General features: G+C 64.7%; 57 protein-coding genes, 6 tRNA genes and 1 pseudogene (2 of these 64 cut by a window edge). 42 read left to right on the top strand and 22 right to left on the bottom strand.

The features are described 5' to 3' along the window. The 8 genes from cheA to AC1D02_RS05190 form a co-directional block, all read left to right on the top strand. A protein-coding gene (gene cheA, locus AC1D02_RS05225) for a chemotaxis protein CheA (protein WP_477314417.1) crosses the window boundary here: on the top strand, positions 1-609 show its final stretch. 1566 nt of this gene lie to the left of the window's left edge; only the last 609 of its 2175 coding nucleotides appear in the window; its start codon lies beyond the left edge, outside the window; it ends in the stop codon at positions 607-609. Between the two features lie 53 nt (positions 610-662). Beyond that, complete coding sequence (locus AC1D02_RS05220; protein WP_477314415.1) at positions 663-1160, top strand: chemotaxis protein CheW; 498 nt, start codon at positions 663-665, stop codon at positions 1158-1160. Between the two features lie 102 nt (positions 1161-1262). Continuing rightward, a complete protein-coding gene (locus tag AC1D02_RS05215) occupies positions 1263-2117 on the top strand; it encodes a CheR family methyltransferase (protein ID WP_477314413.1) in 855 nt (284 codons plus the stop codon). Between the two features lie 20 nt (positions 2118-2137). Then, a complete protein-coding gene (gene cheD / locus AC1D02_RS05210) occupies positions 2138-2743 on the top strand; it encodes a chemoreceptor glutamine deamidase CheD (RefSeq protein ID WP_477314411.1) in 606 nt (201 codons plus the stop codon). Between the two features lie 17 nt (positions 2744-2760). After that, complete coding sequence (locus tag AC1D02_RS05205) at positions 2761-3825, top strand: protein-glutamate methylesterase/protein-glutamine glutaminase (RefSeq protein ID WP_477314409.1); 1065 nt, start codon at positions 2761-2763, stop codon at positions 3823-3825. Positions 3826-3950: 125 nt separating this feature from the next. Further along, positions 3951-4349, top strand: coding sequence for a chemotaxis response regulator CheY (gene cheY, locus AC1D02_RS05200; RefSeq protein ID WP_477314407.1), 399 nt, complete (start codon positions 3951-3953; stop codon positions 4347-4349). Position 4350: 1 nt separating this feature from the next. Beyond that, positions 4351-5016 (top strand): protein phosphatase CheZ, encoded by a 666-nt coding sequence (gene cheZ, locus AC1D02_RS05195; protein WP_477314405.1) that lies wholly within the window; start codon positions 4351-4353, stop codon positions 5014-5016. A 39-nt stretch (positions 5017-5055) separates the two neighbouring features. Continuing rightward, the gene (locus AC1D02_RS05190; RefSeq protein ID WP_477314403.1) at positions 5056-6261 is read left to right on the top strand and encodes an EAL and HDOD domain-containing protein; all 1206 of its coding nucleotides are present in this window, start codon (positions 5056-5058) and stop codon (positions 6259-6261) included. A 121-nt stretch (positions 6262-6382) separates the two neighbouring features. Here AC1D02_RS05190 and AC1D02_RS05185 read toward each other — a convergent pair whose 3' ends face one another. After that, positions 6383-6796, bottom strand: a complete 414-nt coding sequence (locus AC1D02_RS05185) for a BLUF domain-containing protein (protein ID WP_477314401.1) — start codon at positions 6794-6796, stop codon at positions 6383-6385. A gap of 614 nt (positions 6797-7410) precedes the next feature. Here AC1D02_RS05185 and AC1D02_RS05180 point away from each other — a divergent pair. Further along, complete coding sequence (locus AC1D02_RS05180; protein ID WP_477314399.1) at positions 7411-7674, top strand: hypothetical protein; 264 nt, start codon at positions 7411-7413, stop codon at positions 7672-7674. A 92-nt stretch (positions 7675-7766) separates the two neighbouring features. Here the strand turns inward: AC1D02_RS05180 and panC are convergent, their stop codons facing one another. The 4 genes from panC to AC1D02_RS05160 form a co-directional block, all read right to left on the bottom strand. Then, positions 7767-8606, bottom strand: coding sequence for a pantoate--beta-alanine ligase (gene panC / locus AC1D02_RS05175; RefSeq protein ID WP_477314397.1), 840 nt, complete (start codon positions 8604-8606; stop codon positions 7767-7769). A gap of 30 nt (positions 8607-8636) precedes the next feature. Beyond that, the gene (locus tag AC1D02_RS05170; RefSeq protein WP_477314395.1) at positions 8637-9476 is read right to left on the bottom strand and encodes a segregation and condensation protein A; all 840 of its coding nucleotides are present in this window, start codon (positions 9474-9476) and stop codon (positions 8637-8639) included. Between the two features lie 8 nt (positions 9477-9484). Then, positions 9485-9694 carry a DUF3460 family protein gene (locus AC1D02_RS05165; RefSeq protein WP_477314393.1) on the bottom strand — a complete coding sequence of 70 codons (210 nt, stop codon included), beginning with the start codon at positions 9692-9694 and terminating at the stop codon, positions 9485-9487. Positions 9695-9769: 75 nt separating this feature from the next. After that, positions 9770-11086: an enoyl ACP reductase FabMG family protein gene (locus AC1D02_RS05160; protein WP_477314391.1), complete on the bottom strand. Its 1317-nt coding sequence runs from the start codon at positions 11084-11086 to the stop codon at positions 9770-9772. Positions 11087-11264: 178 nt separating this feature from the next. On the opposite strand from AC1D02_RS05160, the gene AC1D02_RS05155 reads away from it, so the two are divergent. Both AC1D02_RS05155 and AC1D02_RS05150 read left to right on the top strand, forming a co-directional pair. Continuing rightward, on the top strand, positions 11265-12833 hold the full coding sequence (locus AC1D02_RS05155) for a spermidine synthase family protein (protein WP_477314389.1): 1569 nt from the start codon (positions 11265-11267) through the stop codon (positions 12831-12833). 6 nt (positions 12834-12839) lie between these two features. Next, a complete protein-coding gene (locus AC1D02_RS05150; RefSeq protein WP_477314387.1) occupies positions 12840-13403 on the top strand; it encodes a spermidine synthase in 564 nt (187 codons plus the stop codon). Positions 13404-13454: 51 nt separating this feature from the next. Here the strand turns inward: AC1D02_RS05150 and metG are convergent, their stop codons facing one another. Further along, entirely contained in the window at positions 13455-15587 is a 2133-nt protein-coding gene (gene metG / locus AC1D02_RS05145) for a methionine--tRNA ligase (protein ID WP_477314385.1), read from the bottom strand. A 147-nt stretch (positions 15588-15734) separates the two neighbouring features. Between metG and apbC the strand changes: the two genes are divergently transcribed. From apbC to AC1D02_RS05115, 6 genes are all read left to right on the top strand, one after another. Further along, positions 15735-16823: an iron-sulfur cluster carrier protein ApbC gene (apbC, locus tag AC1D02_RS05140; protein WP_477314383.1), complete on the top strand. Its 1089-nt coding sequence runs from the start codon at positions 15735-15737 to the stop codon at positions 16821-16823. Between the two features lie 34 nt (positions 16824-16857). Continuing rightward, positions 16858-17262, top strand: a complete 405-nt coding sequence (locus tag AC1D02_RS05135; RefSeq protein ID WP_477314381.1) for a DUF4399 domain-containing protein — start codon at positions 16858-16860, stop codon at positions 17260-17262. 50 nt (positions 17263-17312) lie between these two features. After that, entirely contained in the window at positions 17313-17981 is a 669-nt protein-coding gene (locus tag AC1D02_RS05130) for a phytanoyl-CoA dioxygenase family protein (protein WP_477314379.1), read from the top strand. Between the two features lie 7 nt (positions 17982-17988). After that, entirely contained in the window at positions 17989-19008 is a 1020-nt protein-coding gene (locus tag AC1D02_RS05125; protein ID WP_477314377.1) for an RNA methyltransferase, read from the top strand. Between the two features lie 151 nt (positions 19009-19159). Further along, a complete protein-coding gene (locus tag AC1D02_RS05120; protein ID WP_477314375.1) occupies positions 19160-19876 on the top strand; it encodes a hypothetical protein in 717 nt (238 codons plus the stop codon). A 55-nt stretch (positions 19877-19931) separates the two neighbouring features. Further along, on the top strand, positions 19932-20411 hold the full coding sequence (locus AC1D02_RS05115; protein ID WP_477314373.1) for a VOC family protein: 480 nt from the start codon (positions 19932-19934) through the stop codon (positions 20409-20411). Between the two features lie 16 nt (positions 20412-20427). Here the strand turns inward: AC1D02_RS05115 and AC1D02_RS05110 are convergent, their stop codons facing one another. Continuing rightward, positions 20428-21642 carry an MFS transporter gene (locus AC1D02_RS05110; RefSeq protein ID WP_477314371.1) on the bottom strand — a complete coding sequence of 405 codons (1215 nt, stop codon included), beginning with the start codon at positions 21640-21642 and terminating at the stop codon, positions 20428-20430. Between the two features lie 47 nt (positions 21643-21689). Continuing rightward, positions 21690-22738, bottom strand: a pseudogene (locus AC1D02_RS05105) (NAD(P)-dependent alcohol dehydrogenase). A 210-nt stretch (positions 22739-22948) separates the two neighbouring features. Between AC1D02_RS05105 and AC1D02_RS05100 the strand changes: the two are divergent. Beyond that, entirely contained in the window at positions 22949-23842 is an 894-nt protein-coding gene (locus AC1D02_RS05100) for a LysR family transcriptional regulator (protein WP_477314369.1), read from the top strand. 41 nt (positions 23843-23883) lie between these two features. On the opposite strand, the gene AC1D02_RS05095 is transcribed toward AC1D02_RS05100, so the two are convergent. Next, positions 23884-24294 (bottom strand): VOC family protein, encoded by a 411-nt coding sequence (locus AC1D02_RS05095; RefSeq protein WP_477314367.1) that lies wholly within the window; start codon positions 24292-24294, stop codon positions 23884-23886. Between the two features lie 97 nt (positions 24295-24391). Continuing rightward, positions 24392-25210: a class I SAM-dependent methyltransferase gene (locus tag AC1D02_RS05090; protein WP_477314365.1), complete on the bottom strand. Its 819-nt coding sequence runs from the start codon at positions 25208-25210 to the stop codon at positions 24392-24394. Between the two features lie 152 nt (positions 25211-25362). On the opposite strand from AC1D02_RS05090, the gene AC1D02_RS05085 reads away from it, so the two are divergent. The 18 genes from AC1D02_RS05085 (at position 25363) to AC1D02_RS05000 (ending at position 37027) form a co-directional block, all read left to right on the top strand. After that, positions 25363-25815, top strand: coding sequence for a hypothetical protein (locus tag AC1D02_RS05085; RefSeq protein WP_477314363.1), 453 nt, complete (start codon positions 25363-25365; stop codon positions 25813-25815). Between the two features lie 168 nt (positions 25816-25983). Beyond that, positions 25984-26643 (top strand): TorD/DmsD family molecular chaperone, encoded by a 660-nt coding sequence (locus AC1D02_RS05080; RefSeq protein ID WP_477314361.1) that lies wholly within the window; start codon positions 25984-25986, stop codon positions 26641-26643. A 24-nt stretch (positions 26644-26667) separates the two neighbouring features. After that, positions 26668-26877 (top strand): formate dehydrogenase, encoded by a 210-nt coding sequence (locus AC1D02_RS05075; RefSeq protein ID WP_477314359.1) that lies wholly within the window; start codon positions 26668-26670, stop codon positions 26875-26877. Positions 26878-26892: 15 nt separating this feature from the next. Continuing rightward, on the top strand, positions 26893-29772 hold the full coding sequence (locus AC1D02_RS05070) for a formate dehydrogenase subunit alpha (protein ID WP_477314357.1): 2880 nt from the start codon (positions 26893-26895) through the stop codon (positions 29770-29772). Positions 29773-29803: 31 nt separating this feature from the next. Beyond that, the gene (fdh3B, locus tag AC1D02_RS05065) at positions 29804-30475 is read left to right on the top strand and encodes a formate dehydrogenase FDH3 subunit beta (RefSeq protein ID WP_477314355.1); all 672 of its coding nucleotides are present in this window, start codon (positions 29804-29806) and stop codon (positions 30473-30475) included. Then, the gene (locus AC1D02_RS05060; protein ID WP_477314353.1) at positions 30472-30651 is read left to right on the top strand and encodes a hypothetical protein; all 180 of its coding nucleotides are present in this window, start codon (positions 30472-30474) and stop codon (positions 30649-30651) included. Before fdh3B ends, AC1D02_RS05060 begins: the two co-directional genes overlap by 4 nt. Before the next feature lie 11 nt (positions 30652-30662). Further along, complete coding sequence (locus AC1D02_RS05055) at positions 30663-31712, top strand: formate dehydrogenase subunit gamma (protein ID WP_477314351.1); 1050 nt, start codon at positions 30663-30665, stop codon at positions 31710-31712. Then, positions 31709-32029: a hypothetical protein gene (locus AC1D02_RS05050; protein WP_477314349.1), complete on the top strand. Its 321-nt coding sequence runs from the start codon at positions 31709-31711 to the stop codon at positions 32027-32029. Before AC1D02_RS05055 ends, AC1D02_RS05050 begins: the two co-directional genes overlap by 4 nt. Positions 32030-32037: 8 nt before the next feature. Then, positions 32038-32457: a hypothetical protein gene (locus tag AC1D02_RS05045; RefSeq protein ID WP_477314347.1), complete on the top strand. Its 420-nt coding sequence runs from the start codon at positions 32038-32040 to the stop codon at positions 32455-32457. Positions 32458-32471: 14 nt separating this feature from the next. Beyond that, positions 32472-32915: a DUF3305 domain-containing protein gene (locus AC1D02_RS05040; protein WP_477314345.1), complete on the top strand. Its 444-nt coding sequence runs from the start codon at positions 32472-32474 to the stop codon at positions 32913-32915. Positions 32916-32924: 9 nt separating this feature from the next. Beyond that, positions 32925-33359 (top strand): DUF3306 domain-containing protein, encoded by a 435-nt coding sequence (locus AC1D02_RS05035; RefSeq protein WP_477314343.1) that lies wholly within the window; start codon positions 32925-32927, stop codon positions 33357-33359. Then, on the top strand, positions 33356-34942 hold the full coding sequence (locus AC1D02_RS05030; protein WP_477314341.1) for a 4Fe-4S binding protein: 1587 nt from the start codon (positions 33356-33358) through the stop codon (positions 34940-34942). Before AC1D02_RS05035 ends, AC1D02_RS05030 begins: the two co-directional genes overlap by 4 nt. A 33-nt stretch (positions 34943-34975) precedes the next feature. After that, positions 34976-36370 carry a glutamate--tRNA ligase gene (gene gltX / locus AC1D02_RS05025; protein WP_477314339.1) on the top strand — a complete coding sequence of 465 codons (1395 nt, stop codon included), beginning with the start codon at positions 34976-34978 and terminating at the stop codon, positions 36368-36370. A gap of 74 nt (positions 36371-36444) precedes the next feature. Beyond that, a tRNA-Ala gene (locus AC1D02_RS05020) sits at positions 36445-36520 on the top strand. Between the two features lie 36 nt (positions 36521-36556). Next, a tRNA-Glu gene (locus AC1D02_RS05015) sits at positions 36557-36632 on the top strand. A 79-nt stretch (positions 36633-36711) separates the two neighbouring features. Continuing rightward, a tRNA-Ala gene (locus AC1D02_RS05010) sits at positions 36712-36787 on the top strand. A gap of 25 nt (positions 36788-36812) precedes the next feature. Further along, positions 36813-36888: transfer RNA gene (locus tag AC1D02_RS05005), tRNA-Glu, on the top strand. A 63-nt stretch (positions 36889-36951) separates the two neighbouring features. Continuing rightward, positions 36952-37027: transfer RNA gene (locus AC1D02_RS05000), tRNA-Glu, on the top strand. A 96-nt stretch (positions 37028-37123) separates the two neighbouring features. Here the strand turns inward: AC1D02_RS05000 and AC1D02_RS04995 are convergent. Beyond that, on the bottom strand, positions 37124-37510 hold the full coding sequence (locus AC1D02_RS04995; RefSeq protein WP_477314337.1) for a group III truncated hemoglobin: 387 nt from the start codon (positions 37508-37510) through the stop codon (positions 37124-37126). A gap of 119 nt (positions 37511-37629) precedes the next feature. Between AC1D02_RS04995 and earP the strand changes: the two genes are divergently transcribed. The 6 genes from earP to AC1D02_RS04965 all read left to right on the top strand — a co-directional run bounded on the left by earP (position 37630) and on the right by AC1D02_RS04965 (position 45257). After that, entirely contained in the window at positions 37630-38790 is a 1161-nt protein-coding gene (earP, locus tag AC1D02_RS04990; RefSeq protein ID WP_477314335.1) for an elongation factor P maturation arginine rhamnosyltransferase EarP, read from the top strand. A 138-nt stretch (positions 38791-38928) separates the two neighbouring features. Beyond that, positions 38929-39504 carry an elongation factor P gene (locus tag AC1D02_RS04985; RefSeq protein WP_477314333.1) on the top strand — a complete coding sequence of 192 codons (576 nt, stop codon included), beginning with the start codon at positions 38929-38931 and terminating at the stop codon, positions 39502-39504. Between the two features lie 109 nt (positions 39505-39613). Continuing rightward, entirely contained in the window at positions 39614-41194 is a 1581-nt protein-coding gene (locus AC1D02_RS04980; protein WP_477314331.1) for an amidase, read from the top strand. A 137-nt stretch (positions 41195-41331) separates the two neighbouring features. Next, complete coding sequence (locus AC1D02_RS04975; RefSeq protein WP_477314329.1) at positions 41332-41715, top strand: BlaI/MecI/CopY family transcriptional regulator; 384 nt, start codon at positions 41332-41334, stop codon at positions 41713-41715. Further along, positions 41712-43139: a peptidoglycan DD-metalloendopeptidase family protein gene (locus AC1D02_RS04970; protein ID WP_477314327.1), complete on the top strand. Its 1428-nt coding sequence runs from the start codon at positions 41712-41714 to the stop codon at positions 43137-43139. The genes AC1D02_RS04975 and AC1D02_RS04970 overlap by 4 nt, the downstream gene beginning before the upstream one ends. 69 nt (positions 43140-43208) lie before the next feature. After that, positions 43209-45257 (top strand): TonB-dependent receptor plug domain-containing protein, encoded by a 2049-nt coding sequence (locus AC1D02_RS04965; RefSeq protein WP_477314325.1) that lies wholly within the window; start codon positions 43209-43211, stop codon positions 45255-45257. A gap of 1 nt (position 45258) precedes the next feature. On the opposite strand, the gene AC1D02_RS04960 is transcribed toward AC1D02_RS04965, so the two are convergent. From AC1D02_RS04960 to AC1D02_RS04910, 11 genes are all read right to left on the bottom strand, one after another. Continuing rightward, complete coding sequence (locus AC1D02_RS04960; RefSeq protein ID WP_477314323.1) at positions 45259-45666, bottom strand: TssQ family T6SS-associated lipoprotein; 408 nt, start codon at positions 45664-45666, stop codon at positions 45259-45261. Between the two features lie 17 nt (positions 45667-45683). Beyond that, entirely contained in the window at positions 45684-47255 is a 1572-nt protein-coding gene (locus tag AC1D02_RS04955; RefSeq protein ID WP_477314321.1) for a protein kinase domain-containing protein, read from the bottom strand. Continuing rightward, complete coding sequence (locus AC1D02_RS04950; RefSeq protein ID WP_477314319.1) at positions 47252-48028, bottom strand: PP2C family protein-serine/threonine phosphatase; 777 nt, start codon at positions 48026-48028, stop codon at positions 47252-47254. The genes AC1D02_RS04955 and AC1D02_RS04950 overlap by 4 nt, the downstream gene beginning before the upstream one ends. Beyond that, the gene (tagH, locus tag AC1D02_RS04945) at positions 48021-48674 is read right to left on the bottom strand and encodes a type VI secretion system-associated FHA domain protein TagH (RefSeq protein WP_477314317.1); all 654 of its coding nucleotides are present in this window, start codon (positions 48672-48674) and stop codon (positions 48021-48023) included. The genes AC1D02_RS04950 and tagH overlap by 8 nt, the downstream gene beginning before the upstream one ends. A gap of 100 nt (positions 48675-48774) precedes the next feature. After that, entirely contained in the window at positions 48775-50187 is a 1413-nt protein-coding gene (gene dbpA / locus AC1D02_RS04940; protein WP_477314315.1) for an ATP-dependent RNA helicase DbpA, read from the bottom strand. A 55-nt stretch (positions 50188-50242) separates the two neighbouring features. After that, positions 50243-50479, bottom strand: a complete 237-nt coding sequence (locus tag AC1D02_RS04935) for a hypothetical protein (protein ID WP_477314313.1) — start codon at positions 50477-50479, stop codon at positions 50243-50245. Between the two features lie 96 nt (positions 50480-50575). After that, positions 50576-50652, bottom strand: a tRNA-Met gene (locus tag AC1D02_RS04930). Positions 50653-50699: 47 nt separating this feature from the next. Then, on the bottom strand, positions 50700-51860 hold the full coding sequence (locus tag AC1D02_RS04925) for a methyltransferase (protein ID WP_477314311.1): 1161 nt from the start codon (positions 51858-51860) through the stop codon (positions 50700-50702). A 60-nt stretch (positions 51861-51920) separates the two neighbouring features. Continuing rightward, positions 51921-52718: a hypothetical protein gene (locus AC1D02_RS04920; RefSeq protein ID WP_477314309.1), complete on the bottom strand. Its 798-nt coding sequence runs from the start codon at positions 52716-52718 to the stop codon at positions 51921-51923. 85 nt (positions 52719-52803) lie between these two features. Then, positions 52804-53016, bottom strand: coding sequence for a hypothetical protein (locus AC1D02_RS04915; RefSeq protein ID WP_305511994.1), 213 nt, complete (start codon positions 53014-53016; stop codon positions 52804-52806). A gap of 79 nt (positions 53017-53095) precedes the next feature. Continuing rightward, positions 53096-55610, bottom strand: partial view of an AAA family ATPase gene (locus AC1D02_RS04910; protein WP_477314307.1) — the 3' portion only. The gene runs 1229 nt beyond the window's last position; 2515 of the gene's 3744 nt are visible here — the last part of the coding sequence; the start codon falls outside the window, past its right edge; its stop codon occupies positions 53096-53098.

Here is a 55610-nt window from a genome sequence, read left to right as displayed (position 1 = left end):
CTGATTTTCGCGCCGGGCTTCTCGACCGCCGAAACGGTGACCGACGTGTCGGGCCGCGGCGTCGGCATGGATGTCGTCAAGCGCAACATCGCCGCGATGGGCGGCACGGTCGACATCCGCTCGGCGCGCGGCTTCGGCACCACGATGTCGATCTCGCTGCCGCTGACGCTGGCCATTTTGGACGGCATGTCGATCCGCTGCGGCGAGGAAGTGTACATCCTGCCGCTCGGCTTCGTGGTCGAGTCGCTGCAGCCGGCGCCGGAAGACATCAAGGAAATCGCCAACCGCGGCCGGGTGCTGAAGGTGCGCGGCGAGTACCTGCCGCTGGTGCCGCTGCACCAGATGTTCGAGATCACGCCGCGCTTCACCAACCCGAGCGAAGGGATCGTCGTGATCCTGGAGTCGGACGGGCGCAAGGCCGCGCTGTTCGTCGACGAACTGGTCGGGCAGCAGCAGGTCGTGGTCAAGAACCTCGAATCGAATTACCGCAAGGTGACCGGGATTTCCGGCGCCACCATCCTCGGCGACGGCGGCGTGTCGCTGATCCTGGATGTCGCGGCGCTGATGCGGTCGTCGCGCCAGCTGGCCGACGACGCCGTGTTTTCATAATTAGTCTCATTTCATTCACGTTTTTTTCGCTCTACACCAGATAGGAAACCACCATGTCGATGACATCCATCACCAACAAGGCCGACGCACATGACGGCGCAGGCAGCGAGTTCCTCGCCTTCACCCTCGGTTCCGAGGAATACGGCATCGATATCCTGAAGGTGCAGGAGATCCGCGGTTACGAAGCGGTCACCCGCATCGCCAACGCGCCCGAGTTCATCAAGGGCGTGATCAACCTGCGCGGCATCATCATCCCGGTCGTCGACATGCGCATCAAGTTCAACCTGGGCACCCCGGTGTACGACCAGTTCACGGTCGTCATCATCCTCAACATCGGCGGCCGCATCATGGGCATGGTGGTCGATTCGGTCTCCGACGTGACGACCCTGTCGCCGGACCAGGTCAAGCCGGCGCCGGAAATGGGCACCGCGTTCAACTCGGACTACCTGATCGGCCTGGGCACCGTCGACGAGCGCATGCTGATCCTGGTCGACATCGACAAGCTGATGTCGTCGGGCGAGATGGGCCTGATCGAAAAGATCGCCGCGTAATAAAACCGCTTGTCGTTCCTGCGGCCAGGCGCCCCCCCTACGCAGGAACGACGGGCTGGAAGTCAGCGGCTCGACTGGCATGACCCTGGAAGGTGAAGCACCGTGTTGCAAAATAAAGTAGAGTCCGCCAAGGAATTCGATTTCACCCGCAGTGATTTCGAAAGAGTCCGCGCGCTGATCTACAAGCGTGCCGGCATCTCGCTGGCCGACAGCAAGCAGGAAATGGTCTACAGCCGCATCGCGCGGCGCCTTCGGGCGACCGGCCTGGTCTCGTTCGCGACCTACCTCGACGAACTGGAGGCCGGCCGGCTGGGCGAGGAATGGGAGTCGTTCACCAACGCGCTGACCACCAACCTGACCTCGTTTTTCCGCGAAGCCCACCATTTCCCGCTGCTGGCCGAGCACCTGAAACGGCTGCCGCCGGGCCCGATCACCATCTGGTGTTCTGCCAGCTCGACGGGCGAGGAACCGTATTCGATCGCGATGACCGCCTGCGAGGCGTTCAACAGCCTGAGCCCGCCGGTGCAGATCATCGCCACCGACATCGACACCAACGTGCTGGCGGTCGCCGCCAAGGGCGTCTACGGCATCGAGCGGCTCGACAAGATGCCGGCCGAGCGCGCCAAGCGCTTTTTCCTGCGCGGAAAAGGCGAGCAGGAAGGCCTGGTGCGCGTGCGCCCGGAGCTGCGCCAGCTGGTCACGTTCAAGCCGCTCAACCTGCTGGCCGACGGCTGGCCGCTGACCGGGCAGTTCGACGTGATTTTCTGCCGCAACGTGATGATCTATTTCGACAAGGCGACCCAGCGCAAGATCCTGGCGCGTTTTGTACCGCTGATGAAGCCGCACGCATTGCTGTTTGCGGGCCACTCGGAAAACTTTCTGTACGTCTCGGAAGCGCTCAAGTTGCGCGGCAAGACGGTGTATGAACTCGAAGAAGGCCGTGCCGGCGCCAGCTAGCCCGCACGAAAGAAGCGATCATGGATTCAAAAGAACAATTTGCCACCAACGTCTATTACGACCGGACGTTCGATTGCGACGCGGCCAAGATTTTGCCTGGCGAGTACTACCACACCGGCAAGGACATGCTGATCGTGACGGTGCTCGGTTCGTGCGTGTCGGCCTGCATCCGCGACCGCGTCACCGGCCTGGGCGGCATGAACCACTTCATGCTGCCGGACGGCGGCGGCAGCGACGCCAACAGCCCGGTGTCGGCCTCGATGCGCTATGGGACCTACGCGATGGAGGTGCTGATCAACGAACTGCTCAAGTCCGGCGCGCGGCGCGAGAACCTCGAAGCGAAAGTGTTCGGCGGCGGCGCCGTGCTCAAGGGCTTCACGGCGATCAACGTCGGCGAGCGCAACGCCTCGTTCGTGATCAACTACCTGAAAATGGAGAAGATCCGGGTGCTGGCCGAGGATCTGAACGATATTTACCCGCGCAAGGTGTATTTCTTCCCGCGCACGGGCAAGGTGCTGGTCAAGAAACTGATGCAGACTCATAACGATACGCTGGCGCGGCGCGAGCAGGAATACGCCGGCCGCCTCAAGGTCGCGCCCGTCGGTGGCGAGATCGACCTGTTTTGAACGTGAAGGCAATGCCCATGAAGATCAAAGTACTGATCGTGGACGACTCGGCGCTGATTCGCAGCGTCATGAGCGAGATCATTTCCAGCCAGCCGGACATGGAAGTGGTCGGCGTCGCCCCCGATCCGCTGGTCGCGCGCGAGCTGATCAAGCAGACCAACCCGGACGTGCTCACGCTCGACGTCGAGATGCCCAAGATGGACGGCCTCGATTTTCTCGAAAAGCTGATGCGCCTGCGCCCGATGCCGGTGCTGATGGTGTCCTCGCTGACCGAGCGCGGCTCCGAAATCACCATGCGCGCGCTGGAACTGGGCGCGGTGGACTTCGTCACCAAGCCGAAAATCTCGATCCAGAGCGGCATGCGCGAATACACCGAACTGATCTCCGACAAGATCCGCGCCGCCGCGCGCGCCCGCGTCAAGGCGCGCACGCTGGCCCAGGCCAAGCCGGGCGAGGCGCTGCAGCAGCTGCGCAATCCGCTCATTTCGTCGGAAAAGCTGATCATCATCGGCGCGTCGACCGGCGGCACCGAGGCGATCCGCGAGTTCCTCACGCAGATGCCGTCGGACTGCCCGGGCATCCTGATCGCCCAGCACATGCCGGAAGGTTTTACCACCTCGTTCGCGCGCCGCCTCGACGCCTTGTGCAAGATCAGCGTGCGCGAAGCGCAAGGCGACGAGCGGGTGCTGCCCGGCCACGCCTACATCGCGCCGGGCCACTCGCACCTGACCCTGGTGCGTTCGGGCGCCAACTACATGACGCGGATCGACCAGAACGACCCGGTCAACCGGCACCGGCCGTCGGTGGACGTGCTGTTTCGCTCCGCGGCGACGGCGGCCGGCAAGAACGCGGTCGGCGTGATCCTGACCGGCATGGGCAAAGACGGCGCGCTCGGGATGCTCGAGATGAAAAATGCGGGCGCGTATAATTTCGCGCAGGATGAAGCTTCTTGTGTCGTGTTCGGCATGCCGCGCGAAGCGATCGCGGTGGGCGCCACCCACGAAGTGGCGGCGCTGACCGAGCTTCCAGGTAAAGTCCTGAATCATTTAGCAACGCAAGGCGGACGCTCGTTGCGCGTCTGACCGGATATATCCGCTTTCCTTGTGAGTTTTATCGCCGTACGGCAACAAAAATGCTATCCTTTAGGCTGCTTCTCCGTGTGAAGAAGTGTGCTGATAACCAGATTAAAGAATCAACGGAGTAATTCATGGCTGACCCAAAAATGCGTTTTTTAGTTGTTGACGATTTCTCGACGATGCGTCGCATTGTCCGGAATCTGTTGAAGGAACTGGGTTACGCAAACGTCGACGAAGCCGAAGACGGCGTGATGGCCCTGGCCAAGCTGCGCAGCGAGCCCTTCGATTTCGTCGTGTCCGACTGGAACATGCCGAACATGGACGGCCTGACGATGCTGCAGAACATCCGCGCCGACCCGAGCCTGGCCAAGCTGCCGGTGCTGATGGTGACGGCCGAAGCGAAGAAGGAAAACATCATCGCGGCGGCCCAGGCCGGCGCCAACGGCTACGTGGTCAAGCCGTTCACGGCCGCCACGCTGGATGAAAAGCTGAACAAAATTTTCGAGAAACTCGAAAAAGCCGGAGCCTGAAATGGGTGAGCACAACGCCGCCGGCATGGCCGACACGGCCGCGCCGGCGGGGAGCGATTCGCACGAAGAAGTGTTGAGCCGCATCGGCCACATGACGCGCACGCTGCACGACAGCCTGCGCGGGCTGGGGCTCGACAAGCTGATCGAAAAAGCCGCCAGCGACATCCCGGATGCGCGCGACCGCCTCGACTACGTGGCGCGCATGTCCGAGCAGGCGGCGCAGAAGGTGCTCAATGCAACCGACGCGGCCAGTCCGCTGCAGGACCGCATCGACACCGACGCGCAGCAGCTGTCGGCGGCGTGGGACAAGCTGCTCGACGCGCCGGAGACGTCCGACGCCGACTGGCGCGCGCTGGCCGAGCGCACCATCATGACGCTCGACGCCACCCGCGGCGCCACGGTCGACACCAAGGCCTACCTGATGGACATCATGATGGCCCAGGACTTCCAGGACTTGACGGGCCAGGTGATCGGCAAGGTCACGACGATCGCGCAGAACCTCGAACAGCAGCTGGTGCAGATGCTGGTCGATTTCGCGCCGGCCGAGGTCAAGCGCGAGTTCGACAACAGCCTGCTGAACGGGCCGCAGATCAACCCGGCCGGCAACAGCGAAGTGGTAGCCAACCAGGGCCAGGTCGACGACCTGCTCGACAGCCTGGGCTTCTGAATTTTCTCCCCGCAGTAGCAACACCGAAGCGATCTCTCCATGCATCAGACTAATTTCATTGTGCGCGAACCGCTGCTCGATCCGAAGCAGCGGGTGATCGGATACGAGCTGTCGTGGCGGCAGGACGACAGCCAGCCGGTGACGGACGAGGCGCTCGAAGCGCTGATCGGCTTCGTGGCGGAGAACGTCAACGACGAAGAAACCGGCTGGCTGCTGCGCGACAAGGTGCTGTTCCTCGACGCGGTGCCGCCGATGCTGTCGACCGACGCGCTGCACGCGATGCCGCCGGAGCGCACGGTGCTGACGATGAAGGCGGCCGACATGGCCGACGCCGACGTGCTGGCGGCGGTGCAGGGCTTGCGCGCGGGCGGGGTCGGCATCTCGCTGCGCGGCGACCTGGGACACCTGGGCAAGAACCTCGGGCAGAGCGCCTCTTATATCGAAGTGAAATTTTCCGGCGGCGACGTCGCCAGCCAGGCGCGCGCTTACGCCGCGGTCAAGCAGTCGACCGTGCGCATGGTGGGGCGGCCGGTGTCGACCTGGACCGACTTCGACGCCTGCGCCGCGCTTGGGCTCGACGCCTTCGTCGGCAAGCTTCACCTGACGCCGCGGCCGGGCAATCCGGTCAAGGGCATGAACCCGGCGCAGCAGATCATCCTGCAGCTGATGCAGATGGTCACGGCCAACGAAGACATCCCGAAGATCGAAAGCGTGCTCAAGCGCGATCCGGCGCTGTCGTACAAGCTGCTGCGCTTCATCAACTCGGCCGGCTTCGGCAGCGGGCGCGAGATCCAGTCGCTGCGCCAAGCCATCACCTTGCTCGGCTATGCGCCGCTGTATCGCTGGCTGACCTTGCTGCTGGCCACCGCCAGCACCAGCGGCTATTCGCCGGTGCTGATGGAAACGGCGGTGGTGCGCGGCCGCCTGGCCGAACTGCTGGGCGCGCGTTTCCTGCCGCGCGGCGAAGGCGAGAACCTCTTTGTGGCGGGCATGTTCTCGCTGCTCGATCGCCTGTTGGGCCTGCCGATGAAGGAAGTGCTCGACACCATCCAGCTGCCGGACGAAGTGGTGCGCGCGCTGCTGACGCGCGGCGGCATGTACGGGCCGTACCTGGCGCTGGCCGAGGCGTGCGAGCTCAATTCGCACCTGGTGGCGTCGCTGGCCCAGTCGCTGGGGATCAGCCCGCTGGAAGTGAACAAGGCGCACCTGTCGGCGCTGGCGTGGGCGCAGAACGTCACGACCTGAGATCGCACATGGCAGGCTGACCGGCGGGACGCGGCAGTCGCACGAGGCTCCAGGCGGCAAACAAAAAAACCGGGTAATTTCCCGGTTTTTTTACGCGTCTGACGATCGATAGCCTGTCGGATCAGCCATTGAAAATTTTAAGCAAGGTCACTGCAGGGGAGGCCGCTCCAATTTTGCGGTCATTCTTCGCAGCGTCAATCACCTCGATCAAGTCCTCGTATTTGTCCGCCTGCCGATCGTCCAGGTTGGTCATGTTCATGCTCCAACGCGTGAAAGTACGGAACTTGGCCGGTTCATTGTAGAGGAGGCGGGAGTGCTTGTGACGTGGATCTCCTTCGATCTTGTGATAGAGATCTGTAATGGTTTGGATCGGCCCTTCGAGCACCTGTAAAAACCATCCGCCGTTGTAGAACAGGCTTCCGGTTACATCGATTTTCTGGTTATTTTCCTTCGAGGTGCGCTGGATGGCGTTAAGCTCCTCACCGGACATTTTACGCACGGACTGACTAATATAAACGAGCTGGTTGATCGTCATTACTGCCCCTCTCAATGAGTTAATACTGCACGCGGGAATCGAAGAAGCATGTGGGATGATAACAGGCAACATATGTCAACGCTAGGATTGTCCTGGACAATTGGAAGCAATCCGCACATTTGTTGCTTTTTGGAACGTACCCTTCAGCGGTGCTGAGATCGTCTCGAATTCGTTTGATTGGGCGGTACCGCCAACACCGAGTGCGTCGCGAAAATTTCACATCAGCCAAATTATGTTGATTGGGTATGCGCCTTGGGTAGCGATCCGATCTATACTAACTATCAAATTTCGTTGTCATTTTTTCCTTTTTTGGGAGGTGCGCGAATGGCCCCGCACGAACAGCCTGAACGGCGCGACGCCCGCAATCGGCCCTTGGCTTTGCTTGTGGATACTGGCGTGGTTTGCAGATTTTCCCTTGGCGACAGCGCCGCAAGACTTCTTTACCTGACACACAAAGTGCCATCCACGGTCGCCGCGCGCGTCTTGTACCATGACGCGCAACGAAGGCGGACCGATTTCGAATTGGCGATGGCGGAGCGCGGACACGTCGTCAAGCTGGCTCCGCTCGCGGATTGGGACATCGACCCCTAGGTTCGGAGGCAACGGGAGATCATATGGAGATAAAGGACTATCTTGCAGGTGCGGTGCGGGACGCGGTCTTGATCGACTCGTTGCATCGTGCGCTGTTTGCGATGCGGTTGACAAATGGCAGCACCATCATCATGAATGGTGTTCCCGGTACGCTCCATTTTGAAAATGAAATGGACCGACTGGAGCGCTCGCTGTATTTGCTGGGAATCGATGCTGGCGAGCCCTTGCCGACGCCTTCTGGCGGTCGGGACAGCCATAAATCCGGTCGATCCGGAAAAACCGGCTGACGAAGTATCAGCCGGTTGGTACGTCAGCCAGCAGGATACTTGGGTCTGACCCACAGGACCAGGCGTCCCCGTCAGACCCTAAGCGCAGAAGCCTAGATCTCGAGGTTGTCGATCAGGCGCGTCGTGCCCAGCTTGGCCGCGGCCAGCACCACCAGCGGCGCACCCTGCGCCAGGTCGCCGGCCGACGGCACCTGCAAGTCCGAACGCTTGCGCACCGAGATGTAATCCGGCGCCCAGCCGCGCTGCGCCAGCGAGTCCATCGCGTGGCGCTCGAGCGAGAAGATGTCGAGGTGGCCGGCACGCACTTCGCCCGCCACCATATTCAGCGCCTGGTACAGCGACGGCGCCTCGGCCCGCTCCAGTTCCGACAGGTACATATTGCGCGACGACAGCGCCAGCCCGTCCTCGGCGCGATAGGTTTCGGCCGCGATGATCTCGGTCGGCAGCGCGAACTGGCGGCTCATGTTCCGCACGATCATCAGCTGCTGGTAGTCCTTCTTGCCGAACACCGCCACGCGCGGGCGCACGCACGAGAACAGCTTCAGCACCACGGTGGTCACGCCGCTGAAAAAGCCCGGCCGGAACTCGCCTTCGAGCGTGTTGCCCAGGTCGTCCGGCGGACGCACGCGAAACTCCTGGGGCTCCGGGTACAGGTCCTTCTCGGTCGGCGCGAACAGCACGTAGACGCCTTCCTTTTCCAGCTTCTCGACATCGCTCTGGAACGTGCGCGGATATTTTTCGAAGTCCTCGTTCGGCCCGAACTGCAGGCGGTTGACGAAGATCGACGCGACCACCGGGTCGCCGTGCTTGCGCGCCAGGCGCATCAGCGACAGGTGCCCTTCATGCAGGTTGCCCATGGTTGGCACGAACGCGGTGCGCAATTGCCCGCTCAGCTGGTCGCGCAATTCTTCGATGGACGAGATAATTTTCATGGTGATTCAATGATAGTGGTAATGCCGGCGTCACGCCGGCGAATAGGCCAGCCGTACGTAGATCGGCGCGAACGGCTCGGCCTGGGTGATTTCGATCAGCGTTTCCTTGGCCAGTTCGAGCATGGCGACGAAATGCACGACGACGATCGGCACGCCGGCCTGGCCGGAAAACAGGTCGGCGAATTCGACGAAGCGCGATGCCTGCAGCTGGCGCAAAATCGCCGACATGTGCTCGCGTACCGACAGCTCCTGGCGGCTGATCTTGTGATGCTGGGTGAGCTTGGCGCGGCGCAGCACGTCGAGCCAGGCGCGCTGCAAATCGCTCGCCTCGACCTGCGGGAACACCGGCACGTTGCTCTGCTCGATGAACAGCTCGGGACGCGCAAAGTCCCGGTCGAGCTGGGGCAGGGCGTTGATGTCGTAGGCGGCCAGCTTGATCTGCTCGTACTCGAGCAGGCGCCGCACCAGTTCGGCGCGCGGGTCGTCGTGCTCGGCCTCGAGGTCGTGATGGCGCTGCGGCAGCAGCATGCGCGATTTGATCTCGATGAGCATCGCCGCCATCAACAGGTACTCGGCCGCCAGCTCGAGGTTGTGCAGGCGGATCTGGTCGACATACTTCAGGTACTGCAGGGTGACCTGCGCCATCGGGATGTCGAGGATGTTGAAGTTCTGCTTGCGGATCAGGTACAGCAGCAGGTCGAGCGGACCTTCGAAGGCGTCGAGGAAGATTTCCAGCGCGTCGGGCGGGATGTACAGGTCCGTCGGCATGCGCAGCAGCGGCTCGCCGTACAGGCGCGCCGTGGCGGCAACGTCGGGCACTGCATCGGCGCCGGGTTCGGCCAACAGCGCCGTCCCCTCGTCTGGCAACATGGCTTCGCTTACAGCTTGTTCTGGTACACGTAGGCTTGCTGCTTGACGCGCGAGTCGGCATTGCGCTGCTGCTCGGACAGCGCGGTCGGCGCCTTTTCCCACAGCAGGGCGCGGCCTTCGCGCTGGCCCACTTCGATTTCCGGGTTGGCTTCCTTCAGCTTCTTGATGAACAGGGTGTGCTCGGATTCGTAGCGGTCGTGTTGTTTGGAGAGTTTCATATTAGGCAAGTGTGTTGCGGACACGGTATTCTACCGCGAGCAGGACCCCGGCGCGCGGCGCCGGGGAAAACGGGATTACTTGTGCAGCGCGTTCAGCTCGCGCGCGATGATGTCGTGGTTGAGCCACAGCACCGGCGCGATCTTTTCGGCGGCCGCATGGAACATCAGCGGGCCGGTGCCTTCGAGCACCAGGCTCGACAGGTGATCGGTGATCAGTTCCTTGCGGTCCTTGTGCAGCTTGGTGATGTCTTCCGAGGTGCCGATCATCACGTCGGCCAGCGCCGGCGTGTTGTCCATCGGCCAGGCTTCGAAGTTGCGGAAGGTGGCGCTGGTGGCGTCCTGGTTGTAGGCCTCGATGGTGTCGAGGATCGACTGCAGCGACACGCCGTCTTCCAGCAGCGCCTGGCAAATCGCCCACTGCTCGTCGACCCAGGCGCCGCCGCCTTCCTTCTTCAGCGCGTTCAGCAGCGGGAACAGCGACAGCTCGACGCCGACGAAGATGTCGGACGAGTTGGTGCGGATTTCCGGGCAGTTGAACACGGTCGCGGCGATGCCCTGTTTCCAGGCCGCCTCGGCCACGCTTTCCAGGCGCATCTTGGCGTAGCCCTGGGTGTAGTTGGTGTAGGTCTGCCACTGGTACTCGCCGCCGATCAGGATCTCGGTGCCGTGGTAGCCGTAGGCGCTGTAGCGCACTTCGCCGCCGGCCTTCGTCACGCGCTCGCGGATCGCCGCGCTGGCGGTGATCAGGTGCTGCAGCGTGTTGGCGGTGACTTCGTCGAAGTTCATCAGGATCAGCTTGCCCAGGTCGCTGTCGAGCAGGGCGCGCGAGGACATGAAGCGCTCGCCGCGGCCCTTGTAGATGCGGTTGGCGATGGCCAGGAAAGCCTTGATCTTCGGGATGCCGCCGGCCATGGTGTGGGCGAAGAACACATTGGCGCCGTCCGGCACCAGCTTGTCGATCTCGGCCATGACGATTGCCGCCGAGGCCGAGAAGCGCTGCACGCCGGCCTGGCGGCATGCCTCGATCTTGTCCCAGTCCAGCTTGTCTTCCTGCCAGCTCTTCAGCGTGATCCCGGACAGCATCTCGGTCGGGTTCTGCTCGCCTTCGGGGGCGTCCAGGTCGAAGCCGGCCATCATCGGCTCGTTGATGATGCGCCCGCCCAGCTTGGCTTCGGCTTCGGCCAGCTCTTCCGCGTTGAGCGCGCGCAGCGCGTTGTTCTCGTCGCGGCGGCCGACGGTGATGCCGACGATGGTCATGCCCGCCTTGCGCGCTTCATCGATCAGGCCATTGGCGTAGCCGCGGCCGAACAGTTCGCCGAACAGGACGAACACGTCGCCTTTGCGAAACAGGTTGGCTTGCGGGATATGCCGTAAAGAGGTCAGTTCAGTCATGTCGGGTGTCGCTTTTCAAATGTGGGCGCGTCATGGCGCGGATTTCTCATCAACTGCACATTATAAACCCCGTCGCCGCTGTCAAACCAGTTCCCGGGGCTGAGTCGGGGGTTCGGTCAGGGACGTGACCCCGATGCTGCGTTATCATCGAATGAGAAAACTTGATCGAAAGGCAAGAATGCGCGCGCCGCCGACTTCCCGCTACATCGCATTGCTGTTCCTGGTGTCCGGATTCTCGGCGCTGATCTACCAGGTGGTCTGGCAGCGCACGCTGTTCGCCACCTTCGGCATCAACAGCGAATCGGTGACGGTGATCGTCTCGGTCTTCATGTTCGGCCTGGGCGTGGGCGCGCTGGCCGGCGGCTGGCTGCAGCGGCACTTCCCGCGCCACCTGCTGCGCCTGTTCCTCGCGCTGGAAGTGGTGATCGGCCTGTACGGCTTGGCCAGCCTGGCGCTGATCCGCCTGGTCAGCGAGGCCGCCGGCGACACCTCGACCGGCGCGCTGGTGCTGTGGGTTTACCTGATCCTCGCGCTGCCGACGCTGATGATGGGCGCGACCCTGCCGGTGCTGGTGGCCTGGCTGCAGGGCTACCTGCGCAACGTCGGCCAGTCGGTCGGCCTGCTGTACGCGTTCAACACCTTCGGCTCGGCGCTGGCGGCGTGGTTCACGGTGCAGGTGCTGTTTCGCTTCACTGGCCAGCACGGCGCGGTGCTGGTCGCCGCATGTTGCAATTTCGCCACTGCGGCGCTGATCTACGAGGCCAGCCGCCGCATCGCGCGCGCCGGCGTCATCGGCGACGATCTGCCGGAGCCCGAGCCGGCGCGCCCGGCGCTGCTGCCATACCCGCTGGTGTGCGCGATCCTGCTGGCGATCGGCTTCATCTCCCTCAGCCAGGAAATCCTGTGGTTCCGCATGCTCGGCTTCATGACGGCGAACCGGCCGCAGGTGTTCGGGCTGATGCTGGCCGCGTTCCTGGCCGGGATCGGCGCCGGCTCCCTGCATTCGCGCCGCGCGTGCCTGCCCGATGGCCGGCCGGTGTCCTACCTGGTGCGCGCGCTGTTTTGCGCGATCGTCGTGTTCTACCTCGCGCTGCCGGGGGTTGCGGCGACGTCGGCGTGGGTGGCCAAGGACGCCGGCGCCATGGTCGCCTACCTTGCCATCGCCGCGGTCGCGTTCTTCACCGGCGGCATCCTGCCGATGCTGATGCACCTGGGCGTGCCGGGCGAGCCGGACGACGCGGCGCGCTCGGTGTCGTGGCTGTACTTCGCCAACATCGTCGGCGCCACGTTCGGCCCGCTGGCGACCGGCTTCATCCTGCTCGACCTGTTCACGCTGGAAGCGAACATCGCGATCCTGAGCGCGCTGACCATGGCGCTGCTGCTGGCCTTGCTGGCTGCGCTGCCGATCGAGCGCGAATCGAAGCTGCGCGCCGCGGCGCTGGCGGCGGCGATGGTCGTCGTCGCGGGCGGACTGCATGGATGGCTGTACCAGGGCCATCTCGAGCGGCTGCAGTTCGGCAAGCCGCGCCATCCGGCGTTCGTGCACCGGCTTGAGAATCGCAGCGGCATCATCACCGTCGACCATCATCAGGACGCCGACATCATGTACGGGCACGGCATCTACGATGGACGCTACAACCTCGATCCCCTGTTAAACGTCAATCTGATCGACCGCGCCTACCTGATCGCCAGCCTGCATCGCAAGCCGGAGCGCGTGCTGGAGATCGGCCTGAGCACCGGCTCTTAGGCCAAGGTGATCTCCACGTACGAGCCGGTGAAGTCGCTGACGATCGTCGAGATCAACAAGGGCTACACCTCGGTGATGGAAAATTATCCGCAGATCGCGAGCGTGCTGGCCGATCCCAAAGTGCGCGTGCATATCGACGACGGCCGGCGCTGGCTGCGCAACCATCCGGACGAGCGCTTCGACGTCATCGTCATGAACACCACGTATTACTGGCGCAGCAATGCGACCAATCTGCTGTCGGCGGAATTCCTGGAGATGGCGAAGCGGCACTTGAGGCCGGGCGGGGTGGTGTACTACAACGCGACCGGATCGCTGGACGTGGTCTACACGGCGGCCACGGTGTTCAATCACGTGACGACGTACCTGACTTTCGTGGCGGCAAGCGATGCGCCTTTCGACATGAGCGTGGAGGAGAGAAGGGCGAACCTGCGTCTGTTCAGCGGATATCGCGCGGAACTGGACCGGCTGGCGACGATGCCGCTGCAGCCGCGCCGCGACGAGTATCTGGCGAAACAGGGGCTGTGGCGGATCACCGACGACAACATGGCGGTGGAATACAAGACGCGGTAGGCGAAGAACCGAAAAAATGGGGTCAGGTCCGGCGGACCTGACCCCATCGGATCAGCGGATGCGCATGCCCGGCCTGGCGCCCGGCCACGGTTCCAGCACGTACAGGCCCGGATCGGCTTTCTCGTCCGCGGCCGACGCGCACAGCACCATGCCTTCGGAGACGCCGAACTTCATCTTGCGCGGCGCCAGGTTCGCCACCAGCACCGTCAGCTTGCCGATCAGCTGTTCCGGCTGATACGCCGACTTGATGCCCGAGAAAACATTGCGCATGCGGCCTTCGCCCACGTCCAGCGTCAGTCGCAGCAGCTTGTCGGAACCGTCGACCTGCTCGCAGTTGACGATCTTCGCGATGCGCAGGTCGATCCTGGTGAAGTCGTCGATCTTGATTTCGGGGGCCAGTTCTTCGATGCCTGGGGTCAGGTCCGTCGGACCTGACCCCGCCTCTGCCGGCGCCGCGACCGCAGCCGCGGCAGCGACTGGCGGACGGTCGAACAGATCCTCGACCATCTTCGCATCGACGCGCTGCATCAAGTGGCTGTAAGCGCCAATCGTGCGGCCCAGCATCGGCTGGTACACCGCCGCGCCCTGAGTATCTTGCCACGACAGCTGCGCATCGCCCAGCATCTCGGCCACGCGCGCCGCGATCTGCGGCAGCACCGGCGACAGCAGAATCGTCAACTGGCGGAACAGGATCAGCGCGGTGGTGCAGACGTCATGCAGCTCCGCGGCTTTGTCCGCGTCTTTGGCCAGGATCCACGGCTTGTTTTCGTCGACGTACTGGTTGGTGATGTCGGCGATCTCCATGATCTCGCGCAGCGCCTTGCCGAACTCGCGGTTCTCGAAATTGGCGGCGATGTTCGCCTGGCGCTCGACGCCGTCCACGCTCAGGGCCTTCGAAATCCAGCCCATTGCCGTCGGTGACAGTTCGGCCGCCAGCTTGCCGTCGAACTTCTTGGCGATGAAGCCGGCGCAGCGGCTGGCGATGTTGATGTACTTGCCGATCAAGTCGCTGTTCACGCGCGCCACGAAGTCGTCGCCGTTGAAGTCGAGGTCTTCCACTTTCGCGTTGAGCTTGAACGCGATGTAGTAGCGCAGCCACTCCGGGTTCATCTTCAGGTCCAGGTAGCGCAGCGGCGAGATGCCGGTGCCGCGCGACTTCGACATCTTCTCGTTGTTCACGGTCAGGTGGCCGTGCACGTTGACCTTCAGCTTGTCGATGATCGGGTGCTGCGCGAAGTTCAGCATCGCCGGCCAGAACAGCAGGTGGAACGAGACGATGTCCTTGCCGATGAAGTGCACCTGCTCGGTGCCCGGATCGTTCAGCAGCGCGTCGAAGTCGATGCCTTTTTTTGCGCAGTAGTTCTTCAGGCTGGCCAGGTAGCCGACCGGCGCATCCAGCCACACGTAGAAGAATTTGCCCGGCGCGTCAGGGATCGGAATGCCGAAGTAGGGCGCGTCGCGCGAGATGTCCCAGTCGGCCAGCTTCTCGCCGGCTTCGCCGAGCCACTCGGAGACCTTGTTGACCATCTCCGGCTGCAGGCGGCCAGGCGTGTTCAGCCACTCCTTGAGGAAGGTGTAGCAGCGCGGGTCGGACAGCGCGAAGAAGTACTGCTCCGACGGTTTCAGGATCGGCGTCGCGTTGGTAAACACGGAGAACGGATTCACCAGTTCGGTCGGCTGGTAGGCCGCGCCGCACACTTCGCAGTTGTCGCCGTATTGGTCCTTGGCGCCGCACTTCGGGCACTCGCCCTTGATGTTGCGGTCGGCCAGGAACATGCCCTTGACCGGGTCGAAGAAGCGGTCGACGGTCTTGGTGACGATCAGGCCGGCGTCGCGCAGCTTGCGGTAGATGCCCTGCGACAGTTCGACGTTTTCCGGCGAATCCGTCGAGTACCAGTTGTCGAAGCCGATGTGGAAGCCGTCCAGGTACTGCTGGCGGCCGGCGGCGATCTTGGCGACGAACTCCTGCGGCGTGATGCCTTCCTTTTCGGCCGCGATCATGATCGGCGTGCCGTGGGTGTCGTCGGCGCAGACGAAATGGACCTCGCGCGCGGCGCCGCCATCGCGTTGCATTCGCTGGAAGCGCACCCAGATATCGGCCTGGATGTACTCCATCATGTGGCCGATGTGGAAGGCTGCGTTGGCGTAAGGCAGGGCGGTGGTGACGAACAGCTTGCGGGTCATGGTCGAAATACGCTTATCGATAGATGAAAATAAGCATTTTACCAGCGCCGGGGGCCGGTGCGCACGGCGGGGCAGTCAGGTTTGCCATTCCTGCAAGTCGGGCCACCCGTTTTGCGCTAAACTTCGGCATCACATCTGGAGACATTCATGAGCATCACAGCAGAAGACGTCAAGGCGGCACTGGCAGCGGTCATCGACCCGAACACGCAAAAAGACTTCGTTTCGTCGAAATCGGTCAAGAACATCAAGGTCGAAGGCGGCGACATCAGCCTCGACATCGAACTCGGCTACCCGGCCAAGAGTCAAATAGCAGCCATCAGCGCCGACGTGACGCGCGCGCTGCAGGCAATTCCCGGCGCCGGCAAGGTCAGCGCCAGCGTCTATTCGAAAATCATCTCGCACACGGTGCAGCGCGGCCTGAAGATCATGCCGAACGTGAAGAACATCATCGCCGTCGCCTCGGGCAAGGGCGGCGTGGGCAAGTCGACCACCGCGGTCAACCTGGCGCTGGCGCTGGCCGCCGAAGGCGCATCGGTCGGCATCCTGGACGCCGACATCTACGGCCCGTCGCAGCCGATGATGCTGGGGATCTCGGGCCGCCCCGAGACCACCGACGGCAAGACCATGGAGCCGCTGGAGAACCACGGCCTGCAGGTGTCGTCGATCGGCTTCATGATCGACCCGGACGAGCCGATGGTGTGGCGCGGCCCGATGGTCACGCAGGCGCTGCAGCAGCTGCTCGAGCAGACCAACTGGCGCGACCTCGATTACCTGGTGGTCGATATGCCCCCGGGCACCGGCGACATCCAATTGACGCTGTCGCAGAAGGTGCCGGTCACCGGCGCGGTGATTGTCACCACGCCGCAGGACATCGCGCTGCTTGACGCGCGCAAGGGCCTGAAGATGTTCGAGAAAGTCGGCATCCCGATCCTCGGCGTGGTGGAAAACATGAGCACCCACATCTGCTCGAACTGCGGCCACACCGAAGCGATCTTCGGCCACGGCGGCGGCGAGAAGATGTGCCGTGACTTCGGCGTCGAATTCCTCGGCGCCTTGCCGCTGACGATGGCGATCCGCGAGCAGACCGATTCCGGGCGCCCGACCGTGGTCGCCGAGCCGGATGGCCCGATCGCGCAGGTCTACAAGGACATCGCGCGCAAGGTCGCCATCAAGATCGCCGAGAAGGCCAAGGACATGACCAGCAAGTTCCCTAGCATCGTCATCAAGAACGACTGACGATTTCGTCCACTTCAAGAACAAGGAGATCGGTATGCGTATTCCGTACAAGCAGTTGGCGGTAGCCGTTGCAATGAGTGGAATCGCCGGCCTGGCGCCGGCGCAGACGCCATCGGTTTCCTTCCTCGAGCCGGCCGACGGCGCCACCGTCACCAGCCCGTTCAAGGTGAAGTTCGCGGTGAAGGGCATGGAAGTGCGGCCGGCGGGCGACATGGCGTCGAACACCGGTCACCACCACCTGCTGATCAACGCCGACAACGTCAAGGCGGGCGATGTGGTGCCGACCGACGAGCATCACCTCCATTTCGGCAAAGGCCAGACCGAGGCTGAAGTGAAGCTCCCGCCGGGGAACTACGTGCTGACCATGCAGTTTGCCAACGGCGCGCACCAGTCGTACGGCGCGCCGCTGGCCAAGTCGATCAAAGTCACCGTCAAATAGAGCCGCCAACGGCCGGGGTCTGGTCCTGCGGACCTGACCCCATCTTCAGCATGCCTACAGAAATCACCCGCCTTAACGATTTTGGATTCGCGATTATCGAGCCTTTGTTTGAAGATCTCGATTCGTCGCTTCAGCTGAGGGCGATCGACAGCGTCGGCGCCCGCGATCTGTTGGACCAGCCCTGGTGCATGGAGCTCGCCCGCCGAATCCGGACCCATTCGCTGATCGCGCCGCTGTTGCCGCCCGACCCGGTCGCGGTGCAATGCACATTTTTTCAGAAATCGACTGGACAGAACTGGCTCGTGCCAATGCACCAGGACTTGAGCATCCCGGTTCGCGAGCGGGTAGATGACGCAAATTTGAGCGGATGGTCGGAAAAGGACGGAACCCTGTTCGTCCAGCCGCCGGACGAGGTGTTGAATCAATTGGTGGCGGTACGGCTGCACATCGATGCCTGCGGAACGGACGACGGGCCGCTGCGGGTCGTGCCGGGTTCGCAGGCGTCGGGACGGCTCTCGGCCGCGCAAGCGCAGATCGCGCGCGAGCGATCCGGTGAAACGTCGTGCGAAGTCCCGCAGGGCGGCGCACTCGTGCTCAAGCCACTGCTGCTGCATGCGTCGTCGAAGGCGTCCGGCCAAAGCCTGCGCCGCGTGCTGCATTTTGTATTCGGACCGCGGTCCTTGCCGTATGGCCTCGAGTGGCACACTGCCGTGGAATAAGAAACCAATGAACCTCGAACAAATCCGCGCCCGCCTGCGCGCCCTCGGCGCCCAACCCCTGCACGAACAGCGCATCCTGCGCGACTGGGTGCGCGCCCAACCCTACGACCAGGGCCGGCGTCGCCCGCAGGACTTCCTGCCCAAGCCGGTACGCGAGGCGCTGCCCGCGCTCGACGCCGAACTGCACGGCATGGCGCGCCTGATCAGCACCCACCCCGGCGAGGACGGATCCGCGCGCCTGCTGGTCGGCCTCGCCGACGGCCAGGCGGTCGAAACAGTGCTGCTGCCGCGCGACGGCGTATGCGTATCGAGCCAGGTGGGCTGCGCGGTCGGCTGCCAGTTCTGCATGACGGGGCGCGACGGCCTGATCCGCCAGGTGACCAGCGGCGAGATCGTCGCCCAGGTGGTGCTGGCGCGGCGCCAGCGGCCGGTGAAGAAGGTCGTTTTCATGGGCATGGGCGAGCCGGCCCACAACCTCGACAACGTGATGGCGGCGATCGAACTGCTTGGCACCTCGGCCAACATCGGCCACAAAAACCTGGTGTTCTCGACGGTCGGCGACCTGCGCGCCTTCGAGCGGCTGGCGGCATCGGCGGTGAAGCCTGCGCTGGCGCTGTCGCTTCACACCACCAAGCCGGCGCTGCGCGAACAGCTGCTGCCGCGTGCGCCGAAGCTGACGCCGCGCGAACTGGTCGAACATGGCGAGCACTATGCGCGCCAGACCGGCTATCCGGTGCAGTTTCAGTGGACTCTGTTAGAGGGCGTCAATGACGGCGACGACGAGATGGACGGCATCGTCGAACTGCTGAAAGGCAAACACGCGGTGCTCAACATGATCCCCTACAACACCATCCGCGATCTTGCCTTCAAGCGGCCCAGCTGGGAGAAGGCGAGAGCGATCGCCGCGGCGCTGCACCAGCGCGGCGTGCTGACCAAGCTGCGCGACTCGGCGGGGCAGGACGTCGATGGCGGCTGTGGCCAGTTGCGCGCCCGCGTGGCGCGCAGCATCTCCATCCGCCCGATCTGACCCGGTCGACAGCCCTCCCTTCGCGCGAACGACAGCGTCCAATTGCGTTGACTGTTGCTTTTCTTCGTCAAGGTAAAATCAATTGGACTTGCGGTTTTGTTAAGAATAATCTTGACCTTCGGCTCGAATCAGAATCCCGAAAGGAAAGATCATGTCGCCTCCCTATCGCGCTGTAAGTCGTGGCGGATTAAATTATCACAAGGAGAGGTACGACAGCCTGATCGAGGACCGCGACCTGGCCAAAGCGGACCGGGTGGCGTGCTACATGCTCGCTGTCGTGTGGAGCTGCGGCGTTGCTGGCGTGGAGGGCGCGCCGCATTCGGCCAGCTACATTGCCCATGACATCACCAAGCCGGCGCAACGGACCGTACCGTTTACCGTCGTCGTCAACAAAGACGATCCGAAACCGAAGCGCAGGGCCGATACGCTGTTAAAAGACACCGAAAAGACCGTTACGGTTTCCAACACGGAAGCCGAAGGCTCGGCGGCCCATTGGCTGAAAGAGCGCAGCATGCGCCAGCTCGACATCCAGCTCGATTGCGTTGCCGCCGCCTATGTCGGAGACCGCTGGTACCTCGCCGCCAACAACCTGGTGATTATCGATTCCGATGCAATGGAAATGCTTCGGGAGCTCGGCACGCCGAACGCCCTCTACAAAATCGTATGGGATCCGACGCCCAACCTGCACGCGGAGATGAAGATCCTGAAGCACTTGCGGACTGCGGGCGTGGCGCTTGCCGGCATCGACATGGGCGTGTCCAAGCCGTGCTGCAACCTGTGCAAACGGGTGCTGGACCAACAAGGCGTGGCGTACACGTCGTATCACGGCGACGCCGTGGACCCGAGTCGATGGGCTGCGCCGTTCTAGGCCTGGAGGCAAAATGGTCTAAGCTATCGACTCGTCCACCCATCGGAGAATAAGAATGATCAGCAAGAACACGATTTGCCTTTGGTTCAATGGTAATGCAGAAGAAGCCGCCCAGTTCTACGCCAGGACTTTCCCCGATAGCTCGGTCGGAGCCATCCATCGCGCGCCGGCCGACTTCCCGTCAGGTAAGGAGGGCGATGTCCTGGTGGTGGATTTCACCGTGGCGGGCATCCCGTGCATCGGCCTGAACGGCGGTCCGGGGATCCAGCACAGCCAGGCATTCTCGTTCCAGATCGCGACCGACGACCAGGCCGAAACGGACCGATTGTGGGATGCGATCATCGGCAACGGCGGCCAGGAAAACGCCTGTGGCTGGTGCCAGGACAAGTGGGGAATCTCGTGGCAGATCACGCCGCGCGTTCTGACGGACGGGTTCAACAATCCCGATCGTACGGTGGCCAAACGCGTGTTCGAGGCGATGATGGAGATGCGCAAAATCGACGTCGCCAGGATCGAAGCGGCGAGCCGCGGCTGACTCTCCTGCGGCCCGACTAGTCCCCGCCGCAATTCAAGTGCCGCGGGCGAGCGGCGCGTGCGGCCAACACCGCAAGAACAGCAGATACAATCAGTAAGGCTGCACTGGCGCCAAAGGTTACCTGGTAACCGTTGGCGTCGAACAGCATGCCTCCCACTGTCGCGCCGAGCATAATCGCGAGCTGGACCACGGCTACCATCAGACCGCCCCCGGCTTCCGCATCCTTTGGCAGGATTCTCGATAGCCATGTCCACCAGGCCGTTGGCGCCGCCGTTCCCACCAGCCCCCAAAGCCCGAGCAGGATCGCGGTCGCGACAACCGAGTTGCCAACCCAGATGAGCGCCATCGCGATCGCTGCCATGATCACGGGAATCATAATCAAGGTCGGGTACAGCCGTTGCTTGAGGAACGTCCCGATCAGGGTGGTGCCGACGAAGCCGGACAGGCCGATGATCAACAGCATGAACGACAGCGTCGAGATGCTGACGTGGGTCTCGCGTTCGAGGAAAGGCCGCAGGTACGTGAACAGCGCGAACTGCCCCATGAAGAGCAGGCTGACCGCCGCCATGCCGAACGCTACCGCGGGCTGCTTTAACAGCTTCAATACATTTCCCGAAGAGTGGCCGGCGTGGACCGTCATCGAAGGCAGGCTGATAAATTTCCATGCGAACGCGATTGCCGCAACGGGAACGACGAACAAGAACGCGCCGCGCCAGCCGATGATGGCGCCGAGGAAGCTGCCGAGGGGCGCCGCAATCACCGTGGCCAACGCATTGCCGCCGTTGAGGATGGCGAGCGCGCGCGGGACCTGGTCGCTCGGGACCAAACGCATCACCGTCGCCGCCGACATCGACCAGAAACCGCCGATCGCAATACCGATTAGTGCGCGGCCGGCCATGAACAAGCCGTAGCTCGGCGCGAATGCCACCAGCGTTCCCGACGCAATCATCAGCAGTGTCATCGATAGCAGAAGCACTTTGCGATCGAGTCGGCCGGCCAGCGCCGGGATACACAGGCTCGTGATCAAGGCGAACGCGCCGGAGATGGCAATTGCCTGGCCGGCCTGTCCCTCGGAAACGGCGAGGTCCCGGGCGATTGGCGTCAGCAGACTGACCGGAAGAAATTCCGATGCCACGAGGGTGAACGCCCCCAGCGCCAGCGCGAACACGGCGCTCCATGCCGCCGGGCTGTGCACCGCGGCACGTTGATTTGCAGAGATTTCCAGATTCATTGTTTCCTGACTATTGTTGGTGGAAGCGCCGGCGGCGGGGCACATCCTCACGCCGCGAGGGTGGTGTTGTCGATCACGAAGCGGTACTTCACATCGCCCTTGAGCATGCGCTCATAGGCGTGATTGATTTCGTCGGCGCGGATTATCTCGGTGTCGGCAATGATGCCGTGCGCGGCACAGAAGTCGAGCATCTCCTGGGTTTCCGGAATGCCGCCGATCATCGAGCCTGCGATCGCGCGGCGCTGGCCGACCAGGTTGAACACCGCGGGCGATGGGTGCGGCGAGGCGGGCACGCCTACCAGGACAATAGTGCCATCGCGCTTCAGCAGCGCCATGAACGGGTCCAGGTCGTGCGGCGCCGCCACCGTATTGATGATCAGGTCGAGGCTCATTGCATGCGCTGCCATTGCCCCGGTATCGCGCGATACTACAACCTGGTGCGCGCCCAGCGCCTGCGCATCTGCGCGCTTCGATTCGGAGGTGGTGAACGCGACAACCTGCGCGCCCATCGCATTGGCCAGCTTGATGCCCATATGACCAAGGCCGCCGATGCCGACGATCCCGATCTTCTTGCCCGGCCCCGCGTGCCAGTGGCGCAGCGGCGAGTAAGTGGTGATGCCTGCGCAAAGCAGCGGGGCCACGGCCGCGAGTTGCGCTTCCGGATGCCGCACCCGAAGCACATAGCGCTCGTGCACCACGATCTGCTCCGAGTAGCCGCCCAGGGTGTGGCCCGGGGCGTCCGCGGTCGGGAAGTTATAAGTGCCGGTCATGCCGTTGCAGTAGTTTTCGAGCCCGCTCTCGCAGTCTGCGCAGTGCCTGCAGCTGTCGACGATGCAGCCGACTCCGACCAGGTCGCCGGCCTGGAAGGCGGAAACATGCGCACCGACGGCAGCTACGCGGCCACGATTTCGTGGCCGGGAACGCATGGGTACACCGTACCGGCCCATTCGCCGCGCACCTGGTGCAGGTCGGAGTGGCATACGCCGCAGAATGCGATGTCAATTTGAACATCGTGTGGGCCAGGACCGCGCCGGGGAATGTCAATCGATTCAAGGGGTTGGTCGCCGGCATGGGCGCCGAAAGCTTTGACGGTCACGGGGAATTCCTTTCATTCTTGGGTGGCGCTGCATTGGAACCGCATGCAAAAGTGTCCGGGAAATGAATGGTAGTGGCAGGCAGGTTGGGAAAACGAATCGAAAACGGGATGGGCTTATGCGCTCGTATCATTAATCGATATGCTTATTAAGACTTTGGCGCCATATAATGGCGACTCCTCGCAAGCGCGATTCCGCCACAAAGGATCACCATGGCCCGCGACAATATCAACGATATCCTCGTCTTTTTCGCCGTTGCGCGGGAACGCAGCTTTACCCGCGCCGCTGCAAAACTCGGCATGTCGCAGTCCGCGCTTAGCCATATCGTGCGCGCGCTGGAAGCCCGGCTGGGCGTGCAGCTGCTGACCCGCACCACGCGCAGCGTCTCGCCGACCGAAGCGGGCGAGCGGCTGCTGCAGAACGTCGCGCCGCGGATCGAGGAGATCGAAGCGGAAATCGCGGCAATCAGCGATCTGGGCGGCAAGCCGGCCGGCACGATTCGGATTACGGCGATCGACAGTGTGATCGATAAGGTTTTATGGCCCCGGCTGGCGCCGATACTGCCGCAATATCCGGACCTGCACGTGGAAATGAATTCGGAATATCGGCTGGTGGACATCGCGGGCGAACGCTTCGACATCGGCGTGCGCTTCGGCGACCAAGTGGAGAAGGACATGGTCGCGGCACGCCTCACGCCCGATATGCCGACGATGATTGTCGGCTCGCCGGGCTACTTCGAGTGGCACACGATTCCGCGCTCCGCGCAGGACCTGATGAAACACAACTGCATTACCTTGCGAATGGCGAGCAGCGGCGGCATCTATGCATGGGAACTTGAACACGAGGGGAATGCAATGGAGGTGCGGGTGCGAGGCCAGAGCGTCTTCACGACCGGTTACCATATGGTGAATGCCGCACTGAGCGGCAACGGGCTGGCGTTTGTCACGGGAGACCTGGCCGAGCAACACGTGCGCGATGGCCGTCTTATCAGCGTGATGGAGAACTGGTGTCCAAAATTCCCCGGCTTGCACGCCTACTACCCGAGCCGGCGTAACTCTTCGCGCGCCCTGGGCCTGGTCATCGATGCGATTCGATATAAAGGTTGACGCATGCCCGTAATACGATCCGCAGTGCGCGTACGGTTCCTTTATGAACGGGGTGGCATCGCGGACGCATCCATCCACATCGCTCCCCAGATGTGGCCGTCAGGATCGGCGAAGTCGCGGCCGTACATGAAACCGTGTTCTTCAACGGGATTGATGTCGCCAGTGCCGCCATGCTCGGACGCTGCCTTGTTCATCGCATCGACCGCTTCGCGCGAATCGCACGAGATGTTGAGCGCGACCTCGCTCGATGTCGACGGCGGAATTGGGCGGGTGGTAAATGTGCTCCATCTTGCGTGCGTCAAGAGCATCACGCTGATCGTCTCGCTCCATTTCATCAGCGCCGCGTCATCGCCGGAGCACTGCGGGTTGATCTTAAAGCCCAGCGCAACGTAAAAATCCTTTGACGCGTTCAGGTCTGTCACTGGCAAGCTGATGGTAATGGTTCGGGGCATCGAGGTTCTCCTTGGCGGCTTCTTGGATTGAGTGGCTTCGATCGCTGACTGCGAATTTAGCATGGCCCTCTGCGGTATGTCATTCGATCCATTCAACTCACGCCTCGATTGTGACAATGCGTGCCTGGATCTTTCCGTCCACCTCTCCGCTTCCGAATCGCCTGGCAATCGCGATGGTCGCCGTTTCCGTCGCTTCGGCTAATCGCGTGGCATCGCGCGCCTCGATCTCGTTTCGCAGCGGCGTGCCCTGACAATATGCAACTGCCGCTATCTCCGGAGAATCTGCCTTGCTGCGCGCCGTCAGGGTTTCGATGTTGGGTGATTTCGTGAATCCGCCAGCTGCAAGATCCCGCTCGATGATCGATCCGTCGCAATAACCGTGGGGCGTGCGGGCCATGAAGCGAGGCACGTCGTCGGGGAAGAGGGACGCAAGCGCCGAGGTGACGGTGTCAGCAAATTCGTTCTCTTCGATCCGATCCCACACGTTGAAGATGAATACGCCGCCTGGCCGCAGCACTCGGCGCGCCTCGGAAAAGGCCAGGGATTTATCGGGGAAAAACATGACGCCAAACTGGCAAACCACGGCGTCGAACGATCCGTCCGCGAACGGCAGCTGCATCGCATCGGCCTGGCGCCATTCGACCGGCCGATGCGTCCCGATGGTCACGGCTTGATCGAGCATCGCCTGATTCAAATCCGTTGCGACGATGGAGACATGGTCCGGCAATGCAGAACACAAGGCGCGAGTCACGACCCCAGTGCCAGCAGCAATCTCCAGAACATGGTTTAGTGGTTTTGACGCAAGCCGTTCCGCCAGGTCTCGTGCGTAGGGTTCGAAAATCAGCGGAACCAGATACGTTTCATACAGTTTCGGAATCGCGCCGGCGAAAATCTTGTCGGTATTCGCATTGCTCATCGTGATTGTCTCTCAACGATTTTCAACTTTTTACAGGATGGGCTGATTACGCTTCGGGTCGCGTTCATCATACGCGCATAGTGACAACGCGCTCATCGAAAATGTTATTCTTCTGCCACGACTGTTCACGATCTAATCCGGTTTCGACAAAGATGACTTCGCTGCGATTCAAACGATTAATCCCGATGGTGCTAACCGCGCGTTTTTGTGTGGCGGGCGCTGTTTGCCTGGATCCAGCGACGCATCTGTCTGGTTATAAGATACCGCTGGGCTCAGAAGTGCGTACCGCCGAAGCGATCGTGATTGGCCGCGCTCTGTCGCAGCAGGGCCTTCGAGAAGACCCGAGCGATCCCGCTGGAGTTACGGCCTACAACGTGACCGTCAAGGTACGAGCCAGGCTGAAAGGTAATCCGCCAAAGCTGGTAGTGTTCCGCAACGAAAATACATCGTCGCGCTATCCGATCTCGGTGGGAGAGGACCACGTGTTGTTCATGTCTCGCGCTGCTGATGCGTTTCAGGTCGATAGTTGCGGCAATTCTGGGCCGATGCCCGCAGTGAGGCATCTGGTCAAGCGGATCCAGACAGAATTGAAGTCTCCGAAGTAGCGCTCGAATTGGCGGCGCCCGAAAATTACTTGACTAGTCAAGTATCCTTCCAATAGCTTTTTCTTGCATATTGACCCGCGCACGATTGAATTTTCCGCGCGTATTTTCGTGGACAGTTGCACAATGGCGGAATAGACTTATTGGCATCAATCAAGAGAGGATAGCCGAATGCATTCCTCCGTCTCGGAGACACTGTTTGACACCGCGGGCAGCCATGCGATGCGCATGCCCGTGGCGCAGGAAGAGCAGGCGCGGGCCGACATCTACGGCCTGATCGCCCGCTTGCTGCTTGCCCCGCCCGACGACGCGCTGCTCGACAGCCTCGCCGGCGCCGACGCCATCGTTTCATCCGATACCGAACAAGCGCTCGACCGCGCCTGGGACCAGCTCTCGCTGACCGCGCGCCTGCTGCCTTTCGAACTGGTGCGCGATGAGTTCAACGACCTGTTCGTCAGTACCGGCGTGCCCCGCGTCAATCCCTACGGCTCGCTCTACCTGGCCGGTTTCCTCCACGAGAAGCCGCTCGCCACCTTGCGCGCCGACCTCGCGAAACTGGGCCTGGCCCGCCGCGGCGGCACCGTGGAAACCGAAGACCACCTGGGCGTACTGTGCGAAACCATGCGCCGCCTGATCGTCGACCGCCACAGCCTGGCCGCGCAAAAACAGTTCTTCGACGCCCACCTCGCAACGTGGCACGGCAAATGCCTTGCCCACCTGCGCCAGGCCGAAGGCGCCCAATTCTATGCGCGCGTGGCCGACCTGGTCGCCGCCTTTTTCGCAATCGAGCAAGAAGCATTCGATGTGGCCGAGGACGACCCGGCCGACTGATTCAACCACTTCAGGGATGGCACCATGGACGATAGCAAAACAGTCGACAAAAAACGGCGCGGATTCTTGCGTGCCGCCGGCGGGGCAGGGGCGCTCGGCGCGCTTGCCGTCGTGGCGAGCGATGCGCCCGCCGCGGCCCCGATAGCAAAGGCGCCCGCGCCCGAGGCCAAGCCGGTCGGATACCACGAGACCGAACATATTCGTCAGTACTATCGCACCGCTAAATACTGGTAGAACAGGAGCGTATCGATGACCGTCGTCAAAAAAACCTCCGGCGCCAGCACCAGCGGCGCCAGGTCCGCCCTGCAGCAGGGCCTGGCCCGCGCCGCGAACGCGACCATCAAGCGCCGATCCTTCCTGGTGCGCGCCGGCCTCACCGCGGGCGCAGCCGGCCTCGCGCGCAACCTGCCGTTCAACGTGATCGACACCGCCGAGGCCCAGGAAGCCGCGGCCGCGGCGGCCGCCGCGCCGGTCGTCAAGCACACCGTCTGCACCCACTGCTCGGTGGGCTGCTCGGTCGAAGCGGTGGTGCAGAACGGCGTGTGGATCCGCCAGGAGCCGGCCTTCGATTCGCCGTTCAACATGGGCGCCCACTGCGCCAAGGGCGCGTCGGTGCGCGAACACGGCCACGGCGAACACCGCCTGCGCTATCCGATGAAGCTCGTCGCCGGCAAATACCAGCGCATCTCCTGGGACCAGGCGATCAACGAGATCGGTGACAAGCTGCTCGACCTGCGCGCCAAGGCCGGTCCAGACTCGATGATGATGATCGGCGGGAGCAAGCACAATAACGAGCAGTCCTACCTGATGCGCAAGTTCGCCTCGATGTACGGCACCAACAACTGCGACCACCAGGCGCGCATCTGCCATTCGACCACGGTCGCCGGCGTGGCCCAGACCTTCGGCTACGGTGCGATGACCAACTCGTACAACGATCTGCACCACAGCAAAGCGATCATGTTCATCGGCTCCAATCCCGCCGAAGCGCACCCGATCTCGATGCTGCACGCGCTGCACGCCAAGGAGCAGGGCGCCAAGATCGTCGTGGTCGACCCGCGCTTCACCCGCACCGCGCGCTTCGCGCACCAATACGTGCGCGTGCGCCCCGGCACCGACATCCCGCTGGTGTGGGGCATCTTGTGGCACATCTTCCAGAACGGCTGGGAGGACAAGGGCTTCATCGAGCAGCGCACCTACGGCATGGAGGAGGTGCGCAAGGAAGTGGCCAAGTGGACGCCCGACAAAGTGGCCGACGTCACCGGGGTGCCGGAAGCGGCGGTGCGCCAGGTCGCCGAGACGCTGGCGATGAACCGGCCCTCGTCGGTGGTCTGGTGCATGGGCATCACCCAGCACCACGTCGGCACCGCCAACGTGCGCGCGCTGTGCATCCTGCAGCTGGCGCTGGGGAACATCGGCGTCGAAGGCGGCGGCACCAACATCTACCGCGGCCACGACAACGTGCAGGGCGCCACCGACGTCGGCCCGAATCCGGATTCGCTGCCCGGCTACTACGGCCTGGCCGAAGGCGCCTGGAAGTACTTCTGCACCGCCTGGGGCGTCGACTACGAATGGATGAAAGGGCGCTACGGCTCCAAGGAGCTGATGGAGAAGCCCGGCATGGCGGTGTCGCGCTGGTTCGACGGCGTGCTGGAAAAGAACCAGTACGTCGACCAGCCGTCCAACCTGCGCGCGGTCCTCTACTGGGGCCACGCGCCGAACAGCCAGACCCGCCTGCCCGACATGAAGGCGGCGATGCAGGCGCTCGACCTGCTGGTGGTGATCGATCCGTATCCGACCATGACGGCGGCGATGCACGGCCGCAGCGACGGCGTCTACCTGCTGCCGGCCACGACCCAGTTCGAGACCCAGGGCTCGGTGACGGCGTCGAACCGCAGCATCCAGTGGCGCGAGCGCGTGATCCAGCCTCTGTTCGAGTGCAAGACCGACCACGAGATCATGTACCTGTTCGCCAAGAAGTTCGGTTTCGCCGAGCAGCTGTGCAAGAACATCAAGGTGGTCAACAACGAGCCGGTGATCGAAGACATCCTGCGCGAGATTAACCGCACGTGCTGGACCATCGGCTATACCGGCTGCTCGCCCGAGCGCCTGAAGCTGCACGCGGCGAACAAGCACACCTTCGACCCGACCACGCTGCTGGCGTCCGACGGCCCGTGCAAGGGCGACTACTACGGCCTGCCTTGGCCATGCTGGGGCACGCCGGAGATGAAGCATCCGGGCACCCCTATCCTTTACAACATCAACAAGCCGGTGATGGAAGGGGGAATGCCGTTCCGCGCCAACTGGGGCGTGGAACGTAACGGAGAGACGCTGCTGGCGGCCGACGGCTCCACCACCAAGGACAGCGAGCTCGATACCGGCTACCCGGAATTCGACCACGTGTTCCTGAAAAAGCTCGGCTGGTGGTCGGAGCTGACCGAAGCCGAAGTGGCCCAGGCCGAAGGCAAGAACTGGAAGACCGACCTGTCGGGCGGGATCATCCGCGTCGTCATGAGCCACGGCTGCGCCCCGTACGGCAATGCCCGCGCGCGCGCCAACGTGTGGAACTTCCCCGATCCGGTGCCGGTCCACCGCGAGCCGCTGATGTCGCCGCGCCGCGACCTGGTGGCCAAGTATCCGACCTACGACGACAAGGCCAATTTCTGGCGCGTGCCGACCCTGTACAAGTCGGTGCAGGCGGTCGACTTCTCGAAGGACTACCCGCTGATCATGACGTCCGGCCGGCTGGTCGAGTACGAGGGCGGCGGCGACGAGACACGCTCGAACCCGTGGCTGGCCGAGCTGCAGCAGGAGATGTTCGTCGAGATCAATCCGGCCGACGCGCAGAAATTCGGCGCGGTCACGGACCACTACATCCACGTCGAAACGCCGACCGGGGCGCGACTGAAGGTCAAAGCGCTGGTGACGCCGCGCGTGCCGCCTGGCCTGGTGTGGATGCCGTTCCACTTCGGCGGCTGGTGGATGGGCGAGGATCTGCTCAAACACTATCCGGAGGGCGCGGCGCCGATCGTACGCGGCGAAGCCGTTAACACCGGCTGGACCTACGGCTACGACGCCGTGACGATGATGCAGGAAACCAAAGTGTCGCTGTGCCGTCTGGCGCGCGTCTGATCGAATCGAGAGGAACTCCATGCAAGCACGGATGAAATTCATTTGCGACGTCGAGCGCTGCATCGACTGCAACGGCTGCGTGACCGCCTGCAAGAGCGAGAACGAAACGCCATGGGGCGTCAACCGGCGCCGCGTCGTCACTGTCGACGACGGCCTGCCGGGCGAGCACTCGATATCGGTCGCGTGCATGCACTGCACCGACGCGCCATGCCTGGCCGTGTGCCCGGTCAACTGCATCTATCACACCGAGGACGGCATCGTCCTGCACAACAAGGACCAGTGCATCGGCTGCGGCTACTGCTCGTACGCCTGCCCGTTCGGCGCGCCGCAGTTCCCGGAAACGGGACTGTTCAACCACCGCGGCAAGATGGACAAGTGCACTTACTGCGCCGGCGGACCGGAGGCCGACCAGTCAGAGGCCGAATTCAAGAAGTATGGCCGCAACCGCATCTCGGAAGGCAAGCTGCCGGCCTGCGCGGAGCAGTGCAGCACCAAGGCGCTGCTGGCCGGCGACGCCAACGTCATCGCCGACATCTACAAGCAGCGCGTCGAAACGCGCGGCTACGGGGCCGAACTGTGGGGCTGGGAGATCGCCTACGACCGCTCCAAGCGCAAGCCGGGGCCGGGGCAGGCGCCGGCCGACGGACCGCGCGTCAACCAGCTGAACGAAACCCAGAACGGCGGCAAGAAGGAGGGCGTATGAAAGTCGTGAACCTCACCCTCGCCGCGGCGATCGCGGTGTCGCTGGCGGGCTGCCTGGAAGTCGACCAGCGCGCACGCGCCGATGGCGCCGGCGCCGGCCAGAACAAGGCGGCGGCGCCGGCGGTGCTGGCCGAGCGCACCAAGACCCAGAACGAATACAACCGGGTCAAACCCTGAAAGGACTCGCGATGCGTTCATTCCTCTCATTGCGGCGGATCTCCGCCCTGGCCTGCGTCCTGATGATGACCGCGCCGGCGCTGGCCGAAGTCCCCAACAAGAATGCCAAGCCGGCCTACGCCGAAGAGCAGACCATCATGCAAACGGAGCAGCGCACCATCGCGCAGGGCTTCGATTCGCCGGCGTCCGGCAAGGTGCACATGGACCGCCACTACCTCGGACCCTACGGCGCTGAGGAAGGCACGGTACTGCTGCAGCGCGGCGGCAATACCTGGCGCCTGCTGCGCAACGGCCCGATCGCCACCGTCAGCGGCTGGCTGCTGCTGGCCACGCCGCTGCTGATCCTCGGCTTCTTCTTTGCCGTCGGCCCGGACCGCTCGCGCCAGGACGCCGGCGTGCGCATCGAGCGCTTCACGCGCTGGCAGCGCTGGGTGCATTGGTCGACCGCGATCAGCTTCACCGCGCTGGCGATCACCGGCCTGCTGCTCATGTTCGGCAAATACCTGTTCATGCCCTGGATGGGCCGCGACGCCTTCGCCTGGCTGGCGGCGCTGTCGAAATGGATCCACAACTTCGTCGGCCCGCTGTTCATCGTCTGCTCGGTGATCATGTTCTTCACCTACTTCCGCGACAACATCTGGCGCCGCTGGGACTGGAACTGGATCAAGCACCTCGGCGGCCTGGTCTCGCACAAGCACGTCCCGGCCGGCTACTTCAACGCCGGCGAGAAGATCTGGTTCTGGGGCGCCGTGGTGCTGCTCGGGCTCCTGATGTCGGTCACCGGCCTGATGCTCGATTTCGTCAACTTCGGCCAGACCCGCTACATGCTGCAGATCGCCGATTACCTGCACATCGGCGGCGCCACGCTGTACATCTTCGGCTCGATGGGCCACATCTACCTGGGCACGATCGGCACGCCCGGCGCCTACGAGGCGATGCGCCACGGGACGGTCGACGCCAACTGGGCCCGCGCCCATCACGAGATCTGGTACGAGGAAGTGGCGCAGCAGCAGGCGCCGCCGCCGATCGCGCCGGCGCCGATTCCAAGGGGACGCGTATGAAAACCGTATTCATGATTGGGCTGGCCGCGCTGCTGTGCGCCGGTTGTTCGCGCGGCGATGGCGCAAGCGCCGGCATGCGCAAGACGAATTTTCCCGGCATGGTGACGGCGGGCGGCGGGACCAGCGGCGAGGTCATGGCGCGCAACAAAAAGCCGCAGACCGACGGCAGCTACGCCGGTGGCACGCCCTACCACGCGGGCGGCGCTGGGGGCACCACCGGCGGCACGGCGACGGCCGGCGCGGTGCAGGAATCCGGTCACGGTCCGTCCGGCAACACGGCGCCGCCGGCCGCCAAGCAAACCCCGAGCGGGCAATAGGAGGCAGCATGCGAAAACTATCGATTGCCATGCTGATGCTGGCGCTGTCCGGCACTGCCCTGGCAACCCTGCCGAAGCCGACGCCGGCTGAAGCCGAGGCGCAGGCAGCCAAGAAAGCCGCGGCCGACGCGCAGGCGGCCAAGGACAAGGAAGCGCTGCTGGCGAAGATGGATGCCTTGACCGCGTCGTGGCGCGCCAAGGCGCCGTCCAAGGGCTTGAAGGTCAACCCGCCGACGCCGCTGCCGGCGCCTGTGGCCGCGGTGACGGCGCCGGCCACGCAGTCGGGCGCCAACGGCCAGCCGAATGGCGTGATGACGGCGGCGGGCGCGGCGGCGCCCATGACCAGCGAAAAGTCCGGTACCGCGGTGGCCAGCAAGGACGTCAAGCCGGCGCCATCGCCGCCCGCGTCGACGGTAAAGACACGATGACGGCATTGGCGAGCATGCGCATCGCTGTCCTCATGCAGCGGCGCCAGCTGAATCACCGGTGGGCCGACGAGGCCTGGTCGGCGATCGCGGTCATGGCGGACGGCGGCGGCCTGCCGCCGGTGCAGACGCTGGTCGACGACGCGGGCAGCGAGTCCTACCTGGTGTCTGGCCTGGAGCTGCAGCTGTTCCCGGACGAGAACGAAGGCTATTTTGAAAACTGGATCGCGCCGGAATCGAAAGTATTCATCATGTGGCGCATGCAGGACGGCCGGGCGATGCCGCTGCGCGCTTCGGTCAGCTACGCCGAAGGCACGCGCATGTTCGATTGCGGCGAAGCGGCCGACGGCGTGCTGATGCCGATCGAGATCCACAGCTGGCTGGCCGACTACCTGCGCGTGCACTACACGCCTCGCCAGCCAGGCGGCGAAACGCGCCACGGCAAGCGCGCGCGCAGCTAGGAGAGGGCGATGCCGAACGAAGGATTCCTGCAGCGCTGGTCGCGGCTGAAGTCGCACCCGGAGCCCGAGCCGCAGCCCGAGACCCTGGAGTCAGGTCCGCCGGGCCTGAGCCCGCCTGTGGAGGCGCCGATCGAGCAGCTGCCGCTGCCGACCCTAGCCGATGCGGAAAACCTGACCGCCGATTCCGACTTCTCGTCGTTCGTCGCCCGCGGCATCGACCCCTCGGTGCGCCGCCTCGCGATGAAAAAGCTGTTCGCCGACCCGCACTTCAACGTGGTCGACGGCCTCGATATCTACATGGGCGACTACAACCTGCCCGACCCGGTCAGCCCGGTGATGCTCGCCTCGCTGGCGCACGCCCGCAACATCTTCGCCAAGGTCGTCGAGGACGTGCTCGAAGACGTCGAACCCATACCCGCTCCACCCGAACAGGAACCCGAATGAATTCACCCGACCCGATTAGCAAGGAGCGCGCCAAGCTGGCGGCGCTGGAGGCCGCGCACGCGCTGCCCGGCCCCGACCCGGTGCCGTCGGTGACCTACCGTTCCGCCGGCAAGACCCTGATCGTCGGCGCCGCAGCCGACGTCGCCCCCTGGGCCGATGCGCTGTCCGCGCTGGAACTGACCGTGCTGCAGACCGAACGCGTGCGCAACATCGCCCTCAAGGGCTGGCTGGGAGCGTTCGAGGCGACCTGGGACGGCGGGCAGGGCAGGTTCGACCTGGTGCTGGACCTGTCGCCGGCGCCGCTGATCGCGCGCCATGAACCGCCGGCCGGCTACTTCGCGCCCGGCCCCGGCATGCTGGCGCGCGCGCGGGCCGTGGAGGAGCTGGCCGAGATGATCGGCGAATTCGAGAAGCCCAAATACTTCGTCTACAAGGAGCGGATCTGCGCGCACAGCCGCAACAAGCAGGTCGGCTGCAATGCCTGTATCGAGATCTGTTCGGCCGGGGCGATTTTCGGCGCCGGCGACAAGATCCGCGTCGATCCCAACCTGTGCGCCGGCTGCGGCGCCTGCACGACGGTGTGCCCGACCGGCGCGCTGACCTACGCCTACCCGAGCGCAGCCTACACGGGCGAGCGCCTGCGCACGCTGGTCGGCGCCTACCGCGACGCCGGCGGCGGGGCCCCCGAACTGCTGTTCCACAGCGGCGAACATGGCAGGGCGGTGATCGGCGCGCTGGAAGCGGGCGGCCAGGGCGTCCCCGCGTGGGTGCTGCCGGTCGAACTGCACCACGCCGCATCGGTCGGCATCGACGTATGGCTGGCCGCGGTCAGCTACGGCGCCGCCGCGATCACGGTGCTGATGACGGACGAAGAAGCGCCGCAGTACCGCAGCGCGGTCGCCGCGCAGATGGACATCGCCAATACCATCCTCGACGGCCTCGGATACCAGGGCGGGCATTGCCGCCTGGTGCAGGTGCGGGAAGCGGGGCAGCTGGGCGCCGCGCTGGCGTCGCCGCCGTCGTCCTCGGTGGTCGCCGAGGCGGCCACCTTCCACGTCATGGCCGACAAGCGCAACACGCTCGACCTGGCACTGTCGCACCTGGCCAGGTATTCGCCGTTGAAGCCCGCGGCGATTCCGCTGCCGGCCGGCGCTCCGTTCGGCAACGTCAGGGTCGACGCCAGCGCCTGCAGCCTGTGCATGGCCTGCGTCGGCGCCTGCCCGTCGTCGGCGCTGATGGACAGCACCACCTTGCCGCAGCTGCGCTTCGTCGAGAAGAACTGCGTGCAGTGCGGGCTGTGCGAAACCACCTGCCCGGAAAACGCCATCACCCTCGAACCGCGCATCTCGTTCGCCGAGGACTGGAACAAGCCGGTGGTCAAGCACGAGTCGACGCCGTTCTGCTGCATCCGCTGCGCCAAGCCGTTCGGCTCATTGCAGATGATCGAGAACATGCTGGGCAAACTGGGATCGCACCCGGCGTTCGCCGGCAACCTCGATCGCATCCGGATGTGCGGCGATTGCCGCGTGATCGACATGATGAAAAGCGGGGACAGCGCCAGAATCACGGGCCGAAGCCTGTAAAATAACCATCTTTTCCTACAAGCTTCCATCGCCATGACTGTTGTCCGCACCCGTTTTGCTCCCAGCCCGACCGGCTATCTCCACCTTGGCGGCGCGCGCACCGCGCTGTATTCGTGGGCGTACGCGCGCCACTTCGGCGGCACCTTCATCCTGCGCATCGAGGACACCGACCTGGAACGCTCGACCCCGGAAGCGGTGCAGGCCATCATCGACGGCATGCAGTGGCTCGGCCTGAATCACGACGAAGGCCCGTTCTACCAGATGCAGCGCATGGACCGCTACCGCGAAGTGATCGGCCAGATGCTCGAAGCCGGCACCGCGTACCTGTGCTATTCGTCGCCGGAAGAAGTCGAGGCGATGCGCGAGCGCATGCGCGCGGCCGGCGAAAAGCCGCGCTACGACGGCACCTGGCGTCCGGAAGAAGGCAAGACCCTGCCGGAAGTCCCGAGCGACCGCACGCCGGTCGTCCGCTTCAAGAATCCGCTGGACGGCGAAGTAAGCTGGGACGACGTCGTCAAGGGCACCATCACGATCGGTAACAAGGAACTCGACGACCTGGTCATCGCGCGCCCGGACGGCACCCCGACCTACAACTTCTGCGTCGCCGTGGACGACTGGGACATGCAGATCACCTACGTGCTGCGCGGGGACGACCACGTCAACAACACGCCGCGCCAGATCAACATCCTGCGGGCGATCGGCGCGCCGCTGCCGCAGTACGGCCACCTGCCGATGATCCTCGGCGCCGACGGCGCCAAGCTGTCGAAGCGCCACGGCGCGGTCAGCGTGATGGATTACCCGGCGCAGGGCTACCTGCCGGAGGCGATGCTGAACTACCTGGCGCGCCTGGGCTGGAGCCATGGCGACGACGAAGTGTTCTCGATGGAGCAGTTCTGCGAATGGTTCGACCTGTCGAACCTGACCGCTTCGCCGGCCCAGTTCAATCCGGAGAAACTCAACTGGCTCAACAACCAGTACATCAAGCAGGCCGACGACGAGCGCCTGGCCTCGCTGGCGCGCCCGCGCATGCTGGGCGAAGGCGCGGAGTTCAACCACAACCCGCCGCTCGGCCCGGTGATCGCGCTGATGAAGGAGCGCGCCAACACGGTCAACGAGCTGGCCGACGCGGCGATGCTGTTCTACCGCGACCCGCAGCCCGATCCGGCTCTGCTGGCGCAGCACCTGACCGATGCGGTGAAGCCGGCGCTGGCGCAGTTCGCCGAGCGCTGCGAAACGGTCGAGTGGCACCGTCCGGCGCTGGCGGCGATGATCAAGGAAGTGATCGCGGCGAACGGCATCAAGATGCCCCAGCTGGCGATGCCGCTGCGCCTGATGATCACCGGCCAGCTGCAAACGCCGGCGATCGATGCCGTGCTCGAACTGTTCGAACGCGACATCATTCTGGCGCGCCTGCGGAAATTTCTTTAATTTCTTGAAATTATCGCCGTCTGGCATTTGCGGAATGCAAGAGAGTAGTCTATAATTTTGCTTCTTCACCGGACGGGGGTATAGCTCAGCTGGGAGAGCGCTTGCATGGCATGCAAGAGGTCAGCGGTTCGATCCCGCTTACCTCCACCACGTTGAAGAGATGTTTTGTAGTAAAAGCCAGTTCAGGTCCCCATCGTCTAGAGGCCTAGGACATCACCCTTTCACGGTGAGTACAGGGGTTCGAATCCCCTTGGGGACGCCAGGATTCGAGTAGTGCAGAAATAGTGTTGAGGTTCGATACGGCCCTGACCAGTCAGGGTTTTTTTTGCGCTACGAATTTGGGGGGTATAGCTCAGCTGGGAGAGCGCTTGCATGGCATGCAAGAGGTCAGCGGTTCGATCCCGCTTACCTCCACCAAGACAACGCAGTAAAGCAGTTCAAGGTCCCCATCGTCTAGAGGCCTAGGACATCACCCTTTCACGGTGAGTACAGGGGTTCGAATCCCCTTGGGGACGCCAGGATTCGAGTAGTAGAGTTTTGCAGGGCCAGGGTGGTATCATGACCGCCCAGGACAGATTTCTGTCCCCATCGTCTAGAGGCCTAGGACATCACCCTTTCACGGTGAGTACAGGGGTTCGAATCCCCTTGGGGACGCCAGTTAAAAAGCCGGAGCAGACCAGCGCGCATGCGCATAGGTGCTTCGGCTTTTTTTATTTCCGTTGGTCGTACCAGGCTTCGCTGGTACGGCAGGCGTTATGCGCCGCTGGCCGCTTCGACCTTGCCGAAGAAGCCGTATTGCAGGCTTGCGGCGATGCGGCGCGCGACCAGAATGAATTCGTCGGCCAGCGACTGATCGAACAACCGCGCTGCCGTCGCTTCGAACAAGGCCAGCCAGCGCCGGAAATGGTCGGGTTCGACGCCGTTCAGCGCCATGTGCTTGCCGAACACGTTTCCCTGGAATTGCTGCGTCTTGAGCATGGTGGCGCACCAGAAGTCGACCATCCTCCCCAGATGCGTATCCCAGTGATCGCCGATCGCCTGGTCGAAAACAGGGCCCAGCGCCGGATCCGCGCGCACGCCGTCATAAAACGAATGCACCAGTGTGGCGATCGACTCTTTGTTCAGTTCAAGATATGGCATTGATTTTCCGGGTGATCAGGCGAACAAGTATTTCGTATATATCTTAACCGATTCTGCGGCGAATCGCGGATTCGACTATTATCTGCGCTTGCCGCAATCGCGGCGTTCACCGATTCAGCATGCGCCTCGATTCTAATTTGCAAACATCGCTCGCCATCTTCTGCAAAGTCGTCGACAACTACGGCGACATCGGCATTTGCTGGCGCCTTGCGCGCCAACTGCAGGGCGAGCACGATGTCGCTGTCACCTTGTGGGTCGACGACCTGGCAACGTTCAAGCGTATTTGCCCTCCGCTCGACCCGGATGCGGAAACGCAGCAGGTGGGCGGCGTCACCGTGCGCCACTGGCGCGGCCAGGACGGCGTGTTCGCGCCGGCCGAGGTGGCCGACATCGTCATCGAATTCTTTGGCTGCGACATACCTCCCGGTTACATTGCCGCGATGGTCGACCGCGATCCGCGCCCTGTATGGCTGAACCTGGAAGGCCTGAGCGCGGAAGAGTGGGTGGAGGGCTGCCACACCCTGTCCTCGCCGCATCCGCGACTGCCGCTGACCAAGTATTTCTACTTCCCCGGCTTCACGCCCCGAACAGGCGGACTGATGCGCGAAGCGGCGCTGGAGCAGCATCGCGTGCAGTTCCAGGCCGATCCCGAGGCGCGCGCGGCCTTCCTGACCGGGCTGGGCGTGACGCCGGCCGAACAGGCGGCGCGCACGGTGTCGCTGTTCTGCTACCCGCACGCGCCGGTCGCCGACCTGTTCGCCGCCTGGCAAGCCGGCGCCGAACCGGTGCTGTGCCTGGTGCCGGACGGCGTCGCAGCCGATGCGGTGCGCGCGTTCCTGGACGCCGATCCGGCGCCGGGCGCGGCAGCCACCCGCGGCGCACTGACGGTGCGCGTGCTGCCGTTCGTCGCGCAGCCCGATTACGACAAGCTGCTGTGGGCGTGCGACCTCAACTTCGTGCGCGGCGAGGATTCGATCGTGCGCGCGCAGTGGGCGGGGCGCCCGTTTGTCTGGCACATCTACCCGCAGGACGAAAACCTGCACCACAAGAAGCTGCGCGCCTTCCTCCAGCGCTACTCGCCGGACATCGACAGCGCCAACGGCTTCAACCTGCTGTGGAATGGCGCGGCCGGCGAGGGCGCCAGTGTCGCCGCGGCCTGGGCGCCGTTCGAAGCCGAACTGGAACGGGTTGCCGACCGCTCTGCCGAGTGGCATGCCGAGATGCTGGCGAATGGTGATCTAGTTTCCAACATGCTGAAATTTGCCGCGTCGAAACGATGAATGGCCGATCCAATCGGGTATAATGCGCGGTTACTCTTCACGGTATTTTCGAGTTTTTGATCAAACGTGGGCTCTGGGCGAAGTTCGGCCACGGCGACAGATGATTTTCATGCAACCACCTTTTTACGTATATTCACTATGAAACCTGCAAAAGAAATTCGCGTTGGCAACATCATTATGGTTGATAGCAAGCCGATGATCGTGCTGCGCTCTGACGTCAATGGCTCGAGCCGCACCGGCTTCACCTACAAGTGGAAGATGAAGAATCTTCTGACCAACAGCCCGATGGAAAACGTGTTCCGCGGCGACGACAAGTTCGACGTCGTCGTTCTGGACAAGAAGCCAGTGACCTACTCGTACTTCGCTGACCCGCTGTTCGTCTTCATGGACGAAGAGTACAACCAGTACGAAATCGAAGAAGAGAACCTGGGCGACGCGCTGAACTACCTGAAAGACGGTATGGAATGCGAAGCCGTGTTCTACGACGGCAAGGCGATCTCGGTCGAACTGCCGACCACGATCCAGCGCGTTGTCGCTTACGCCGAGCCTGCGGTCAAGGGCAACACTTCGGGCAACGTCCTGAAGGAAGCGAAGCTGGAAAACGCGATCGAAGCCAACCGCTACACCATCCAGGTGCCGCTGTTCGTGAGCCAGGACGACACGATCGAAGTCGACACCCGCACCAACGAGTACAAGCGCGTGATCCGCAACTAATCACTGCCGCGCTCCCAAAAAACGCTGCCTTCGCGCAGCGTTTTTTTATGGGCTTGAATTTGCTGTGCGCTTATCCTGTACATTATCGTTTTCTCTACAGGGAGCACGCATGGATCGCAGGGACTTTGTTCGACTCGGCCTCGCCGCCACCGCCGTCGCAGGCGCATCGACAGCTTCAAGCGCCGCCACCGCGCCATCCTCGGTCCTCGACGCCGGCGTGCTCGAACAGCAGGCCGCCATGAACGCCGGCCGGCTCACTTCCAGATCCCTGGTCTCGCAATACCTGTCCCGCATCGCCGCCATCGACAAGCGCGGCCCGCGCCTGAACTCCGTCATCGAACTCAATCCCGACGCGCTGACGATCGCCGCGGACATGGACCGCGAACGCGCCGCCGGCAAGCTGCGCGGCCCGCTGCACGGCATCCCGATCCTGTTGAAGGACAACATCGCCACCGGCGACAAGATGAGCACCAGCGCCGGCTCGCTGGCGCTGGCCGGCGTGCGCGCGACGCGCGATGCGCACGTGGCCGCGCAGCTGCGCGCCGCCGGCGCCGTCATCATCGGCAAGACCAACCTGTCCGAGTGGGCCAACATGCGCTCGACCCATTCGACCAGCGGCTGGAGCGCGCGCGGCGGCCTGACCAGGAATCCCTACGCGCTCGATCGCAACACCAGCGGCTCGAGCTCCGGCTCCGGCGCGGCGATCGCCGCCAGCCTCGCCACGCTGGCCGTGGGCACCGAAACCGACGGCTCGATCGTCTCGCCGGCCTCGATCTGCGGCCTGGTCGGCATCAAGCCGACGCTTGGCCTGATCAGCCGCAGCGGCATCATCCCGATCGCCGCGTCGCAGGACACCGCCGGCCCGATGACGCGCACCGTCGCCGACGCCGCGCTGATGCTGGCCGCAATGGCCGGCGCCGACCCGTCCGACGAAGCCACGCGCGGCATCAAGCTGGCCGACTACGCCGGGGCGCTCGACAAGAACGGCCTGAAGGGCATGCGCCTCGGCGTGGCGCGCAACTTCTTCGGCAGCGGCGACGGCGTCGACGGCGTCATCGAAAAGGAACTCGCGGTGCTCAAGGCGCAAGGAGCCATCCTGGTCGACGTCAAAGTGCCTAACATCGACAAGTACGGCGACAGCGAAACCGAAGTGCTGCTGTACGAATTCAAGCCGGGCCTCGAAGCCTACCTGGCCGGCTACTCGCCGCACGCGCCGATCAAGAACATGACGGACCTGGTCGCGTTCAACGCGAAGCACAGCGACAAGGAGATGGCGTTCTTCGCGCAGGAGCACCTGGTCAAATCGGAAGCGAAGGGCGCGCTGGCGGACAAGGAGTACCGCGAGGCGCTGGCCAACAACCACCGCTATTCGCGCGCGGAGGGCATCGACCAGGTGATGAAGGAGCACCGGCTCGACGCGCTGGTGGCGCCGACCGGCGGGCCGGCGTGGCTGACGGACTTCATCAACGGCGACCATTACGGCGGCAGCTTCTCGACGCCGGCGGCGGTGGCCGGATACCCGCACATCACGGTGCCGGCCGGGTACACCAACGGCCTGCCGATCGGCCTGTCGTTCGTCGGCGGCGCCTGGAGCGAAGCGGCGCTGATCCGCATGGCCTACGCATACGAGCAAGCGACCCTGCACCGCCGCGCCCCGCGCTTCCCCGCTTCGGTCAATCTGCCCGCATGAAAATGGGGTCAGGTCCGCCGGACCTGACCCCGGTTTTGTTCGGGGCTCGGTGGCGAGCGGCCCGACATTAGCGCTTGACGCGAATGCGACATATGTCGCATACTTGCCTCCATCGTCACACGCGGGAGGTTTCAAGCATGTCCGTCCCATCGATGTCCGAACTAAGCCTGCTCAAGGCGCTCTGGAAAGAGCAGCCCCTGAGCGCGCGCGAACTGCACCAGCGCGTCGAGCCCGAACTTGGCTGGTCCTTCTCGTCGACCCGCAAGACCCTCGAACGCATGCTGGAAAAATCGATGGTCAGCCAGCAGCTGCGCCACGGCGTGCAAGTCTACGAAGCGCAGCTCGAAAAGGTCTCCACCCTGGCCGCGTTCGCGCACGACTTCGGCCGCCGCGTAATGGAGATGGACGGCCCGCTGCCGGCCAATATGTTCACCGGCAGTAAGCTGATCGACCGGAAGGAGCTCGAACAGCTCGAACAGATGCTGCAGGACTGGCCCGGCGAGAAAGAGGGTGGCCAGTGAACGGCGCCGGCCTGATCGCGCTGCAGTTCCTGCAGGCCTGCCTCGGCTGCGTGCTGGCCGCCGGCGCCGCATGGGCGATGCTGGCGCTGGCCTGCCGCCGCTGGCCAGCGCTGGCGGTGTCGCGCACCGCCTGGCTGCTGGCGCAGGCGCTGGCCGTCGCCACCCTGGTGCTGGTACTCATGCCTCAACGCGAATCGCTCAGCGTGATGCCGGCCATCGAGATCGACGCCGTGGCCGCTCCAGGTCCGCAGCCGGGCGCGATGGCGCTGGCCGAACCCGCGTCCGTTGCGCCGGCCGACTGGCTTGGAATCGCCGCGAAGGCATGGCTGGTGATTTACGTCGCCGGTGCGCTCGCCGCGATAGCCCGCTTGATGCTGGCGCAACGCGCGTTGCGCCGGCTGGTTCACGGCGCGACGCGCCTGACGGACCATGTTGCCGCTGCCTCGATCGACGTCTTCGAAACCGACGCCGGCGTCTCGCCCATGCTGATCGGCGTATTTCGTCCGGTTTTGCTGTTGCCGCGCCACCTGCGCGACTTCAACACCGTCCAGCGGCAGATGATCGTCGCGCACGAACTGGCGCACCTGAGCCGCCGCGATCCGATGTGGATGGCCGCCAGCATCGCCGCGCAGACCGCGCTGTGGTTCAATCCCGCGATGCGCGCCCTCGGCGCCCGCCTGGCCTGGGCGCAGGAACTGGGCTGCGACCGGCAGGTGCTGGCGCAGCGTCCGCAGGCGCAGCATCGCGCCTACGCCGCGGCGCTGGTCGAACAGTTCAAGCTCCAGCGCATCGGCGGCGGTACAGCGCTGGCCTTCGGCGGGCCATCGCTGACCGCGCGAATGCTCATGATCCGCCAGGGCGGCGCTCCCGCTGCCGGCATCCTGGCGCGCTTCGCGGTGCTGGCCGGTTTCGGCGCGGTGCTCGCCGCCAGCCTGGCGCTGCAGCCGGCCTTCGCGTGGCGCCTGCCGATGGCGGCTCCGGCGCCGGTCGAATGGAGCGCACCGCTCGATCATGCGCGCGTGTCGAGCTTCTTCGGCGTCGTCTCGCCATCGCGGCCGAACGGACACCGCGGCATCGATTTCATCGCACGGACCGGCACCCCCGTGCTGGCCAGCGCCGACGGCGTGGTGACCGCGTCCACCGACCTCGATGCGGGCGGCGCCAAGTTCGGCAAGACCATCCTCGTCGCGCACGCGAATGGCGCCTCTTCCTTCTACGCGCACCTGGACCGCCGCGTGGTCGCAGCGGGCGACACGGTCAAGGCGGGCCAGGTGATCGGCATGTCGGGCGCGACCGGCAAGGCAACCGGTCCGCACCTGCACTTCGAAGTGCGGCAATCGGGGCAGCCCGTGAACCCCGAAACCGTCATGTCCGGCCTTGGCGCAAACGCCACCGCGTCGGCACTGCGCTCGCGCCCTCGCTAATCCCCCGAAACACATCCAACGCCGCGCCAACCGCGCGGCGCGGACTCTTTTTACCTGAATGGATCGAAGATGCACAGTACCGCAAGCCTGGCCCTGTTGTTATGTTCCGCCGGCGTGCTCGCCCAGACCGTGGAGATCACCGGAAGCCGCGACCGCGCGCGCCAGATGGACACCGCCGCGACGACCGTCGTCGGCCGCGACGAACTGCTGCGCTTCGGCGACCAGACCGTGGCCGATGCGCTCAAGCGCGTCCCCGGCATCACCATCGGCGGCGTGCAGGGCCGCGGCGGCGAGATCCGCATGCGCGGCCTCGGCAACGGCTACACGCAGGTGCTGCTGAACGGCCAGCCCGTGCCGCAGGGGTTTTCGATCGACAGCATCTCGCCGGAGCTGATCGAGCGCGTTGAAATCATGCGCGTGGCGACCGCCGCCACGGGCGCGCAGGCGATTGCAGGCACGGTCAATATCGTGCTGCGCAAAAGCGCGCCGCGCGGCCAGCAGGAGTTCAAGCTGGGACTGGCCGCCAACAACGGCGCGCTCACACCGGACGCGAGCGGGCAGTGGAATATCAAGGGTGTCGGCTGGTCGGCGACGATGGCGGGTGTGGCGACAGGTGCCCATACGTACACCTCCGAGCTTGACGACGAACTCGGGTTCGACAGCGCAGGCGGTCCGACCCTGCGGCGCCAGACCCAGGTTCGCCAGGAAGATGTTCGCCCAACGCTGAACCTCACGCCGCGCTTTACCTGGACGTTGCCGAACGGCGACACGCTGACGTCGCAGAATTTCATTCGCTTCCTGCGGCTGGACCTGACCACGCGTTCGCACGACGACACCGTGCTTGGCGCGCCGACGCCGTTTCCGGATAACGCGACATTTTTCCACGCGCACGCCGAGACCGTCCGCAGCGACCTGCAATGGCTGCACCAGCCCGAAGGCGGCGGCCGCTGGGACGTCAGGCTGGCGCGCAACCGTTTCAGCCGCCGCGCGACCAACAGGTTCGATGGAGGAACGGTAGTGCGCATCGTCGATTCATCGGCGGTGGAGGACAACGCCACCCTGGACGGCAAATATTCCCGCTCGTTCGACGGCGGACATGCGCTGACAGCCGGCTGGGACGCTGCGCACGGCCGGCGCACCGAGCAGCGCTTCGACCGCGCCGCCGCCAATGAGATCAGCGCCGCGCAGCTCGATCGCCTCGCGCTGTTCGCGCAGGACGACTGGGCGATCACACCGGCCTGGTCCCTCTCCAGCGGCCTGCGCTGGGAGACGATGCGCATCGCCACAAGCGGCGACGCATTCGACCAGGTCGACCGGCGCACCAGCATCCTGAGCCCGCTCATGCAGGCGCTGTTCAAACTATCGGACAAGCAGCAGGTGCGCGCCGGCCTGTCGCGCACTTTCAAGATGCCGTCCCTGATCAACCTGGCGATGCGGCGCTACACGGTCGACAACCACAACAGCGCGCTCAGCGCCGACATGCAGGGCAATCCGCACCTGCTGCCCGAGCGCGCGTTGGGGATCGACCTGGCGTACGAGCGCTACTTCGGCAAGAACGCGATGGCCAGCGCAAGCGCCTACGCGCGCCGGATCGACGACGTGACGATCGAGCGGGTGCGGCAGCTTGGCGCAACGTGGATCAGCATGCCGGTGAATGCGGGCCGCGCCACCGTCCGCGGCATCGAACTTGAAACCAGGTTCCCGTGGCAGGCGTTCGACCTGCGCGCCAACCTCGCGCGCAACTGGTCGCGCGTGGAAAGCGTTCCGGGACCGGACAACCGGCTGGCGAACCAGCCGCCGCTCAGTGCCAGCCTGGGCGTCGACCACACCATGCGGGGCGTGCCGGTGACGCTGGGCGCGACTTACAGTTTCCAGGGCGGCGCAAGGTCGCGCCTGTCGGAAGGGAGAGCGGGATGGGCGGGCGTTCAACGCGAACTGGGATTGGTGGCGACCTGGCGCGTCGACGCGCACAGCCAGTGGCGTCTGACGGGCGCCAACCTGCTGGGCCAGGATCACCTGGCGCAGTCGCGCTTCGCGGATGGAAGCGGCAGCCTGCGAACCGGGGTCGCGACGCCGACCTGGGCGACGATCCGGCTCGCGTACGAGCGCAAGCTGTGACTTACTTTGCCTTCTTCGCCTTGACGAAGACCGGTCCCCACAGCGGGTGACCGTGCTCGCCCGGATCGAGGTCGAAAGACGGATCGAGCTTGAACGCTTTTTCGAACTGCTGGCGGCACAGCGTCGTGCGCGACGTGAGGCAATAGCTGAACGCGGTGTATTTAAGCGCTTCGAGCTGGGTGGCCTTGGCGCCGCCGGTGACGTCGGCCTGGCCCAGGCGCTTGATCGCGCCGTTGTAGTCGCCGTTGTTGTACAAGGCGATGCCTTCCTTCAGGCCGGATGACACGGGCGCCGGCGCGGCGGCTTCGGCGTGCGCGCTTGCGGCCTTGGTGTCCTTGCCGGCGCCGAACGGCATGCTGGCGCAGCCGGTAAGCAGGCAGGCGATCGGGAGGAGGATGCGAATCTTCATGGTGAGTCCTGATACGGTTATTTTTTCGCCGTGGCGAAGTCGTGTTCGATCGCGCCGTTCTTATTCTTGGTCGCGGTGAGATTGATCGAGTACTCGGGGAAGCTCGGATTGACGATGCGGATCTTGTGTTTGCCGGCCGGCAGAACCAGTTTTTTCATCGGCGGCGTCACGCCGCGCTCGCGGCCGTCCACATACACCGTGCCCCAGGGCTTGATGGCGAGCGTGTACGACACCGTCTCCACCGCTGCCGGAGCGGGTGCGGAAACCGGCGCCGGAGCGGGCTTGACCTCCGCGGGCGGTACTTCGGCCACCGGCGCGGGCGTCGACGCCAGCGGCGGCGACACTTCCACCACCGATTCGGTCGGATCGAGACCTTTCGCCGGAGCGGGCGCCGGCGCGGCGTTATGCTGCTGCGCGACCATGATGGTGTCGTCGCCGGCGTTGTGAACCAGCGCATACAGTCCGGCAGTGGCGATCGCCAGCACCGCGGCGGCGCCGGCGATGAACGGCCAGCGGCTGCGCGGCGCCGGCATGGCAACCGCCGGCCGCGCCTGTTCCGGCGCGCCTTCGACCGGCATCCGGATCTCGGCAGGCGGCTCGTCGGTGCGCACCGGCGGCATCCCGCGCTGCGCGGCCCCCCCGGCGCGCACAGGCGGCGGTCCCAGCGAGACGATGCCGAGCAGTTCGCGGAACGCGTCGATGGTCTGCGGCCGGTCCTGCGCCAGCACCGCCAGCCCCTTGTCGATCGCCGCCAGGAACGACGGGCTGAAGCCTTCCGGCGCCTGGATCGCCAGCGGCGTAATCGGGTCCTTGATCATGCGCGCGATCGAGCTTGGCGGCGCCTGCTTGACGATGGCGAAGTACATCACGGCCGCCAGCGCGTAGATGTCGGTGAACGCGCCCTGTTCGAGCGAGGCGTCGCCGGCGTACTGTTCGACCGGCGCATAGCCGGGCTTGAGGATCACCGTCAGCCCCTTGGTCATGTCGCCGATGATCTGGCGCGCCGACCCGAAGTCGAGCAGCACCGCATCGCCGTTTTCCTGGATGATGATGTTGTCCGGCGCGACATCGCGGTGCAGGATCTGCATCGTGTACAGCATCTCGAGCGCCTGCAGGATCTGGCGCAGGATCTTGCGGCACCACGCCTCGTCGATCAGCTCAGGGCTTGCGGCAACGATCTCCTTGATCGTGCGGCCTTCGTAATACTTCATCGCCGTGTACGCGGTGCGGTTCTGTTCCCAGAAGCGGTACACCTTCACCAGCGACGGATGGTCGAACTGCGCCAGGAAGCGCGCTTCGTTGATGAAGCTTTTCAGGCCAAGCTTGAAGGTGTCCTGGTGGCGCTCGGCGCGCAGCGACACGCCGCGGTCGCCGCCGCGCATGGCCAGCGCCGACGGCATGTATTCCTTGATCGCGACGGTGCGGTGCAGCGAATGGTCGTAGGCGATGTAGACGATGCCGAAGCCGCCTTCGCCGAGGATGCCGGTGATCTCGAAGTCGGACAGCCGCGTGCCGATCGGCAGGCAGTTCTCCGAGCCGCGGCCGACCGTGGCGGCGTCGCCGCCGCCCGTTACCGGTAAAGTGCTCATGTCGCCGCTTCCGGCTGGTGCACGCGGATCGCGTACGCCGAATAGTTGTCGCGCGCCTTGCGGGCGGCCTTGACCGCGGCGTCGGCCGTGGCGCACATCGCGGCCAGCCAGTCCTCGCTGCGGCTGCTTTGCGCCAGCGCGTGTTCCATTTCGTCTTCGCGGACCCATTCCCACAGGCCGTCGCTGCAGGCGAGCAGGGCGTCGCCCGCTTCGAGCGCGACCGCTTCGCCCGCGGCTACCGGTATCTCGCCCTGGGCGCCGACGGCCGCCAGCAGGATATTGCGCTGCGGGTGCTCGCGCAGTTGCGCGGCATTCGCATAGCCGGCGTCCACCAGCTGCTGCGCCAGGCTGTGGTCGCGCGTGACGGCGTGCACGCGGCCGGCGCGGAACAGGTAGACGCGGGTGTCGCCCAGATGCGCCCACACCGCGCGCCCTTCGTGCTGATCGACCAGCACGGCGGCGAGCGTGGTGCTCATGTCGGACAATTCAGGGTCGCTGCGCTTGCTGCTCTCCACCTGCTCGATTGCGCGTCCCACGTAGCCGAGCAATGCCGGCGTGCCGAACGCCGGCGCGTCGCAGAAGGCGCGAATCAGCGAATCGACCGCGAGGCGCGAGGCGACTTCGCCGCCTTCGTGCCCGCCCGTGCCGTCGGCGATCGCGAAGCAGGCCAGGTCGCCGTTGCGCGCCGCGCCGATCGCATCCTGGTTCGATGCGCGCATGCCGGTCTCGCTGACCTGCGCCCACGACAGGCGCACCGCGGCGCCGTTATGCATTGCGCGCCTCGTCGTTGAAGCGCGCGACTTCCTGTTCGTAGGCCTTGAGGAAGGCGGGGCCGAACACGGTCTTGAACTGGTCGTGCGACTCGCCGGCGATGACGCCGTACTCCCGCACGAACTGCTGCCACAGCGCGGCCTGGCGGCGCGACGGCGCCAGCTTGTCGAGCAGGCCCGGCGCCGCCTGCGACGCTTCGAGGCGGGCCGGTTCGACCCGCTCCATCAGCGCGCGCACGCTGGCGCTGGCGCCGGCAACCACGCCGAGCTGGTGGCCGCGCAGGTCGTGGCGCGCGTCGGCCACCGCTTCGAGCGGTTCCATAAAACCGGGCATCTTCTTGCGCAGCATCTGGGTCAGCACGGTCTGGCTGTCGGGGAAGAATTTGAGGGGATTGTTGTTGCGCACCAACACCATCGTCTGGTCTGCATGCACTTCCTGCTTCACCAGCGAGCGCAGCGCGAGCTGCTCGATCGATCCCTGCAGCGAATCGGCCAGCAGCTTGCCGATCAATTCCATCAGGTCCGGCGTCAGTTCGGCGGAGATGGCTTCGGGCGCGATCCCGGCGCCGCGCAGGAAAGCGTGCTTCAGGGCGAGCGCTTCGGGCGACTCGTTCCCGGCGACCGCGGCGGCAGCAGATTGCGTTGTCATATTATCCAGGCGGCGAAGCGCCTTATGTTTATCTACAGCAATAATGCCAGATTTGGCATTGGAGTGCACGCGCAAACGTGCGTCATCCGCAACGGCAGCTTCAGGCGTTGATGAAGCGCATCTTGAAGCTGCGGCCCTTGATGTTGCCGAAATCGGGGCCCAGCTTGTTGCCGGCGTTCAGGCGCGCGAACGCCTGCTCGGCCACATGGCGGTCCAGCGCGACATAAGTCTGGAATTCGGTCACGTTGATCTTGCCGACTTGTTCCTTCAGCAGGCCGGCGTCGCCGGTCAGCGCGCCCAGCAGGTCGCCCGGGCGCAGCTTGTCCTTCTTGCCGCCGCTGATGACCAGCGTGACCATCGGCGCCGGCGCCGCTTCCTCGTTCTGCTCGTCGTCGAGTTCCTTCAGGTCGTGCCAGCTGACCGGCGCGCCCTGGTACTCCTCGATCAGGCGCACCCACTTCTTTTCGTTGGGCGCGCACAGCGACAGCGCCAGCCCCGATTCGCCGGCGCGGCCGGTGCGGCCCACGCGGTGGATGTGGACCTCGGTGTCCTTCGACACGTCGACGTTGATCACGGCGCCCAGGTTGGCGATGTCGAGGCCGCGCGCGGCGACGTCGGTCGCCACCAGCACCGAGCAGCTGCGGTTCGCGAACAGCACCAGGATCTCGTCGCGTTCGCGCTGTTCCAGTTCGCCGTACAGCGCGAGGGCCGAGAAACCCTGCGAGCGCAGTTCTTCGGCCAGTTCGCGGCAATGGACCTTGGTATTGCAGAAGGCCAGCGTGGACGCCGGCTTGAAATGCTTGAGCAGCTTGCCGACCGCGGCATCGCGCTCGTCGAAGCCGACTTCGTAAAAGCGCTGCTCGATCTGGTCGGCGCCGTGCTGCGCTTCGACCGTCACTTCGAGCGGATCGCGCAGGAAGTGCTCGGTGGCGATGCGGATGTCGTCCGGGTAGGTGGCCGAGAACAGCAAGGTCTGGCGCCGCGCCGGGCAGGCGCTGACGATGCCGGCGATCTCGTCGTAGAAGCCCATGTCGGTCATGCGGTCCGCTTCGTCCAGCACTAGGGTCTGCACCTTGTCCAGGTTGATGGTGCCGCGCCCGAGGTGGTCGCGGATGCGTCCCGGCGTGCCGACCACGATGTGGGCGCCGTGTTCGAGCGAGGCGATCTGCGGGCGCATCGCTGTGCCGCCGGTCAGCGTCAGCACCTTGACGTTGCCGACGCCGCGCGCCAGCCGGCGCAACTCGTTGGCCACCTGGTCGGCCAGCTCGCGGGTCGGGCACATCACCAGTCCCTGGATCGCGAACCACGCCGGGTTCAGCTTGTGCAGGATGCCGATGCCGAACGCCGCGGTCTTGCCGCTGCCGGTCTTGGCCTGGGCAATCAGGTCGCGGCCTTCCAGCACCGCCGGCAGGCTTTCGGCCTGGATCGTGGTCATCTCGCGGTAGCCGAGGGCGTCGAGGTTGTCGAGCATGGCTGGCGCCAGCGGCAGCGTGGAAAAGGCGTTGAGCGTCATTGGTGGGGCCGATACAAAAGGGGCAGGGAATTGCGGAGTGGGCGAATGCGCCAGTCTAGCAGGAGGCGGCCCACACGGGCAGGCCGGTCAGGTCGGTGCCTTCGTCGCGGCGCCAGACGGGCAGGCCGGAGGCGTCGGTTTCGTCGAGCAGTTCGAGCTGTTCCTGGCGCAGGCCGGCAGTGCGAATGCGCGCGGCGCGCCTGGCCGGTACGGGCATCGCGGCGGGCGCCGGCGCCAGATCGTCATCGAAGCCCAACAGGTCTAACGTCGCGTTGTCTTTTTTGTCTCTCATGTCGCTTCGTCGCTGCTTTGTTTGCTGTGCGCTTTTCGCGCCGCAGAAAACAAAAGCCCGGCTACAAGAGTCGGGCTTGATGTTTAACACAGTGTTTGGTTGCGGGGACAGGATTTGAACCTGTGACCTTCGGGTTATGAGCCCGACGAGCTGCCAGACTGCTCCACCCCGCAGGACCGATTATACAGACGATGGGCCGCTCGCGCAATGGCGGGCTTTTCTATTGTGCGGCGAGGCGCCAGAGCGAGGTCACTTCCGCCGCGCGCGCGGCATGCAGCGGGTCGCTGGCGTCGCTCGCGCGCGGATGCGTGGGCCGCACATCGTGGCGCGCGACGACCTTCAGGCCGGCCGCTTCGATCATCGCCATCAGCTGTTCGCGCGGACGCAGGCCGAGGTGCTCGGCCAGGTCGGACAGGACCAGCCAGCCTTCGCCGCCGGGAGCGAGGTGCGCGGCCAGTCCTTTGATGAAGCCTTTGAGCATGCGGCTTTCGGGATCGTAGATCGCGGCCTCGATCGAAGAACTCGGGCGGCCCGGCAGCCATGGCGGATTGCACACGATGAGCGGCGCCTGGCCTTCCGGGAACAGGTCGGCCTGCACGACGTCGACGCGGTCGTCGACGCCGAGACGGTGCAGGTTCTCGCGCGCGCACGACAGCGCGCGCTGGTCCATGTCGGTGGCGATCACTTTTGTCACGCCGCGCCGCGCCAGCAGCGCCGCCAGCACGCCGGTGCCGGTGCCGATGTCGAACGCCAGCTTGGCGCCGGCCGGCAGCGGGGCCTGGTTGACCAGCTCGAGGTACTCGCCGCGGATCGGCGAAAACACGCCGTACCAGGGATGGATGCGGGCGCCCAGCGCGGCAATCTCGACGCCGTTCTTGCGCCACTCGTGCGCGCCGATCAGGCCAAGCAGTTCGCGCAGCGAGGCGACGAAGGGCTCGGTCGGGCGGCCGTAGGCTTCATTGCAGGCCAGCGTGACGTCGGGCGCGCGGCGCAGCGGAATCGTGTAGTCGGCGTCGAACGGAATCAGCAGCATGGCCAGCGTGCGCGCGCGTTGCGACTGCGCCTGGCGATGCAGGTGGAACGCTTCGGCCGGCGATGCTGGAACCTTGGGCGCCTTGGCGCGCTTGCCTCCCTTGTGGTCGGCGCGCCGCGCCAGCGCCTGCAGCAGCTGGCGCGCGTTCTGGAAGTCGCCGCGCCATAGCAAGGCGGTGCCTTCGCAGGCGAGGCGGTACGCCGTGTCGGCCGGGGTCTGGTCGTTGGCGATGACGACCTTTTTTGGCGCCGGCATGCCGCTTTCGGAACGCCATAGCGCCGAGCGCTCGGCGCCGCCTTCGCTCCAGTAAATGCGGGCAGGGGCGTCGGGTACTGGCGAATCGGACATGGCGGACAATCGAAAAGGACAATCCGCCATTATAGGCGGTCGGCCCTTCCGGCCGGGGTTTTACGCCGTTGCGACGGTGGTGCTGTCGGCGGGCGGCGCGTAGGAAGCCAGCGCGCGATTGCGCTCGGCGGGAGTCGCTTCCGGCGCATCGGCGCGAACCTTCGGCGCCAGCAGCGCGGCGCTGTTCACCAGGCGGATCAGGCGCAGCGACAGTTTGCCCTCGGCGTCGTTGCCGGAATCGGTCTTTACGTCGAGCTGGCGGCCGAGCACCTTGAACAGGTCGGACAGGCTGCCCGGATATTCGACCGGCGGCAGCTGCTTGCCGGTCAGGTTCACGGAATCGGGCACCGCGGCCTGTTCGACATTTGCCGATGCCGACGCCTCGTAATTGACTTCGACGGTGAAATCGTAAGATTGGCCGTCGCTGGTGACGATCTTGCCGGTGCCGACGAACGATGCGCTCTCGTTGAACCGGATCGCGGCCGAATCGAAGGTGGCGCCGGCGCTCGAGGCGTGGGTTATCCGGGAAGAGAGACTGGTGTCGGCCGAAATGCTGATCGCGTCGAAGCTGAAGGTGGCGCCTTTCGCGGCGTCGCCGAACAGGCTTTGCGCGAAGCTGCCGATCAGGTTCTGGGCCGCGTCGACGGTCTTGTCGCCCAGGTCAGCCAGGCGGGCATTCAGCGCCTGCTGCGACAGCTTCACGTTGCCGGACGCCTGTGCGACAGGTTCGACCACGGGCATCGGCGCCGGCGACTGGCCGGAAGCGGATGCGGCTTGCGCGCCGACGCCTTCCTGCCAGTCAGGACGCGGCGACAGCGCTTGGAAGGGGCGCGAGCCCAGTGCGGTAATCAGTGACATGATCGTTCAGCCTTCATCGTGGTTGATGAGCATATGAAGGGTAACGACGCGTTATCTGATAACTTTAGCTGTTTTTTTGATATTTTTAATGATGATGCATCCAACCCTCGCCGTTCGAGGCGAGATATGACTGTACGGCGTCCTTGTTCCCGGTCGCGTGGCGCTTCACTTCGCCGCAGTCGCAGATGCCCTGGTAAGGCTGGATGTGCGAGCAGGCCGATACCTTTTGCAGGAAGACTTTGACCGCTTTCGAGCATTTGGCGCATTTAAAGGTCAGGATGCGGGCAGGTTTCAGCATGATAGGCATTTGTAGGAAAGGTGAGGGCGGTATTTTAACATTCGGGACGCGGTCCCGCGAACCTGGGTCCCTCTTGTATTTACTGCACCGTCACGCTGCTGCTCCCGCCCCCTGACGGCTGCACCACGATGCGCGTCGAAATCCGCTCCGTCATCTCCTGCACGTGCGAGATGACGCCGACCTTGCGGCCCATCGACTGCAATCCGTCCAGCGCATCCATCGCCACCCGCAGCGTCTCGCTATCGAGGCTGCCGAAGCCCTCGTCGATGAACAGCGACTCGACCTTCACGCGATTCGACGACAGCGAGGCCAGTCCCAGCGCCAGCGCCAACGACACCAGGAAGGACTCGCCGCCCGATAGCGAATTGACGCCGCGGACTTCGCCGCCCATGTCCTGGTCGCGTACCATCAGGCCGAGCGACGGTCCGCCGTTGCTGACAATCCGCTCCAGCCGGTAACGCCTGGCCAGTTCCGACAAGTGGCTGTTGGCGTACCCGAGCAGCACGTCGAGGGTGAACTGCTGCGCGTAATTGCGAAACTTCTTTCCGTCAGGCGAACCAATCAGCTCCGACAGCTTGCCCCAGCGCCGCTCCGCCACCTGCTGCGTCTCGATTTCGGCCAGCACCGCCGCGCCGATGGTCCGGCGCGCGTCGTCCTGGGCCGCGGCCAGGCGCAGGCCGGCCGCCAGGTCATCCGCGGCCTTGCGCTCGGCGAGGACCCCGGCCAGCGCCGCAGCCACCGGATCGGCGCCCGCTTCGGCGTCCGGCGGCGCGACCAGTTGATGCTGCTCGCGCTGGGCGCGCCGCTCCGCCAGCACTGTCGACGCCCTCGCCATTGCGGCGTCGAGCGCTTCGATGGCGGCGCGTTCAAGGCCGATGGCGTCGGGCGTCACCGCCAGCAGCGCCGACAGTGCGTCAAATCCCTCGACCGGATCGAGCGCAGGATGGCGCGCGGGGAAGGCTGCCAGCCAGACGGCCACGCGCCCGGCGGCGGCATCGACGGCGGCCGCGACCTCCGCGCGCCTGTTGGTGTTATGCGCCAGCGCCTCGCGGGCCCGGACCACCTCCTGGCCGGCACGTTCGGCGCCGGCCTTTTGCTGTTCCAGCGTTGCGCGTGCCGTATCGATGGCGCCGGCCAGCGCCAGTTCCACGTCGCGCACCGGCGCTCCGTTCCACAAATCGCCACGTTCGCGCCGCATCCCGGCGATCTCAAGGTCGATGCGGGCAAATTCGGCTTGCGCCTGCGTTTCGATCCTGCGCGCCTGCTCGAGGCGCAGCCGGGCCGCATCGTGCTCCGCTTCCTGCGTGCCGATCACCAGCGCGCGCCTGGCCTGCTGCGCCGACTGTTCGTTCCATTGCTGCGCGTCGGCTTCGCGCGCGGCGCGGAAGCGCGCCGGAGCGGCCTGCCATTTCGCGTGCCAGTCGCCTTCGAAAGCCTCGCCGAGTTCTTCCAGCACCGCGGCGAGCGCGGACGCGGCCTGCTCGCGCCGGCCGGTCAGCGCGTTGAGATCATTCACTGCGTCGACCATCAGGCTGCGCGCCGCGACTGCTTCGGCTTGAAGGCGCCCGAGGCTCGCGGTCGCCTGGTCGCAGTTTGCCTGCGCTGCGTCCTTCGCCGCGCCGGCATCCCGCACTGCTTGTTCGCGGGCGTCGAGCCGGGTCGATTGTTCCTTCAATCCATCGAGCTGGCTGGCGAACCAGCCGGCGCGTTGGTCCTCTGATGGCGCTTCGATGCTGGCGGGGTGCGCCAGCCAATCCCCGGTCAAACCGTTTGCACGCTGCTCCAGCGCGGCCGCTTCGGGCGCCTGCACGGCCAGTTGGGCCGCCGCGGCATCGGCGCCGGCGCGGTGGGTGGCCTGCTGCGCCACGTTCTCGCGCAGCAGGGCGCGGCAACGCTGGACCTCGTCGCGCAATGTCGCCAGCATGGCGTGCAGGCGCGCATCCTGGTGCTGATAAGGATGGTCGACGCTGCCGCACACCGGACATGGCTCGTCATCGGCCAGGCCGGCGCGCAAGTGCTCGACGCTGTCGGCGCAGGCCAGTTCGGCGGCACTGAGCGAACGTTCGGCTTGTTCGGCGGCCGCTGCGACCGAAGCGGATTGCGAAATCGCCAATGCCAGCGCTGCCTCCGCAACAGCCTTCGAATCCGCGATCTGCGCGCCTTGCTCCACCACTTGCAGGAGGCGCGCGCGCGTGGCCGCCAGGTCGGTCCAGATCCTTTCTCCGCCGGCGAGCGACTCGCGGCGGGCGTCGATCCGGGTGCGCTCGGCGCGCATCTGGCTGGCGTCGAACGCGGCCAGCCTGGCGATCGCTTGCTGGCGCGCGCTTTCGGCGGCTGCCAGCATTGCCGTGGCTTGTTCAGCTTTTGTCCGGGCTTCAGCGTCCGCTGTTCGGGCGCGTTCCGCCGCTTGCTGCGCCGTGGCCAGTGTGCCGGCAAGCGTGGCTTGCAGCGCCGCGCCTTGTCCGGCCTGCTCCAGCAGTTTGTTCCAGCGCGGCCATTGCGCCGCCAGCGGTTCGAAATGTCGATGCTCCGCCAGCCAGGCTTCGCCTGCTTCGCGCGCGGAACGCGTCTCCGCAAGCTGCGCGGCTTTGGCC

It is taken from the genome of Massilia sp. P1_C10 (assembly GCF_056406475.1).
The sequence above is the reverse complement of the archived record's forward strand: the minus strand, read 5'-3'. Positions and strand labels throughout refer to the sequence as shown.

Coding starts and splice junctions, on each gene's coding strand:
- AC1D02_RS05220 (WP_477314415.1), top strand. CDS start 663: ATGTCGATGACATCCATCACCAACAAGGCCGACGCACATGACGGCGCA.
- cheD (WP_477314411.1), top strand. CDS start 2,138: ATGGATTCAAAAGAACAATTTGCCACCAACGTCTATTACGACCGGACG.
- AC1D02_RS05205 (WP_477314409.1), top strand. CDS start 2,761: ATGAAGATCAAAGTACTGATCGTGGACGACTCGGCGCTGATTCGCAGC.
- cheY (WP_477314407.1), top strand. CDS start 3,951: ATGGCTGACCCAAAAATGCGTTTTTTAGTTGTTGACGATTTCTCGACG.
- cheZ (WP_477314405.1), top strand. CDS start 4,351: ATGGGTGAGCACAACGCCGCCGGCATGGCCGACACGGCCGCGCCGGCG.
- AC1D02_RS05190 (WP_477314403.1), top strand. CDS start 5,056: ATGCATCAGACTAATTTCATTGTGCGCGAACCGCTGCTCGATCCGAAG.
- AC1D02_RS05185 (WP_477314401.1), bottom strand. CDS start 6,796: ATGACGATCAACCAGCTCGTTTATATTAGTCAGTCCGTGCGTAAAATG.
- AC1D02_RS05180 (WP_477314399.1), top strand. CDS start 7,411: ATGGAGATAAAGGACTATCTTGCAGGTGCGGTGCGGGACGCGGTCTTG.
- panC (WP_477314397.1), bottom strand. CDS start 8,606: ATGAAAATTATCTCGTCCATCGAAGAATTGCGCGACCAGCTGAGCGGG.
- AC1D02_RS05170 (WP_477314395.1), bottom strand. CDS start 9,476: ATGTTGCCAGACGAGGGGACGGCGCTGTTGGCCGAACCCGGCGCCGAT.
- AC1D02_RS05165 (WP_477314393.1), bottom strand. CDS start 9,694: ATGAAACTCTCCAAACAACACGACCGCTACGAATCCGAGCACACCCTG.
- AC1D02_RS05160 (WP_477314391.1), bottom strand. CDS start 11,086: ATGACTGAACTGACCTCTTTACGGCATATCCCGCAAGCCAACCTGTTT.
- AC1D02_RS05155 (WP_477314389.1), top strand. CDS start 11,265: ATGCGCGCGCCGCCGACTTCCCGCTACATCGCATTGCTGTTCCTGGTG.
- metG (WP_477314385.1), bottom strand. CDS start 15,587: ATGACCCGCAAGCTGTTCGTCACCACCGCCCTGCCTTACGCCAACGCA.
- apbC (WP_477314383.1), top strand. CDS start 15,735: ATGAGCATCACAGCAGAAGACGTCAAGGCGGCACTGGCAGCGGTCATC.
- AC1D02_RS05135 (WP_477314381.1), top strand. CDS start 16,858: ATGCGTATTCCGTACAAGCAGTTGGCGGTAGCCGTTGCAATGAGTGGA.
- AC1D02_RS05130 (WP_477314379.1), top strand. CDS start 17,313: ATGCCTACAGAAATCACCCGCCTTAACGATTTTGGATTCGCGATTATC.
- AC1D02_RS05125 (WP_477314377.1), top strand. CDS start 17,989: ATGAACCTCGAACAAATCCGCGCCCGCCTGCGCGCCCTCGGCGCCCAA.
- AC1D02_RS05120 (WP_477314375.1), top strand. CDS start 19,160: ATGTCGCCTCCCTATCGCGCTGTAAGTCGTGGCGGATTAAATTATCAC.
- AC1D02_RS05115 (WP_477314373.1), top strand. CDS start 19,932: ATGATCAGCAAGAACACGATTTGCCTTTGGTTCAATGGTAATGCAGAA.
- AC1D02_RS05110 (WP_477314371.1), bottom strand. CDS start 21,642: ATGAATCTGGAAATCTCTGCAAATCAACGTGCCGCGGTGCACAGCCCG.
- AC1D02_RS05100 (WP_477314369.1), top strand. CDS start 22,949: ATGGCCCGCGACAATATCAACGATATCCTCGTCTTTTTCGCCGTTGCG.
- AC1D02_RS05095 (WP_477314367.1), bottom strand. CDS start 24,294: ATGCCCCGAACCATTACCATCAGCTTGCCAGTGACAGACCTGAACGCG.
- AC1D02_RS05090 (WP_477314365.1), bottom strand. CDS start 25,210: ATGAGCAATGCGAATACCGACAAGATTTTCGCCGGCGCGATTCCGAAA.
- AC1D02_RS05085 (WP_477314363.1), top strand. CDS start 25,363: ATGACTTCGCTGCGATTCAAACGATTAATCCCGATGGTGCTAACCGCG.
- AC1D02_RS05080 (WP_477314361.1), top strand. CDS start 25,984: ATGCATTCCTCCGTCTCGGAGACACTGTTTGACACCGCGGGCAGCCAT.
- AC1D02_RS05075 (WP_477314359.1), top strand. CDS start 26,668: ATGGACGATAGCAAAACAGTCGACAAAAAACGGCGCGGATTCTTGCGT.
- AC1D02_RS05070 (WP_477314357.1), top strand. CDS start 26,893: ATGACCGTCGTCAAAAAAACCTCCGGCGCCAGCACCAGCGGCGCCAGG.
- fdh3B (WP_477314355.1), top strand. CDS start 29,804: ATGAAATTCATTTGCGACGTCGAGCGCTGCATCGACTGCAACGGCTGC.
- AC1D02_RS05060 (WP_477314353.1), top strand. CDS start 30,472: ATGAAAGTCGTGAACCTCACCCTCGCCGCGGCGATCGCGGTGTCGCTG.
- AC1D02_RS05055 (WP_477314351.1), top strand. CDS start 30,663: ATGCGTTCATTCCTCTCATTGCGGCGGATCTCCGCCCTGGCCTGCGTC.
- AC1D02_RS05050 (WP_477314349.1), top strand. CDS start 31,709: ATGAAAACCGTATTCATGATTGGGCTGGCCGCGCTGCTGTGCGCCGGT.
- AC1D02_RS05045 (WP_477314347.1), top strand. CDS start 32,038: ATGCGAAAACTATCGATTGCCATGCTGATGCTGGCGCTGTCCGGCACT.
- AC1D02_RS05040 (WP_477314345.1), top strand. CDS start 32,472: ATGCGCATCGCTGTCCTCATGCAGCGGCGCCAGCTGAATCACCGGTGG.
- AC1D02_RS05035 (WP_477314343.1), top strand. CDS start 32,925: ATGCCGAACGAAGGATTCCTGCAGCGCTGGTCGCGGCTGAAGTCGCAC.
- AC1D02_RS05030 (WP_477314341.1), top strand. CDS start 33,356: ATGAATTCACCCGACCCGATTAGCAAGGAGCGCGCCAAGCTGGCGGCG.
- gltX (WP_477314339.1), top strand. CDS start 34,976: ATGACTGTTGTCCGCACCCGTTTTGCTCCCAGCCCGACCGGCTATCTC.
- AC1D02_RS04995 (WP_477314337.1), bottom strand. CDS start 37,510: ATGCCATATCTTGAACTGAACAAAGAGTCGATCGCCACACTGGTGCAT.
- earP (WP_477314335.1), top strand. CDS start 37,630: ATGCGCCTCGATTCTAATTTGCAAACATCGCTCGCCATCTTCTGCAAA.
- AC1D02_RS04985 (WP_477314333.1), top strand. CDS start 38,929: ATGAAACCTGCAAAAGAAATTCGCGTTGGCAACATCATTATGGTTGAT.
- AC1D02_RS04980 (WP_477314331.1), top strand. CDS start 39,614: ATGGATCGCAGGGACTTTGTTCGACTCGGCCTCGCCGCCACCGCCGTC.
- AC1D02_RS04975 (WP_477314329.1), top strand. CDS start 41,332: ATGTCCGTCCCATCGATGTCCGAACTAAGCCTGCTCAAGGCGCTCTGG.
- AC1D02_RS04965 (WP_477314325.1), top strand. CDS start 43,209: ATGCACAGTACCGCAAGCCTGGCCCTGTTGTTATGTTCCGCCGGCGTG.
- AC1D02_RS04960 (WP_477314323.1), bottom strand. CDS start 45,666: ATGAAGATTCGCATCCTCCTCCCGATCGCCTGCCTGCTTACCGGCTGC.
- AC1D02_RS04955 (WP_477314321.1), bottom strand. CDS start 47,255: ATGAGCACTTTACCGGTAACGGGCGGCGGCGACGCCGCCACGGTCGGC.
- AC1D02_RS04950 (WP_477314319.1), bottom strand. CDS start 48,028: ATGCATAACGGCGCCGCGGTGCGCCTGTCGTGGGCGCAGGTCAGCGAG.
- tagH (WP_477314317.1), bottom strand. CDS start 48,674: ATGACAACGCAATCTGCTGCCGCCGCGGTCGCCGGGAACGAGTCGCCC.
- dbpA (WP_477314315.1), bottom strand. CDS start 50,187: ATGACGCTCAACGCCTTTTCCACGCTGCCGCTGGCGCCAGCCATGCTC.
- AC1D02_RS04935 (WP_477314313.1), bottom strand. CDS start 50,479: ATGAGAGACAAAAAAGACAACGCGACGTTAGACCTGTTGGGCTTCGAT.
- AC1D02_RS04925 (WP_477314311.1), bottom strand. CDS start 51,860: ATGTCCGATTCGCCAGTACCCGACGCCCCTGCCCGCATTTACTGGAGC.
- AC1D02_RS04920 (WP_477314309.1), bottom strand. CDS start 52,718: ATGTCACTGATTACCGCACTGGGCTCGCGCCCCTTCCAAGCGCTGTCG.
- AC1D02_RS04915 (WP_305511994.1), bottom strand. CDS start 53,016: ATGCTGAAACCTGCCCGCATCCTGACCTTTAAATGCGCCAAATGCTCG.